General features: G+C 42.8%; 63 protein-coding genes and 1 tRNA gene (2 of these 64 cut by a window edge). 19 read left to right on the top strand and 45 right to left on the bottom strand.

All coding sequences use genetic code 11. The annotated features are described in order from the left end of the window. The 3 genes from NO992_RS11915 to NO992_RS11905 all read right to left on the bottom strand — a co-directional run. Positions 1-1,212, bottom strand: the 5' portion of a protein-coding gene (locus NO992_RS11915; protein WP_371377388.1) for an ATP-binding protein. Its footprint begins 975 nt before the window's first position; the window shows 1,212 of its 2,187 coding nt (coding positions 1-1,212); it begins with the start codon at positions 1,210-1,212; its stop codon lies off the left edge, out of view. Between the two features lie 106 nt (positions 1,213-1,318). Next, complete coding sequence (locus NO992_RS11910; RefSeq protein ID WP_010605828.1) at positions 1,319-1,921, bottom strand: DNA-binding response regulator; 603 nt, start codon at positions 1,919-1,921, stop codon at positions 1,319-1,321. Further along, positions 1,918-2,898: a sensor histidine kinase gene (locus NO992_RS11905; RefSeq protein ID WP_371377384.1), complete on the bottom strand. Its 981-nt coding sequence runs from the start codon at positions 2,896-2,898 to the stop codon at positions 1,918-1,920. The genes NO992_RS11910 and NO992_RS11905 overlap by 4 nt, the downstream gene beginning before the upstream one ends. A 246-nt stretch (positions 2,899-3,144) precedes the next feature. Here NO992_RS11905 and NO992_RS11900 point away from each other — a divergent pair, with 246 nt between their 5' ends. From NO992_RS11900 to NO992_RS11890, 3 genes are all read left to right on the top strand, one after another. Continuing rightward, on the top strand, positions 3,145-4,008 hold the full coding sequence (locus NO992_RS11900; protein WP_371377381.1) for a DMT family transporter: 864 nt from the start codon (positions 3,145-3,147) through the stop codon (positions 4,006-4,008). Next, positions 4,005-4,727, top strand: coding sequence for a glycerophosphodiester phosphodiesterase (locus tag NO992_RS11895; protein ID WP_371377378.1), 723 nt, complete (start codon positions 4,005-4,007; stop codon positions 4,725-4,727). Before NO992_RS11900 ends, NO992_RS11895 begins: the two co-directional genes overlap by 4 nt. Before the next feature lie 93 nt (positions 4,728-4,820). After that, positions 4,821-6,035 (top strand): methyl-accepting chemotaxis protein, encoded by a 1,215-nt coding sequence (locus NO992_RS11890; protein WP_371377375.1) that lies wholly within the window; start codon positions 4,821-4,823, stop codon positions 6,033-6,035. Here NO992_RS11890 and epmA read toward each other — a convergent pair. Both epmA and efp read right to left on the bottom strand, forming a co-directional pair. Beyond that, a complete protein-coding gene (gene epmA, locus NO992_RS11885; protein WP_371377372.1) occupies positions 6,032-7,006 on the bottom strand; it encodes an elongation factor P--(R)-beta-lysine ligase in 975 nt (324 codons plus the stop codon). The genes NO992_RS11890 and epmA overlap by 4 nt on opposite strands. A 67-nt stretch (positions 7,007-7,073) precedes the next feature. Then, complete coding sequence (gene efp, locus NO992_RS11880) at positions 7,074-7,640, bottom strand: elongation factor P (protein ID WP_017217199.1); 567 nt, start codon at positions 7,638-7,640, stop codon at positions 7,074-7,076. 42 nt (positions 7,641-7,682) lie between these two features. Here efp and epmB point away from each other — a divergent pair, with 42 nt between their 5' ends. Next, positions 7,683-8,699 carry an EF-P beta-lysylation protein EpmB gene (gene epmB / locus NO992_RS11875; protein WP_371377369.1) on the top strand — a complete coding sequence of 339 codons (1,017 nt, stop codon included), beginning with the start codon at positions 7,683-7,685 and terminating at the stop codon, positions 8,697-8,699. A 93-nt stretch (positions 8,700-8,792) separates the two neighbouring features. On the opposite strand, the gene NO992_RS11870 is transcribed toward epmB, so the two are convergent. The 10 genes from NO992_RS11870 to NO992_RS11825 all read right to left on the bottom strand — a co-directional run bounded on the left by NO992_RS11870 (position 8,793) and on the right by NO992_RS11825 (position 21,450). Then, a complete protein-coding gene (locus tag NO992_RS11870; RefSeq protein ID WP_010368721.1) occupies positions 8,793-9,002 on the bottom strand; it encodes a hypothetical protein in 210 nt (69 codons plus the stop codon). A 111-nt stretch (positions 9,003-9,113) separates the two neighbouring features. Next, a complete protein-coding gene (locus tag NO992_RS11865; RefSeq protein ID WP_371377366.1) occupies positions 9,114-10,562 on the bottom strand; it encodes an aminotransferase class V-fold PLP-dependent enzyme in 1,449 nt (482 codons plus the stop codon). 66 nt (positions 10,563-10,628) lie between these two features. Further along, positions 10,629-11,816: an acyl-CoA dehydrogenase family protein gene (locus NO992_RS11860; protein ID WP_371377362.1), complete on the bottom strand. Its 1,188-nt coding sequence runs from the start codon at positions 11,814-11,816 to the stop codon at positions 10,629-10,631. A 12-nt stretch (positions 11,817-11,828) separates the two neighbouring features. After that, a complete protein-coding gene (locus NO992_RS11855) occupies positions 11,829-14,033 on the bottom strand; it encodes an L-tyrosine/L-tryptophan isonitrile synthase family protein (protein ID WP_371377359.1) in 2,205 nt (734 codons plus the stop codon). 9 nt (positions 14,034-14,042) lie between these two features. Beyond that, positions 14,043-14,690 (bottom strand): HAD family hydrolase, encoded by a 648-nt coding sequence (locus NO992_RS11850; RefSeq protein ID WP_371377356.1) that lies wholly within the window; start codon positions 14,688-14,690, stop codon positions 14,043-14,045. Next, positions 14,683-15,669, bottom strand: a complete 987-nt coding sequence (locus NO992_RS11845) for an L-tyrosine/L-tryptophan isonitrile synthase family protein (RefSeq protein WP_371377353.1) — start codon at positions 15,667-15,669, stop codon at positions 14,683-14,685. The genes NO992_RS11850 and NO992_RS11845 overlap by 8 nt, the downstream gene beginning before the upstream one ends. Positions 15,670-15,727: 58 nt before the next feature. Further along, positions 15,728-16,816 carry a 12-oxophytodienoate reductase gene (locus NO992_RS11840; RefSeq protein ID WP_371377350.1) on the bottom strand — a complete coding sequence of 363 codons (1,089 nt, stop codon included), beginning with the start codon at positions 16,814-16,816 and terminating at the stop codon, positions 15,728-15,730. A 248-nt stretch (positions 16,817-17,064) separates the two neighbouring features. Beyond that, positions 17,065-18,225, bottom strand: coding sequence for a hypothetical protein (locus NO992_RS11835; protein WP_371377347.1), 1,161 nt, complete (start codon positions 18,223-18,225; stop codon positions 17,065-17,067). Positions 18,226-18,277: 52 nt separating this feature from the next. Continuing rightward, positions 18,278-19,066: an outer membrane lipoprotein-sorting protein gene (locus tag NO992_RS11830; protein ID WP_069021402.1), complete on the bottom strand. Its 789-nt coding sequence runs from the start codon at positions 19,064-19,066 to the stop codon at positions 18,278-18,280. Positions 19,067-19,077: 11 nt separating this feature from the next. Next, on the bottom strand, positions 19,078-21,450 hold the full coding sequence (locus NO992_RS11825) for an RND family transporter (RefSeq protein ID WP_371377344.1): 2,373 nt from the start codon (positions 21,448-21,450) through the stop codon (positions 19,078-19,080). Positions 21,451-21,604: 154 nt separating this feature from the next. Here NO992_RS11825 and NO992_RS11820 point away from each other — a divergent pair, with 154 nt between their 5' ends. Both NO992_RS11820 and NO992_RS11815 read left to right on the top strand, forming a co-directional pair. Further along, a complete protein-coding gene (locus NO992_RS11820) occupies positions 21,605-22,561 on the top strand; it encodes a GlxA family transcriptional regulator (protein WP_010368740.1) in 957 nt (318 codons plus the stop codon). 498 nt (positions 22,562-23,059) lie between these two features. Then, positions 23,060-23,353 carry a hypothetical protein gene (locus NO992_RS11815; protein WP_045987966.1) on the top strand — a complete coding sequence of 98 codons (294 nt, stop codon included), beginning with the start codon at positions 23,060-23,062 and terminating at the stop codon, positions 23,351-23,353. A 69-nt stretch (positions 23,354-23,422) separates the two neighbouring features. On the opposite strand, the gene NO992_RS11810 is transcribed toward NO992_RS11815, so the two are convergent. After that, complete coding sequence (locus NO992_RS11810; RefSeq protein ID WP_010368743.1) at positions 23,423-23,932, bottom strand: DUF3016 domain-containing protein; 510 nt, start codon at positions 23,930-23,932, stop codon at positions 23,423-23,425. A gap of 473 nt (positions 23,933-24,405) precedes the next feature. Between NO992_RS11810 and NO992_RS11805 the strand changes: the two genes are divergently transcribed. The 3 genes from NO992_RS11805 (at position 24,406) to NO992_RS11795 (ending at position 28,454) form a co-directional block, all read left to right on the top strand. Beyond that, positions 24,406-25,344: a hypothetical protein gene (locus tag NO992_RS11805; RefSeq protein ID WP_371377340.1), complete on the top strand. Its 939-nt coding sequence runs from the start codon at positions 24,406-24,408 to the stop codon at positions 25,342-25,344. Positions 25,345-25,652: 308 nt separating this feature from the next. After that, positions 25,653-27,173 (top strand): S41 family peptidase, encoded by a 1,521-nt coding sequence (locus tag NO992_RS11800; RefSeq protein WP_371377337.1) that lies wholly within the window; start codon positions 25,653-25,655, stop codon positions 27,171-27,173. A gap of 774 nt (positions 27,174-27,947) precedes the next feature. Beyond that, positions 27,948-28,454, top strand: coding sequence for a hypothetical protein (locus NO992_RS11795; RefSeq protein ID WP_010368749.1), 507 nt, complete (start codon positions 27,948-27,950; stop codon positions 28,452-28,454). Positions 28,455-28,473: 19 nt separating this feature from the next. Here the strand turns inward: NO992_RS11795 and NO992_RS11790 are convergent, their stop codons facing one another. From NO992_RS11790 to NO992_RS11765, 6 genes are all read right to left on the bottom strand, one after another. Further along, positions 28,474-29,103: a hypothetical protein gene (locus NO992_RS11790; protein WP_253105807.1), complete on the bottom strand. Its 630-nt coding sequence runs from the start codon at positions 29,101-29,103 to the stop codon at positions 28,474-28,476. A gap of 416 nt (positions 29,104-29,519) precedes the next feature. Beyond that, positions 29,520-29,942 (bottom strand): hypothetical protein, encoded by a 423-nt coding sequence (locus tag NO992_RS11785; protein WP_371377333.1) that lies wholly within the window; start codon positions 29,940-29,942, stop codon positions 29,520-29,522. Between the two features lie 66 nt (positions 29,943-30,008). Further along, positions 30,009-31,661 (bottom strand): group II intron reverse transcriptase/maturase, encoded by a 1,653-nt coding sequence (gene ltrA / locus NO992_RS11780; protein WP_371377330.1) that lies wholly within the window; start codon positions 31,659-31,661, stop codon positions 30,009-30,011. A 1,091-nt stretch (positions 31,662-32,752) separates the two neighbouring features. Continuing rightward, on the bottom strand, positions 32,753-34,399 hold the full coding sequence (gene groL / locus NO992_RS11775; RefSeq protein WP_017217202.1) for a chaperonin GroEL: 1,647 nt from the start codon (positions 34,397-34,399) through the stop codon (positions 32,753-32,755). A gap of 50 nt (positions 34,400-34,449) precedes the next feature. Next, a complete protein-coding gene (locus tag NO992_RS11770; protein WP_010368755.1) occupies positions 34,450-34,737 on the bottom strand; it encodes a co-chaperone GroES in 288 nt (95 codons plus the stop codon). A 156-nt stretch (positions 34,738-34,893) separates the two neighbouring features. Continuing rightward, positions 34,894-35,406, bottom strand: coding sequence for an FxsA family protein (locus NO992_RS11765; protein ID WP_371377326.1), 513 nt, complete (start codon positions 35,404-35,406; stop codon positions 34,894-34,896). Between the two features lie 129 nt (positions 35,407-35,535). Here NO992_RS11765 and cutA point away from each other — a divergent pair, with 129 nt between their 5' ends. The 6 genes from cutA to NO992_RS11735 all read left to right on the top strand — a co-directional run bounded on the left by cutA (position 35,536) and on the right by NO992_RS11735 (position 40,875). After that, positions 35,536-35,856: a divalent-cation tolerance protein CutA gene (gene cutA, locus NO992_RS11760; protein ID WP_010368760.1), complete on the top strand. Its 321-nt coding sequence runs from the start codon at positions 35,536-35,538 to the stop codon at positions 35,854-35,856. Next, entirely contained in the window at positions 35,856-37,682 is a 1,827-nt protein-coding gene (locus NO992_RS11755; RefSeq protein ID WP_371377323.1) for a protein-disulfide reductase DsbD, read from the top strand. Before cutA ends, NO992_RS11755 begins: the two co-directional genes overlap by 1 nt. Positions 37,683-37,877: 195 nt before the next feature. Further along, positions 37,878-38,339 carry a type II 3-dehydroquinate dehydratase gene (aroQ, locus tag NO992_RS11750; RefSeq protein WP_010368763.1) on the top strand — a complete coding sequence of 154 codons (462 nt, stop codon included), beginning with the start codon at positions 37,878-37,880 and terminating at the stop codon, positions 38,337-38,339. A 19-nt stretch (positions 38,340-38,358) separates the two neighbouring features. Beyond that, on the top strand, positions 38,359-38,823 hold the full coding sequence (gene accB, locus NO992_RS11745) for an acetyl-CoA carboxylase biotin carboxyl carrier protein (RefSeq protein WP_017217207.1): 465 nt from the start codon (positions 38,359-38,361) through the stop codon (positions 38,821-38,823). Between the two features lie 20 nt (positions 38,824-38,843). Continuing rightward, complete coding sequence (gene accC / locus NO992_RS11740; RefSeq protein WP_010368767.1) at positions 38,844-40,190, top strand: acetyl-CoA carboxylase biotin carboxylase subunit; 1,347 nt, start codon at positions 38,844-38,846, stop codon at positions 40,188-40,190. 608 nt (positions 40,191-40,798) lie between these two features. Beyond that, a tRNA-Ile gene (locus NO992_RS11735) sits at positions 40,799-40,875 on the top strand. Between the two features lie 162 nt (positions 40,876-41,037). On the opposite strand, the gene NO992_RS11730 is transcribed toward NO992_RS11735, so the two are convergent. From NO992_RS11730 to NO992_RS11720, 3 genes are read right to left on the bottom strand one after another with little or no spacing between them, the layout of a single operon-like run. Further along, positions 41,038-41,640 carry a hypothetical protein gene (locus NO992_RS11730; RefSeq protein WP_371377318.1) on the bottom strand — a complete coding sequence of 201 codons (603 nt, stop codon included), beginning with the start codon at positions 41,638-41,640 and terminating at the stop codon, positions 41,038-41,040. A gap of 10 nt (positions 41,641-41,650) precedes the next feature. After that, the gene (locus tag NO992_RS11725; protein WP_371377315.1) at positions 41,651-41,782 is read right to left on the bottom strand and encodes a hypothetical protein; all 132 of its coding nucleotides are present in this window, start codon (positions 41,780-41,782) and stop codon (positions 41,651-41,653) included. After that, a complete protein-coding gene (locus tag NO992_RS11720) occupies positions 41,763-42,005 on the bottom strand; it encodes a helix-turn-helix transcriptional regulator (RefSeq protein ID WP_371377431.1) in 243 nt (80 codons plus the stop codon). The genes NO992_RS11725 and NO992_RS11720 overlap by 20 nt, the downstream gene beginning before the upstream one ends. Positions 42,006-42,191: 186 nt before the next feature. Between NO992_RS11720 and NO992_RS11715 the strand changes: the two genes are divergently transcribed. After that, entirely contained in the window at positions 42,192-42,335 is a 144-nt protein-coding gene (locus NO992_RS11715) for a hypothetical protein (protein ID WP_371377312.1), read from the top strand. 202 nt (positions 42,336-42,537) lie between these two features. On the opposite strand, the gene NO992_RS11710 is transcribed toward NO992_RS11715, so the two are convergent. The 18 genes from NO992_RS11710 to NO992_RS11625 all read right to left on the bottom strand — a co-directional run bounded on the left by NO992_RS11710 (position 42,538) and on the right by NO992_RS11625 (position 52,031). Next, a complete protein-coding gene (locus NO992_RS11710; RefSeq protein WP_302480140.1) occupies positions 42,538-42,672 on the bottom strand; it encodes a hypothetical protein in 135 nt (44 codons plus the stop codon). 3 nt (positions 42,673-42,675) lie between these two features. Continuing rightward, positions 42,676-43,056: a hypothetical protein gene (locus NO992_RS11705; RefSeq protein ID WP_371377309.1), complete on the bottom strand. Its 381-nt coding sequence runs from the start codon at positions 43,054-43,056 to the stop codon at positions 42,676-42,678. After that, positions 43,049-43,453 carry a virion protein gene (locus tag NO992_RS11700; protein WP_340548402.1) on the bottom strand — a complete coding sequence of 135 codons (405 nt, stop codon included), beginning with the start codon at positions 43,451-43,453 and terminating at the stop codon, positions 43,049-43,051. The genes NO992_RS11705 and NO992_RS11700 overlap by 8 nt, the downstream gene beginning before the upstream one ends. Positions 43,454-43,506: 53 nt before the next feature. Beyond that, on the bottom strand, positions 43,507-44,487 hold the full coding sequence (locus NO992_RS11695; protein ID WP_371377306.1) for a hypothetical protein: 981 nt from the start codon (positions 44,485-44,487) through the stop codon (positions 43,507-43,509). Further along, positions 44,487-45,296, bottom strand: coding sequence for a hypothetical protein (locus tag NO992_RS11690; RefSeq protein WP_371377303.1), 810 nt, complete (start codon positions 45,294-45,296; stop codon positions 44,487-44,489). The genes NO992_RS11695 and NO992_RS11690 overlap by 1 nt, the downstream gene beginning before the upstream one ends. A 7-nt stretch (positions 45,297-45,303) precedes the next feature. Continuing rightward, complete coding sequence (locus NO992_RS11685; RefSeq protein WP_245008193.1) at positions 45,304-45,522, bottom strand: hypothetical protein; 219 nt, start codon at positions 45,520-45,522, stop codon at positions 45,304-45,306. Between the two features lie 123 nt (positions 45,523-45,645). Then, the gene (locus NO992_RS11680; protein WP_371377299.1) at positions 45,646-45,969 is read right to left on the bottom strand and encodes a hypothetical protein; all 324 of its coding nucleotides are present in this window, start codon (positions 45,967-45,969) and stop codon (positions 45,646-45,648) included. 9 nt (positions 45,970-45,978) lie between these two features. After that, positions 45,979-46,809, bottom strand: a complete 831-nt coding sequence (locus NO992_RS11675) for a major capsid protein P2 (RefSeq protein WP_371377296.1) — start codon at positions 46,807-46,809, stop codon at positions 45,979-45,981. A gap of 244 nt (positions 46,810-47,053) precedes the next feature. Beyond that, positions 47,054-47,842: a hypothetical protein gene (locus NO992_RS11670; protein ID WP_371377293.1), complete on the bottom strand. Its 789-nt coding sequence runs from the start codon at positions 47,840-47,842 to the stop codon at positions 47,054-47,056. Beyond that, positions 47,832-48,296: a hypothetical protein gene (locus NO992_RS11665; protein WP_371377290.1), complete on the bottom strand. Its 465-nt coding sequence runs from the start codon at positions 48,294-48,296 to the stop codon at positions 47,832-47,834. The genes NO992_RS11670 and NO992_RS11665 overlap by 11 nt, the downstream gene beginning before the upstream one ends. Then, positions 48,205-48,666 carry a hypothetical protein gene (locus tag NO992_RS11660; RefSeq protein ID WP_371377287.1) on the bottom strand — a complete coding sequence of 154 codons (462 nt, stop codon included), beginning with the start codon at positions 48,664-48,666 and terminating at the stop codon, positions 48,205-48,207. Before NO992_RS11660 ends, NO992_RS11665 begins: the two co-directional genes overlap by 92 nt. Beyond that, positions 48,650-48,832 (bottom strand): hypothetical protein, encoded by a 183-nt coding sequence (locus NO992_RS11655; RefSeq protein WP_371377284.1) that lies wholly within the window; start codon positions 48,830-48,832, stop codon positions 48,650-48,652. The genes NO992_RS11660 and NO992_RS11655 overlap by 17 nt, the downstream gene beginning before the upstream one ends. Positions 48,833-48,834: 2 nt before the next feature. Next, a complete protein-coding gene (locus tag NO992_RS11650; RefSeq protein ID WP_371377281.1) occupies positions 48,835-49,038 on the bottom strand; it encodes a hypothetical protein in 204 nt (67 codons plus the stop codon). Then, positions 49,031-51,115, bottom strand: coding sequence for a hypothetical protein (locus NO992_RS11645; RefSeq protein ID WP_371377278.1), 2,085 nt, complete (start codon positions 51,113-51,115; stop codon positions 49,031-49,033). Before NO992_RS11645 ends, NO992_RS11650 begins: the two co-directional genes overlap by 8 nt. Continuing rightward, positions 51,096-51,350 carry a hypothetical protein gene (locus NO992_RS11640; RefSeq protein ID WP_371377275.1) on the bottom strand — a complete coding sequence of 85 codons (255 nt, stop codon included), beginning with the start codon at positions 51,348-51,350 and terminating at the stop codon, positions 51,096-51,098. Before NO992_RS11640 ends, NO992_RS11645 begins: the two co-directional genes overlap by 20 nt. Next, positions 51,347-51,550, bottom strand: coding sequence for a hypothetical protein (locus NO992_RS11635; RefSeq protein ID WP_371377272.1), 204 nt, complete (start codon positions 51,548-51,550; stop codon positions 51,347-51,349). Before NO992_RS11635 ends, NO992_RS11640 begins: the two co-directional genes overlap by 4 nt. Next, positions 51,547-51,783: a hypothetical protein gene (locus tag NO992_RS11630; protein WP_371377269.1), complete on the bottom strand. Its 237-nt coding sequence runs from the start codon at positions 51,781-51,783 to the stop codon at positions 51,547-51,549. The genes NO992_RS11635 and NO992_RS11630 overlap by 4 nt, the downstream gene beginning before the upstream one ends. Positions 51,784-51,785: 2 nt before the next feature. Next, positions 51,786-52,031, bottom strand: a complete 246-nt coding sequence (locus NO992_RS11625) for a hypothetical protein (RefSeq protein ID WP_371377266.1) — start codon at positions 52,029-52,031, stop codon at positions 51,786-51,788. A gap of 176 nt (positions 52,032-52,207) precedes the next feature. Here NO992_RS11625 and NO992_RS11620 point away from each other — a divergent pair, with 176 nt between their 5' ends. From NO992_RS11620 to NO992_RS11610, 3 genes are all read left to right on the top strand, one after another. Then, the gene (locus NO992_RS11620; RefSeq protein WP_371377263.1) at positions 52,208-52,786 is read left to right on the top strand and encodes a helix-turn-helix domain-containing protein; all 579 of its coding nucleotides are present in this window, start codon (positions 52,208-52,210) and stop codon (positions 52,784-52,786) included. After that, a complete protein-coding gene (locus NO992_RS11615; RefSeq protein ID WP_371377260.1) occupies positions 52,779-53,963 on the top strand; it encodes a tyrosine-type recombinase/integrase in 1,185 nt (394 codons plus the stop codon). Before NO992_RS11620 ends, NO992_RS11615 begins: the two co-directional genes overlap by 8 nt. A 548-nt stretch (positions 53,964-54,511) precedes the next feature. Next, positions 54,512-55,258 (top strand): hypothetical protein, encoded by a 747-nt coding sequence (locus NO992_RS11610; RefSeq protein WP_253105805.1) that lies wholly within the window; start codon positions 54,512-54,514, stop codon positions 55,256-55,258. A 43-nt stretch (positions 55,259-55,301) separates the two neighbouring features. Here the strand turns inward: NO992_RS11610 and NO992_RS11605 are convergent, their stop codons facing one another. Together NO992_RS11605 and NO992_RS11600 are read right to left on the bottom strand one after the other, a co-directional pair. Next, positions 55,302-56,363 (bottom strand): DUF6765 family protein, encoded by a 1,062-nt coding sequence (locus NO992_RS11605; protein WP_253105804.1) that lies wholly within the window; start codon positions 56,361-56,363, stop codon positions 55,302-55,304. Positions 56,364-56,432: 69 nt separating this feature from the next. Then, a protein-coding gene (locus NO992_RS11600; RefSeq protein WP_253105803.1) for a prohibitin family protein crosses the window boundary here: on the bottom strand, positions 56,433-56,664 show its end. Its footprint extends 848 nt past the window's final position; the window shows 232 of its 1,080 coding nt (coding positions 849-1,080); the start codon falls outside the window, past its right edge; its stop codon occupies positions 56,433-56,435.

The raw sequence follows: 56,664 nt of genomic DNA, 5'->3' as shown, positions 1-56,664 counted from the left end.
GAAGATCTTTTCCATTTGTAATTCAGTCAGTCCTTTGCCCGTATCTTTAATTGCAAAACGGATAGTTTGCTTATCCTCAGCGCGACTTGTGCCTTCAAGGATCAACGTAATAATGCCTTTATCTGTGTACTTAATCGCGTTCGAAAGCAGATTTCTAAGTACCAAAGACAATGTATCTTGCTCGACGACATGAACGTCCTGTGGATACAGGCCTTTAACCTCTACTCTCAAACTCAACCCTTTAGCCAATGCCAGCGGCTGTAAAAGGCGAACTAACTCTTGCGAAAGACTATAAAGCGAGACAGGCACGCGATTTTGCGCCGCATATTCCCCTTTCGCTTGCAATAATACTTGATTGGCTAAGTCTGACATCGACATCGCGGCGTGGACGATAACATCGCATAATTGAGCATGGCGATTGGGCTCACGTGGCACTTTTTTAAGTGATTCTGCGTGACCCACAATGGCGTTTAGTGGTGTTCTCAGTTCATGACTTAATAACGTTAAAAACTGTCCTTTTACTTGCGCTGACTGCTCAGCAGCAGTTTTTAACAGGCAGAGTTCTTTTTCACGACGGCTGCTACATAACAGGCATAAAGAAAAACACAACAGCAGCGGCATCGTGCTCACAGAGACAGCAAAAAACTGATTAACCCAATTTGCCGAAACAAGGCTGTCTGTCACTGAATAGCCGCCAAGCATGACTACTCTAAAAGTAAACACGGCCAGTAAGCTCAAGCACGATAGACCAAACGCCCAATGTGCTGCACTAAATTCCTTCGATAATAACTTTTGTCCTTTATTCAAAGCCCGTAGACAATAAATCATCGCCATTGCCCAGACTAAGTAGTTGATCCCGACGCGAGCTATAAAATTAAAATCCACGTACAAAAAGTAAGTAAAACTCGGAATGCCCAATGCGGCTAATACATACCAGGGCATGTAATTGCTTTTCACGCTAAAAAACGCATCAACACCACGAGCCAGATAAAAAAGTCCAAATGCGATAGTGAGATTGGGAATAAAAATTGAGAACGTAATGGGAAGCGTATAGGCGGCCAACAAGCCACATCCAATTGCGGTAAGCGCAATGAAAATAAGCCAATCTCGAGTGCCTGGTAGGCCTTTATTAATAAACCAGTTTACGGCCATAAAAACTGTACAGACCACAGTCGTTATTGCGGTAACTTGAATAAGTAATTTAGGATCCATTATTGCACTCAAAATTAATACATTATTATTACTTAGCGGATGGTGCAGTATATTACCGCACAGCATGATTTTGAAGTATTAACTGGATATATGCTATTACACCGAGTTACAGCCACCCTTTTTGCTTAGCAATTCTTGCTGCATCTACTCGGTTTGTCGCATGTAATTTTGCGATAGCGTCAGATAAATAATTCCTTACCGTTCCCTCACTCAAAAATAGCTGTCCTGCGATTTCAGCTGTTTTTAACCCTTCACTCGCTAAACGTAACGCTTTTCGCTCCTTATCGGTAAGTGGATCAGCATCTTCCAAAGCGTACAAAGCAAGCTCTGGGTCAATAACCTTATATCCATTCATGACCTTTTTCAGCGTTGATAGCAAGTACTCACTTGGGGCTTCTTTTAATACAAAACCATTTACCCCTAAAGTGATCGCGCGGCGAATATAACCCGCCTTAGAAAAGGTCGTCATGATAACCACTTTTGTGTCTGGCATTTTTTGTTGTAAGTGCTGAGCAAGTTCAAGACCAGTGACTTGTGGCATTTCAATATCCGTTAGCACGATATCAGGCGTTAACTTTGCTAACTTTTCCTTTGCAACTTGACCATTTTCAGCCTCGCCAACCACTTCAATCTCTCTATCTAAGCTCAATAATGCCGCGATAGCCCCTCTTACTAATGCTTGATCTTCAACAATAAAAACTTTGATCATCCTACTTCCCCTAGTACCGCCTTAAAGTATCCGCCCTGTTCGGTGTGATAAAATAATTGGCCACCACATTCTTTCAATCTGGTACGGATCCCCATTAAACCATTTCCTTCTTTTATGGACTTTATAGAGCCATTATCTTTAATTTCTACAAAGACATTATTGTCAGTTTGTCGTAGTTTGAAGCAAACCTTATCCGCGTCGCTGTGACGAATAATGTTGGTGCATATTTCTTTAGCAAAAAAGCACAAACAGGCTTCGCTTACTTTATCTAAAGTGACCGCCTGCAATTCTAGCGTTACGGCAATGCCCTTATCTTTTAGCCTCGATGCCAAAATGTGCAGCTGAGCATCAAGCGCTAGCTGATGGTAGCCGGTGACGGCTTGGCGCACTTCGCTTAGTGCTTCTCTCGCTAAGTCTGCAACCTGCTGCGCTTCTGATTGCGCTTGTTCTAATGCATTTGCAGCAGCAAATTTACTCGCCAGCTCTGCTTTTAATGCTATCGAGCTGAGTGAATGACCAAGTAAATCATGTAGGTCGCGCGCTATACGCTCCCGCTCAGCCACTGCGCCTAATCGCTTAATTTCCTCTTCACTTTGCCTCTGCAACTCCTGATGTACTCGCTCTCGGTGTGACATCCAACCAAAAATAAAGAGTCCACATGCCACACACAGAGCTGGCATCAAGAAATAAACCGTTTGCTGGGTGGCGATAAATTTAGCCGTTAGCAATACCAGCGCAATGATGATTAGCATCGCAATGATTTTATAGCGAGGCAGAAAATTAAAACCACAGAAAAAAGCAATAAAGCCAAATAATGAACTCGTCCCAGTCGTCACCCAACTACCCGCGACACAAAGCCCAGCCATCAGCACTAAATTCATCACCAACGCATTGCCCGTTTTTGTAATACTCTGCCAATAGAGCACGACAAAGCTAAAGTAAACAATAACTTGCAACGCAATATTAACTACACTCAATTGCGCCCAATTAAATATCAATGGGAAAAAATAAAAGGTTGAAAATATAAGGGGTCCGGCATTCCAAAATGAGCGCCGTTTCTCAACTAGGGTAAATTCTGTGGTTATGGACACAAGCTTCTCTGATTCACTCTTTTTATTATTATTTACGTTTAAGCGCATAATGTTGAGTGACAAGTGTCAACAATCTTGTCATCTCAAAGCGATTAAATGATAGACTGCTAAAAAACAGTTCTAATATTCAATATGCGCCCACAACAATCCGCTTTGCTCTCGCTTCATAGTGCCGTTTTATTATTTGGTGGAACAGCATTATTTTCAAAATTAATTTCACTCTCAGCACTGGATATCACCGTTTACCGTACCGCCGTTGCTTTCGTTGTGCTACTCCTCTTACTCAAAATACAACGGCAGCCGATAAAATTAATACACACAAAAGATTACCTAACTGCTTTAGTTCTTGGTGTCATCGTGGGACTCCATTGGGTGACTTACTTTGCAGGCATGCAAATGGCGGGAATTGCAGTTGGGATCATTGCCTTTTTCACCTACCCCGTGATCACCGTTTTTTTAGAGCCACTTTTCACTCGCAGCCGTGTACAGCTAAAAGATTTTATCAGTGCGAGCGCGGTGTTATTTGGTATCTATCTGTTAGTGCCAGAAGCGAACCTTGGCAACCAAGTTACCTTGGGGATTATTACCGGCGTATTCTCGGGCGCACTCTTTGCGCTGCGCAACTTGCTCCAAAAGCGCTTCTTTTCTCACTATAGCGGCCCACACACAATGCTTTATCAAACGCTTGTTGCATGCCTCATGCTGTTAGCATTTGTGGAAGTGCCAATTCAGCAAGTATCCACAGAAAACCTCTGGTTAATCTTGCTTGCAGGAGCAATATTTACGGCAATTCCACACGCCTTGTTTGCCTCTAGCCTACGTTATTTATCTGCCACCACTGCAGGGTTAATTTCTTGTTTACAGCCATTGTATGGAACGCTATTAGCTTATATTCTGTTACACGAGACGTTGACACTTACAACATTACTTGGCGGGTTGTTGGTAGTTAGTGCAGCCTGTTTTGAAACTTGGTCTATTACAAGGAAAAAAGCATGATTCAAGTCTTAGCGCACCGTGGAGCCAGTGGCAGCTATCCAGAAAATACACTTGCTGCAATAGAAGCGGCTCTCCATATTGGCGTTGATGGTATTGAGTTGGATGTGCAAAGTTGCGCGGATGATTACGCCATTATCCACGACACTTGGCTAGACAGAACCACCAACGGCGTGGGTAGAGTTAATGAACAAACTCAAGCCTATCTTGCCACGCTTGATGCCGGTAAAGGGCAATCAATTCCCACGTTGCAGCAAGTGTTCGCCACGATAGGCAAACAGACAAATATCAATTTAGAACTGAAGCATACCTTTGGCCTAGATAAATTCGTTACCTATATTGAAGAACATATCCAGCAAGGCGTGATCACCAGAGAGCAGCTACTCATCTCCTCTTTTGACCATCACCAACTATTGTGGCTAAAGCAAAAATTACCTTGGGTAAGAATTGGCGCGTTAACGGCTTCTATTCCAATTCATTATGCGCAATTTGCCGAATCGCTCCATGCCTACAGTATTCATATGGACAAAAACTTTATTAATCATGAATATGTGTTGGACGCAAAATCTCGCGGATTAAAGGTATTTGCTTATACGGTCGATAAACAACAAGACATAGATATGATGCTAGATTTCGGGGTAGATGGTGTTTTCACCAACTTTCCATGCCAAACCAAAATGTATTTACAGGGCATTGGCGCCTACGCCACCCCAATTGAGTAACTGCTTGATCGCTTTAGCATTGTTATTCCATTTAGCTCATCTATACTGAGACAAATAAAGTGGCACAATGATGAGCCCAATATGAGTTTATATATGCGCATTTATAATTTTGTAGAACAGACGTTTTTCTATACCCTTTCTCGTAAAATTGTTGGCAATTTAGGCTTTTTACTCCTATTTCAGGTTATTAGCTTGGTCTGGCTGTATTCTGAACTTGCTCACTCTGGTTCGAGTATGGGATTGTTTTGGCTTATCACTATTGTGATTGTTGCTGCGTTTGCGTTTACCGTCTTCTATATGCGCTTTTTAATCGTACGACCTGTACAAGCGATGAAAGAGTCATTGGAGCGTGTTAATCGCCAAAACGGTAACTTAGATGCGAAACTGCCACAATTCACTTATGACGAATTTAGAGATTTAAGCGAGCAGTACAACACCTTTACCACCCACCTTAGTCTCTTATTGGAAAAAACATACGAAAGTGCCGCTGCGGCGACACAAAGCAACCGCGATATCACCAGCTCCATGCAAAGTACCGCAAAGTATGGACAGCAGCAGCTGAGCCAAGGTGACACGATTATTGCCGCTTCCGATCAGGTCAGCCACAGTTTACAAAGTATTGTGCACAATACCGATCAGGTTTATCAGGCCAACACTGAAAGCTTGCACTTTGTTCGCGGTTCATCACAGTCGTTAACTAAGCTTGTCGCTGAAGTAAAACAAATCACCACGCTACTAGGTAACTTCTCATCGACGGTTTCAGGCCTGAAAGAAAATAGTGAGAATATTCGCAACATTCTAAAAATGGTTGAAGAGTTTTCTGACCAAACCAACTTGCTTGCGCTCAATGCAGCAATTGAAGCAGCTCGAGCAGGTGAAGCTGGGCGTGGCTTTGCAGTGGTTGCCGATGAAGTTCGTGCGCTGTCGGTCAAGGTCAATGCGGCCACCCGCCAGATCAGCGATTTTATCAATCAAATGAATGTGCTAGTCGGTGAAACCAATCAAGAATCAGAACAATTGATTTCTCATTCAAGCTCAGCAGAGAAAGCCATCAGCGATACCTCTCAAGGCTTTATTTCGATGAGTGATGACTTTGAACGCAATCAAGCGCAATTAGAAGAAATCGTTAGTGCGGTACACCAACTTGAAGAAACGCAAAAACATACCCACCAAGCAGTGCAACAAATTGTCGAACTGGGTCAGCAATCTAAATCACAAATTGATGGCGCGTTAGCTGAATGCCAAAGTGCCCAAAAGCTCACAGAAACCACTCAAAAAGAACTTACTCGCTTTGTTTCGCGGCGCTAAGCCCGCGAAACATCAAATGTGAGCACTTCGCTGATACTCGCTTTGTTTAGCACCAGCATGACTAGCCTATCTATTCCCAGTGCAACACCAGCACAATCGGGGATCCCCGCGTCAAGTGCAGCCAATAACCGCTCATCAGCCGGCACTGGATGCAATCCCATCTCAGCTCTGAGTTGGTTATCTTGCTCAAAACGCGCTCTTTGCTCTACTGCATCCGTCAATTCGTTAAATCCGTTGGCGAGTTCCATGTTGCGGTAATAGAGCTCAAAACGCCCTGCAACGCGATTGTCTTTCGGGTTAAGTTTTGCCAGTGCCGCTTGCGATGCCGGAAAGTGATAAACAAAACAAGGTTGCTGCTGACCGATTTTAGGCTCAATTTCCATGCAAAATAGCAATTGCAGTAAAGTATCTGGATTATTCTCGATAGCTGCAATATCACCATAACCGTATTTATTGGCGTGCGCTTTCAATTCCGTCAGCGACACGCTTAAAGGGTCAAATCCAAGATGGGTCTCAAAGGCTTGCTGGTAAGTCATCGAGTCACTAGCAGGACAGTCCAATAACATCTGCATCAACTCATCGATTTCTGCCATTAAGTCAAATTCGTCAAAGCCCGGACGATACCACTCTAACATCGTAAATTCTGGATTGTGATGACGCCCTGACTCTTCGTTACGAAAAGCCTTACATAATTGAAAAATCGCACCACTACCCGCGGCAAGTAGTCTTTTCATCGCATACTCAGGTGACGTTTGTAAAAATAAAGGCAAACCTTGGCTGTGATTTGGGCCAACAAATCGAGTATGGAAAGTATCTAAGTGAGGATCGGTCACTGAGGCTTGAGAAAGGCTCGGCGTGTCAACTTCCATCACATCACGAGCAGCAAAAAAGTGCCGTATCTTCGCTAAAATCGCAGCCCTTTGCCTAAGCGTCTCTATCGTTGCACTTGGCTGCCAATTGTTCACCGTCATTGTTTACTCCAAAAAAATCCCAGCAACATGCTGGGATTTATAAAACATCGTAAATTGCTTTACGCTATTATTTTACGCGGCTTACGTATTCGCCACTACGCGTATCAACTTTGATCACTTCACCAATTTGAACGAACAAAGGAACACGGACAACAGCACCTGTGCTCAGCGTTGCAGGCTTACCACCAGTACCCGCAGTGTCGCCTTTCAGGCCTGGATCGGTTTCAGTGATCTCAAGCTCAACAAAGTTAGGTGGTGTTACTGCGATTGGGTTACCATTCCACAGTGTGATAGTACAAACGTCATTTTCAACCAACCATTTTACGCTATCGCCAAGTGCTTTTTCATCAGCTGCGATCTGCTCAAATGTTTCGTTGTTCATGAAATGCCAGAACTCACCATCAGTGTATAAATACGCTAGATCAGTATCCATTACGTCTGCGCCTTCCACTGAGTCGCCAGACTTAAATGTTTTCTCTAGTACTTTACCTGAGATAAGCTTACGGATTTTAACGCGGTTAAACGCTTGTCCTTTACCAGGCTTGACCATTTCATTTTCTAAGATAGAACAAGGCTCGCCGTCCATCATAATTTTTAGGCCGCCCTTGAACTCGTTGGTGCTATAATTCGCCATCGTATCCTCTAATCTACGTATATTCGAGTAATTAACCTGCTAATGATACAAATAAATGAAGTAAATTTGCAGACTAACTGGCAAAAAGAATTAGCAAATGTTGTCACCGACCCACAAGAGCTACTCAACATCTTGGGGTTGCATGACCAGTTTGATGCACGAGACTTTGCAGCTAAGCGCTTGTTTCCTATGCGAGTACCTCGCCCATTTATCGCTAAAATGCGCCACGGAGATCGTCATGATCCCTTGCTTTTACAAGTGTTACCTGTACATCAGGAATATTTAACTGAAGCGGGATTTAGTAAAGATCCACTCGAAGAACAAGACGCGCCTGTACCAGGTTTGTTACATAAGTACCGCTCTAGGGTATTACTCATGCTAAAAACTGGTTGTGCGGTCAACTGCCGCTACTGTTTTCGACGCCACTTCCCTTATCAGGATAATCAGGTCAACAAACGCACCTTAGAGCCTGTATTTGATTATTTGCGCGCCCATCATGAAATCAATGAGGTGATCTTAAGTGGCGGTGATCCGCTGATGGCCAAAGATGACATGATAGCTTGGGTGCTAGAACAGTTAGAGGCTATACCACAAATCAAACGTTTACGTATTCACAGCCGCTTACCGGTGGTGATCCCAGCGAGAGTAACCGAGGAATTGTGCCAACGTTTAGCAAAGAGTCATTTAAAGGTGATTTTGGTAAATCACATTAATCATGCAAATGAAATCGATGGTACTTTTAAAGCGGCAATGCAAAAGCTTAAACAAGCCAATGTGACCTTGCTAAACCAAGCTGTGCTACTTAAAGGAATTAATAACGATGTCGCAACCCAAGCCCAATTGAGTGAAGCCCTGTTCGATGCAGATATACTGCCTTATTATTTGCATTTACTCGATAAGGTAGAAGGCGCTAGTCATTTTGATGTAGAAGAGCGTGAAGCCAAGGCGATAATGGCTGAGCTTTTAGAAGTACTGCCGGGATTCTTGGTGCCTAAATTAGTGCGAGAAATTGGTGGTCAGCCAAGTAAAACGCCGATTGACTTAAATTTACTAGACTAAAATAGCAAAAAATCGGTGCTAATGACCCTAGCACCGATTGCTTTGCACATATCTATCGGACATGCCGAAGACAACGTGCCATCAGACATAAGCTTACGCATATGTATTGATGTTGTTGCCTAGCGTTGCTGTCACTGATTTAGCTGGCGTTTGTGCTGCTGCACTGCTGCCCGCAGATTCAATTAAAGCAAGCGCGGCTTGTCCATCTGCTTTCTGTTGCTTTTTTGCCAAAACGGCGCTGTATACTTCACCGCTTTGACCAGCTCCAGACATAGCAGGTAGGTTACTTCCGGAAATATTCATAAGTGATTACCTGACTTTTTGATGGATCAGGTTAGTTATCGACGTAAAAAACTAAACCTTTAGGATAAATTTTAACTTATTTCATCATCCATAATAACGAAAAAATAAAGGTTAAACACCAACTGCTACTCCTTCATTCTGTTTATTCCAGTTTATTGTAGGCGAAAATAGTTCCACCTCACGAAGAGCCATCAGCTTATCTGCGCTCAATTTACTACTAGCTTTTTTACTCGACTTTAGCTGCTCTACAACAACCTTAACGGCAGTGCCGATTTCATTGATTTCTGCTGTCGTCATTGTTGGGTGTAACGAAATTCTTACCCAGCCTGCTGGCGTCGCACTTTTTACACCACATCCAAGCTTTTCAAATTCCTTCTTAAAAATATGATGTGCATAATAACCTGCACAAGAGATCCCACCTCGAACTTGGATAGCAAATTGGTTATCTAACTCCTCAGCAATGTCATTGTGGTCTAGGTTATTAACAAAGAAGGAAATAATACCCAGTTTTTCAACTGGTTGATCTTCAACAATATGAAGGCCTGAAATTTCTCGTAACTGCTGTGCAAGTAAAAATCTGAGCTCTTTTTCTCTTGCAAGAATGTTTTTCACTCCCATTTTTTCCTTTAGTACCACAGCCAAAGCAGCACGAACAGCTTGTAATGTACCAGGCGTTCCACCATCTTCTCTTTGTGTAATGTCTGCGATGTAAGTGGGATTACCCTGTTTATCTACAGATTCCACTGTACCACCACCGGGTTGATCTGGCGTATTTAGCTGATATAAATTTTTATTAAATATCAGCACACCTGAAGCACCTGGACCGCCAAGGAACTTATGTGGGGAGAAAAAAACCGCATCTAAACGGCACTCGTCACGCTCTGGGTGCATATTGATTTCAAGATACGGGGCTGCGGCGGCGAAATCGGCAATACAAACACCACCATATTGATGTACTAAAGCCGCTAAGCTACTGAGTTGTGTACATACACCCGATGCATTAGAGGCCGCACTAAATGCACCAATGATCTTACGCCCCTCGTATGCGGATAATAAACGTTTAAAGGCAGCTAAGTCTGATGCTGGCTTACCTTTAGCCGCAGGAATAACAACCACTTCGACGTCGCACGCCAGCCATGAAGCGTGATTTGAGTAATGCTCCATATGTGTAACAAAAACCACGGGAAGGGGCTCATCACCAACACGAGGGCTTTTCAATGCCATTAAACGCTGCAACTTATTTACAGCCGCTGTTGAACCATTTCCAGTAAACAATAAGATGTCATTATCATCCGCATTAACATGCGCTTTGATAATATCTTGCGCCTCATGGTATGCCTTAGTCATCACCCGAGAAGTCTCATTGGACTCAGTATGGGTGTTGGCAATATAAGGCCCTAGCTCTTGATTTATATAGCGTTCAATTGGCTCATATAATCGCCCACTAGCCGTCCAATCAGCATAAATTAAAGACTTGCTCTGATTATTTCTAGAAACCTTGTGCTCTGTACCTATAATTCCCTTGCGGTAAGGAAAAAAGTAGTTTTCTAACGAATTCATTTCGTGGCTCCTTGCTCTTTAACAAGTGTAGGAGATGACCCGTATCAAGGATACGGGTTGCACCTTTTAAAGTAAGATTTGCTCTGGAGGAACACCAAGTAAGGCTCTCCCCAATTGATGTTGATTACGCGGCGATGTCATGGCGTGTTGATTCATAGTGACGATGTCTCGAAGCGCTTGCTCTAATGGGTTTCCCTGATAAACCGCCGAACCACCACGACACTTAACTAACGTTTCTACAACCTCTTGGCAGCCACTAAATACTTCAGTGGTAGCAGCTAAAAAGGCCACCTGTTGTACAGGAGAAGGCATCTCACCTTGCTTCAATAAAGACCAGATTTGCTCAACTTCATGATACAAAAATGCTCTTAACACTCTAAGTTTAGTTGCCGCTTCGCCAACTGCACCTTGTACAAAAGATTCATCTTTTAATGCCCGGCCTTTTAAAAATTGCCCTGCCTGATGCACTTGCCTGGTTGGCTTATTTGCTTCCGAAAGGAAAAAGTCTAATGCAGATTGTGCCACCCCAAGCGGTACAGCAGAGAAATTAAACATAAAGGCCATGGGGAATTGATAAAGCGCCCCATCCTGAAAACTTCTTGGTTGCTGAAAGCTAAACGTCATTTCTTCGGCCACAAATATCTCTTGCTGTAATGCGACATCATTACTACCAGTGCCCCGTAGCCCCATCACATGCCAAGTATCAAGGATTTCGAGATCTGACATATTTAAAAAACATTGCAGTGTTTGCGGAATATCTCCCTCTAGTAACACCATGTCTTCACCGTCATACACCTTACAACCCGCAATCAACCACTCAGCATTATTACAACCACTGACAAAGGGCCAGCGACCACTTACCATATAACCGCCCGCAACTTTACGCGCTTTACCCGTTTGTGATAGAGCTGCACCACTGATGACATGAGGGTTTGGATAGGTTTTTGTTGCCAGCTCTTGAGGTAACATTGCTGCAAAGTAACCACTGTCTGAACCGATCATAGTGCACCACCCTGCCGCACTATTGGCTCGAGATATTTTCTCAATCAATTTAATTTGATTGATTGGATCTAGCTCAGCGCCCCCCATTGATTTTGGCATCGCCATACTGAATACACCAGTCTCTTTGAGCAGAGTAACCGTGCTTTCTGGTAATCTTCTCAGTGCTTCAATATCTGCACTCGCCGCAGCTATTTGATTAATAATTCCATCAATATTGTTATCTATTTGTTCAAATGTCATTTTGTTATTCATTTTATATATTCCTTAAATTACCTGTACTCGCCACACTTCACGGTTCATCGAAAGCTCCGTCATGGGCAACCTTCCGTGTAGGGTGTAATGATTGTCTACTATGATTAAGTCACCATCCTGCCAATCATGGGCAATCATGCAGCGCTCGTCATAACACAATGCGTTGACTTCAGAGATCAGCGCATTAAATGCATTGCTTTCCAGTTGCTCTGAACTCAGTTCAAAAGTTTGCAACTGAGAGTCGCTACCCTCTTGATAACGCAGTAATAACTCACCATTTTTTGGGTGTTCAAACACCAAAGGATACACGCGCGGCACACCGCCAAAATAAGTCATCTTTGTGGAATAGATAACTTCTGTTTCTTGCCACTCTCTCACCTTTTTTCGACCTGCAAGCTTCAACACATTACGGCTGTCAACAATCGTTGTTTGCCCTTCGCCGGGCTGCGCAGCGGTTTTACAGTAAAGTAAAAAGGTTGATGCGTAGAAACGCTCATTATCAATAACACGCTCATGATCGAGCGGTAACATACTCAAATCCCAATGTAATGGTGTTTTTTCAATGGAGTGAACAAATCCATGAGGTTTCTCTTCAGGCTTCACCACGTGAACAGGTCCAAACTGCCATTGATAAATCTCACCAAAAGGCGCAGTTAACTCGACTAATGCCTGCTCTTCTTCAAGGCCTGCATTTGGTAGTAAAACAAAACCAAATTCTTGACTTAACATCGTGAGGAATTGAGGAGACAACTCTTGATAGGTGATATCTGAAGGTAGGTTTATTCTCAGTCCGAAACGTGGTGACTTCAGCACTTCAAACTGCATTGCTGTAAAGCGCGCTTCTGAAACTTCTATATACATCCAGTTGCTATTTTCGAAAGTCACATTAGCAACATTGAGCTCCTTAGCCGTTGCATGCGGCATCAACTCGACATTGCCATTCAAACGCATCACAGGAACAGCATGCCAAGGTGCTAGCACTTGTTGATTGTTCGCCGACAAAGCGATAGTAAACTTTGGCCCTGTATTGTCGTATCGGTGCGTTGATAAACGGATATGGTTTGAGAATCGTTCATTGATGCTATGCGTCAGCGCCTTTCCTCGAAACATTATCTCGTAGGCTTTATCGCATATGCTTGCTAAGTAATCGTCTCTATCATTTTGTGAGAGATGTACAAGACAAACATCGTTATATAGGTAGCTACATAAATCATCATGTTCGATGCGAAGCTGCGCATCTTTTTTAACCTTATCAGTATAATTTTGTAGTGCTCTGGGATTCGTCGTTAAATTCTTAAGTAGCTGCTTTCTTAGATAAGCAGAGTCATACTCTGAGTTTGCTTTTTCTAATTGACATAAATCGGTTAAATCTGCCCATTGTATGTCATGAGTTATGGTTAACGTTCTTAATGCCGCATTGTATTCCTGCATAATAGCGTCATCGACACCAACAAGATCTGAGAAAGTTGCGCCATCACTAATAATGGTTAATTTCGCGCCAACTGGATAAATATCTTGGATATCATCACACAAAGACTGCATTCGCTCTAAGGCCAATACCTCACCATAATCTGGTAAGTTAGAAAATGATTTCGCATCTATATTTGGTGATTTGCAAGGAAACCCAGGTAGCACAAGCTGCACTGCTTGGTCTTGGCTCGTAAATGCCGCAATAGCTTTTGCGAGCTCAGCTCGACCCTGCTTTGCAAAACCGTCACCAGTTTGTACTAAGTACTTTTCGATAACATCAGCTACCCACGTATTAATATCATCGTTTAATCCAGCCTCTAACTTTTCATCTAAAACCTTCCAAGCAGGGAAATCATCCAATGACCAAATCTGATTGATTAAGGCATTTTTTTCTGCTCGGCTCCAGCCTAAGTGGCGGATCGCAAAATGCCCAAATAACAGCGAAGCTCGGTAGTTGGCAGCGCAATGTAATAGCACATTGTTATCTTGGTTATCCAAAAGCAATGCTTCTACTTTTGCAAAGTCGGCAAGAGTTGGGTTCGCAAAATCAATTGGGTAATAAATATATGTCGCAGCGAGCTTTTCAACTAGTTCAGCTTCATTCTCGATAGAATAACGCTCGTCATATGGTGCAATGTTGATAACGCAATTCACACCATTTGCTATCAACACTTCAAACTCATGTGCTGATGGCTGACCTGCTAATGCAACCTTATCGTTTATTTTTATATAATTATAAATTTCCATGATGTTCTCTTAAACACTTCTTAAAATTGATTTTTGTAATTCTGTAGCCGAACTCACAATTTCATCGGCTTTAAGCTTAAGCTGCTCTGCCACACCGTATCCCCAAGTAACAAACCTGAAATCAATATTCGAGGCCTGTGCTGTGCACTGATCGATTTCAGAGTCACCAATAAACACCACCTCATTAGGTTGAACGCTAAGCTTTTCAATAAGCCTTAAAGTCTGAGTAGGATTCGGCTTTTTGAGCGCTTCATCGGTGACACCTTGAATTGCATCGAATGCGAAATGCTTAAAACAGTACTCCAATACATCCAGCGCCTGACGGTGATATTTATTGGTTACAACTGCGGTTTTCACTCCCTGTGCATGCAAGCTTTCAAGTAACTGCACTATGCTGGGATAAACAGTGAGCTGAGTGAATAGGTTGTCGTCATATACTTTGTTGTATGCAGCTACAGTCTCATGTATCGATCCAGTAGAGGCTCCGCACAGTGCTTGCAGCATGTTTGCACTTCCCTTACCAATAAATGGTAAAACAACATCTTGCGCCACCGCGTCAAGCCCGCCTTTTTCGCGCAAAATATTGACGCTCGTGGTGATGCTGCTGAGCGTGTCAATCAAGGTGCCATCCAGATCGAAAATTGCGAGCTTATACATGCGCTGCAGCTCCATTTTCCCAAGACATTACATAATGGCTTGGCGCTCCTTGACTAAACATCAATCGGTGACTGCTTTCGCTCACCATATTTCTGTGAGCAAGGTGAATTTGATCCTTTTTCAGTACTGCGACTGAGTGCCATGGTGTGCGCCAGCAATCTGCTGAATTAGCGAGTTTAATACCGATTTTTTGCGAAATTCTAAATTGTGGATGAATGGATAATCTCAAGGCTTCTGGGTATCTCACTTCCAGCAACTTACTCCAAGCATTACTTCGAAGAATTACCCTTAAGGCCGTAGACTTAGCCGCTTTTTGTACCTGAGTTTTACTCACCCCAGCAAACTCAACTAAACCAAGAAAATCCTCAAATAAGAACTTAGTTATTCCTTGATACATGGAGCGAGTTTCTTTTTCGCTTTGCGAGCGATTTGTTAAACTAACCAATGACTCACCATAGCGGATCATTAACTCTTCTCGCATCGCGTCTAAACATTTTATTTCGGGGAAGGCATCTTTAATGTCGTAAAAATCGAATTGGGTAGGATAATTGCTGCTGTAATACTCTTTGATAGCCTCGGTATAACTATGTACGTCTGTATCGGGGATCCGTACAAGATCAGAGAACACATACCCATCGGAACAAATTAATACCTTTACACCCGGCGAATAGATTTTTTCAATTCTGTCGCAAAGTACATGAAGCATATCGATAGAATGCTTCTCGGCTAAATCAGGGTATTTACTCAATGTTTTATTGCGATTTGGTGATTTTCTCGGATAGGCCGGTAATACCATTGTTATCGGCTCACCCTTCGCGACCATCCGCTCTATTTTATCCAAGTGAGGATACAGTTCATCTTCACTTAAATACTCATGGATCTCGTCCGCTTGCGAAACTTCGGACTCTACCAACTTTCGCTCACGAAATATGAGTTGCAGTATCTGACGGGATAACTCCGCTACATTCTGGTTTGACATAAATCTCAGTCCTTATAAACTTATTCATCCAATGCTTGGCGCTTTAGCGAAAATATCGCTAAGCCAAAACATGGTTATTATTTTTCGTACTTCTTTGATTTAATTTTGAGAACCACGCAGGGTCTGCGAGTAGCGCTCGACCTACTGCAATCAAGTCGAACTCATTTTCTTCTAGTCCCCGGATCAAGCTTTCATAAACATGTTGACTGGCGCTTGACGGCCCACCGAGCAAGAAGTCATTACCAAGTCCGACTCCCCCAACGGCTATACAAGGTTTTTGTGTAATCGCTTTTGTCCAGCCTGCCAGTGTCCTTTCACTGCCTTCAAATCCAGGCTCCCAAAACCTTCTTGTGCTCGTATGAAAAACATCCACACCGGCCTCGGAAACTGTTTGCAAGAAAGGAGCTAATTCTTCTGGTGATTGGAAAACACGCGCTGAAAAATTCTGAATCTTCCATTGAGACCAACGGAAACCGATAGTGAAATCGGGACCAACCGCATCACGGATAGCAGTCACAACCTCGGCAGCAAAGCGATAACGGTTTTTTGCCCCACCACCGTATTGGTCGCTTCGTAAGTTAGTCGCTTGCCATAAGAATTGATCGATCAAGTATCCATGGGCAGCATGTATTTCAATACCATCAAACCCGCAAAGCTGTGCATTCTTAGCAGCATTTGCATACGCAGCAATGACCTCGTCAATTTCCTTGATAGTTAGCTTTTTGCCATTTGGTATATTTGGCGCTGACAGTCCGCTGGGGCTAACTGCAGGTACACCAACTTCAGGTGGCATTGCAGCTTCTCTTACACCACCGACATGCCAAAGCTGCGCAAAGATCTTACTGTCAAAGCGGTGCACTTCATTAACCACTTTGCGCCAACCCGACAGTGCGGATTCCGAATACATAAGCGGGACGTTGAAATGTCCATTAGCAGATGCATGCGGAATAACGGTTCCTTCTGTAATGATGAGACCAACGCCATGCTTTGCTCTTTGTCCGTAGTGTTCGACTTGCACCTTACCAGGAATATGCTTTACAGAGCTTTCCTGAGTCATAGGTGCCATTACAACGCGATTGTTGAGCTGTAGATTCGATATTGAGACTGGCGCATTTATTGAACTAACCAGTTTATTTAAATACTCCATTTTGGTTCCATCATTAAATAAATAATAGAATTATTGTATGTTTTCGTAGAACCTTTTTTATGGCAATTACCGACCAAAACCAGCCAATTATTGACACAAGATATAAACACAATAAACAACTTTGTTACAAAATATTTATTATGTTAATCACAAACAAAAAAGCCCCTAAAAAGGGGCAAAAATCAAAAGGGAAATTTTAAAATTGAAAATAACTAATATTGCAGGATGTTCATTTAAATAATTAACATTTAAAAATAATACTCAATACTTAACTGAATAAAGTCATCTTTTTTCGTGCTAAAAAACGGATCGTTTTCTCTGGTTTCATCCCCGACCCATATCTCAGTTCTTAATCTCAAAGCGGGAGTTATTCGTGTACTACCTTCTACTCTAAACATCGACCAGTGATGCGCGTCAATATCATGAATGGCACCGATCAATAACTCAGACCCAGAAACGTCATTTATTGCAACTCGAACCCCAAAAAAGACGTCATTCTGGAAACTGGAAGTGCTGTTTTCATCTAATTCATCAAAGCTATATTCAACCAAATAACCTAAATCTGCTTGACCTAAAGCACCTGCGTGTGTGTACTCAAAACCGCTAGTATGCGCGATAGCCCAATCATGTAGGCCTTTTAGATAAATGGTTTCATTCTTAATCAGCCATCCGCCGAAAACCCCCTGAACTTCCAATCCATACTGGGTAAGTTGGCTGTAATAAGGTGTATAGTGGCCATTTTCCAGTAGCATGCTCGGTGTACGGTTTGTACCAATAAAATATGAAGCGGCAAGCTCCCAACTATCAAAAGAATTTGTCGCTCTCAATGCGAAATCTGTATGGCTATTTTCTTGGTTATCTTCATATTTAGACTGTGAACTAATGACAACATCAGGATGTAAACGCTGTACTTTGCTAGCAAAATTTCGCTCTCTGAAGTATGGCATTACAAACATTTGCAGCGAACCGCTGCCATGAAGCCAATTAAGTTGTAGCATAGGCTGACCGAGCTTATCTTCGCCATCAATACTACTTAAAACATCTGTCTGGTTAACAATATCAACTAAATGCTGGGACTCTGTAACGCCCCAAAATACCTCACTCACTCCTATCTTTGCATCAAAGTTACCATTAATGTAACTCAGATTAAGCTCTCTAAAATCTAACTGATGTCTTGCAGCTCCGAGGCTGTCGTACCTTGCATAAGGTTTGGCAAGTGCACTCCAATTTGTATTGATTGGCAGGTATATTTCAGGCTCAATAAAAATCAAAGATTGACTCTCATGGTGCTCTGGTTGCGCATCCGTATATTGTCGCTGGCTGAAGTTCGCAGTACCTCTAATGTCCACATCCGCAATACAAGCAAAGGTGGTTAACACACCGACTAACAGCATCATTATTAACTTCATCTCTAATCCTTTGCTGCTTGGCTGAGTGAACGCTCACTCAGCCAATTGTTTTTTACCTAATACGTGACAAGTTTGCTTGTGCAAAATTCGTCAATCGTACTCCTTGGCTAATGTTATAATTATCAAAAGAAATCGTAGTTTGCGTGCCCTTTTGATGGTTCACCATCAGCAAATCGTCAACGCGCCAAAATCTCTCGTTGTAAAGCTGATAGCCTTTAAAATGCTGGGTTTTTAAAGCACTCCCTTTACGATCAAAATATTCTATTTGAAGCGGAATCGTGCGCTTTTTATCCAACCAAACAAGCTGTTTTGAATACCCTGAGTTTTCATATACCGGAGTACGCTCAACAACATTGACCGCTTGGCCTTCAAATTCATCCTCTCGGATAAACTTGTAGGTATACTTTTCAACTTCTTGTGAACTCATATCTTCGTATGCAAAATCACTTCCCATAAAAGGGCCTGACTTGTTACTAGACGAAATACGCTTTACTCGCTTAAGCGCTGGTAGGTAAAGCCACTGATCATCATCTCCAACCTTATGGCTAAACGACAGCATCACTGTGCCTTTCACATCATATGGGGTATCAAATACCACCAAACTTTTATCTCCATCATCCTCAACTTCAAGCATCTCATTTCTAACCTTACGGATATTTTGATTACCCGCTCTGTCTTGCAGCGTCATGGTGATATCAACGGTTTGATCTACCCAACCAGAATCCACTTGATCTGCCAGCTGGGCAAGTTGTAGTCCTTTATCTTCATCGCTCGCTGCAAATGTGAGTGTCGAGCTAGCTAGCAAGCTAGTTGCCACAAAAACCTTTTTTAAATTCAGCATATTATTTCTCCTTATGATGCTAGTTGCGCGTTGATCAATCTTTCATCAGCAGCTCGTTGCTCGGCACGGTCAACAAACAAAATGATCGCTGGAAGTAAAATGTTGATGACTAATAGAGCTGCTACCACAGTTAACGCAGACATCAAACCTAAAGAACTATTCAACGAGAAAGAAGACATAGTTAGGACGGTATAACCTGCAATTAACGTAACTGACGTAAATAGCAATGCATTTCCCACATTTTGATACGCGTATTTAATAGCATCGGCAGGGGCAAGGTTAAATTGCTCTTTACCACGCAAGTATTTGATCATGAAGTGAACACAGTTATCGACTATGACACCTAGTGTTGCAGACACCACAATAGAAACTTCCATTCCGGCCTGCCCTCTTAACAGCGTCCAAGCACCAAACGCGAAGATCGCTGGTAATACATTAGGTAATACACTAATAAGGCCATATTTGATGTTACGCATTGCAATAAATACGACAATACAAATCATAATGAGAGATAATAATGTGCCTGTGACCATTCCTTGAATATTCACATCTGACTGGTGAGCAAAGATCACCGTAGCGCCTGAACCAATCGCATGCATATAAGCTGGCGCATTATTTTTTAACCATGCTTCGCCTTTAGCTGCCGCCTCTCTTAGCTCATTAGTTGAAACATCTTTCATCGTAATGACTACCTTCGAGCTAGATTTATCCATATTGATCTGATTGGTTAGATCTAGACCGTATGGTAGTGACATTTCGTATAGCAATAAGTATTGCGCAGCGAGCTCTTTATTTTCAGGTATACGATAAAAGCTTGGATCATCACCATGAAGGTTTTTATTCAATCGCTTCATGGTATCGGTCAAGACACTCACATTATAAACGTTATCAAAGCTACGATAGTATTTCGCAAAATCATCTAGCGTATTTAAATATTCAGCATCACTAATTCCCTGAGAGCCTAAAGACTGAATATTAAACTCAATACTGTATAATCCTGTTACATTTTTCTGAACAAAGTCTGCATCATTTCTAAACTGTGTTTTGTCAGAGAAATACTCAACCCACCTATCATCTAATTTAAGATTTGGAATAGGGATCATAAAAGCAATAGTTAATGCAGAGAAAATAATAATGACGGTCTTATATTTACTTTCAATAAAGTGAGAGAGTTTTGCCCAAATTTTATCTGAAAACTTTGTGTCTTGCTCTTTTTGCTTAATCCAATTTGGTAAAATATACAGTAAGCAAGGCAATAATGTGATCGATAAAACAAACGCAATAAATACACCAATCGCCGTAATATTGCCTAAGTCATGGTAAGGAGGTGCATCAGCAAAGTTCAAGGCAACAAAACCAATAATTGTTGTTAAACTAGTCAGTAAAATTGGTAAGAAGTTAACCGACATTGACTCTTTAATTGCTTCGGCATCGCTCACACCACGGCGTTTGGCAATAACAAAACTCATTATGATATGAACAGAATCAGCAACTGCTAATGTCAGAATAATAGTCGGAGCGATTGAAGATGGAGCCGTAAGCGGGATACCAAGCCAGCCAACAATTCCCATCGTTGTAATAGTCGATAAGTGCACTATTGCAACTGTCATTAATACCTGCAATACAGAGCGGAATAACACCAGCAATATCGCCAACATCACCATATACATAACAGGCATGATGTTCACGATATCTTGCATACCTATCTCAGCAAAAGCGTGGTTTAGCATATGTACGCCAGATAATCGAACCTCTACAGGGTACTGAGCTTCAAGCTCTTTAGCTAATTCTCTCACTGCAGATACGGCCTCAGAAGTCTCCATCGGCGACTTACCTGGAAGCGTTAGCACCACATTGACACCTGTATGTTCCCCATTTTGAGAAACAATACGGTTTTCCAACATAGGTTCAGCAAGTGCAACCTGACGGATATAATCAATATTAGAGCCGATTAATTCACTTTCAGATTTAAATAAGTGCGCGACAGTAAGATCATCATCATTTGCTACTGTATTTTGATAATTGCTCAACGAGTCAACTCTCGTCGCATAAGGAACTTTCCAAGCTTCTTCTGTTGCATGTAACACAGCAGATAGCACAGCTTTGTCGAATACAGTTCCCCCAGACTTAGGGCTAATAGAAATATAGATGCTATCGGAAAGTGCATAATCACTTTCTAATTCATCCATCGCAGCAATCACAGGTGATGGCGAACCAAAGTAGTACCTGTAGTCACTACTAAAGCCAACCCTGCTTTGTCCAAGACTTGTGGCTATACAAATGGCGACGACTATCAGCGTAACCACATATCGAAAACGTATCAGCAACTCAGTAAAGCGTTTCATTTTGCTTGGCTGAGATGCAATTTGAGTTTCAATGCTCAAAATAGAACTCCCCTGTCGGATTAAAATCACACTAAATTAACATTACACCCCAAATTGTATGCAAAACGTAAACGTGGTATCATTGCATAATTGGACCAAATACGGACAGTTTCTGACAATGATAAGGATTGGGCTTTTTTTATACCCACATTGCATGCCTGCAGGATTATTTTACTTTTTAGACTTATTAGAGACCGTTAATAACCGGCTATCTCAACCCGCATTTGAGGTATCTTGGGTAGGCTTAGAGAAAACTGAAGTCACATGCGCACACAACATCAAGCTCAACGTCGATAACGTTATCAATGACTATCAATACGACGCGATATTATTACCTGGCTTTTGGGGAAGTACAGATCTCCATTGCTTGCCTATTACCTATGGGCGATTAATTAACGAGCTAAAAAAGTTACCCAGCGAAACGCAAGTTTGGTCATATTGCACCGGCGTCGCATTACACGCGGAGTCTGGGCGCTTAAATCAAACGAAAGCCACGATTACATGGTGGTTAACGGATCAAGCGGCTTCACGCTTTTCTAAAGTAAAATGGAATAATCATTTAGCGTGTATTTATCACCCTGATGGTGACGCTACAACTTCTGGCGCCAATGGCTATTTACAAATATTCCATAATCTTATGCGACATAAATTCGAAGAAAGTGTTGCGCGAGATGTATTCAAATTTTTAGTACTACCTCGACCACATTTAGACTATTTGCCCTTTAGGCACTTGGATCTGGTTTATCTTGACGATCCGTTATTGAAAAAAGTATTTCATTGGGTTGATAAGACACTCGCATGCGACCTATCTGTATCAAACCTTGCAGACCATTTGAACTTAACTGAGCGAACACTAGCAAGAAGGGTCAAGACGCTGCTCAACATGACCGTTCTAAAATTAATAGAGCAAATCAAGATTAACCGTGCCTGCGAGCTCTTGGTTTTGACATCACAAACAATCAACGTCGTGAGCGATAACTTAGGTTATAACGATGACAGCCAATTTAGGCGGACATTTAAGCGCATAACAGGGCTTACTCCAAAAGAATATAGAAGCCAATTCAAAGATCACGATGAGTTGTCTGAGAAACAACGAGATATGCTTTATTAAGTGTGGTATGCAGCCTAACCTCTAGATTAATACCAATTAGTCTTACTAGTTGCTCAATTTGAAGGAGTAAATCTGACACTAACTGCGTTAAAAATTTCTCATTTAGAGCAACTAAATAACCTGAACTAGGGATAACAACTTATTCTCTAGCAGTTACCCCTTACTACTGCGTTAAATTTGCTTGCAATAGGCCAGCTATTGACGCACAAATTTGCCTTGTATTTAGAAATAACTTCAGGCTAAAGTGATACTGCAACCTTTAAACTATTGAATTAACTTACTTCTTATCCCGAGTTCAGTTTAAATACCAAAATTTTCGTCTGGTTATCGGCTAGATTTTCTCGCTTCAAAATAGATCTCTTAAGTAAGCGAATTGGTATAAGACGCGACACAATTGAAGCCATGTGTGGTTTAAGGAAATTATTGCCAACTTACTACCTGACATTTAATCCCTAAACCCTTAAAATATGGAGCTTTGAAAATCTGTTTGGAATGACCATGCAAGCCGTTATCGAACAACTTAATGAAAATCTCAAGATCATATACCGCCAAGCGCTGGATGCTGATAAAAAACTCGATGAATTGCAGCAGCAAGGTCACGGTAAGTTTAAAGCGTTATTTACAGAAGAAGCGGGGTTTACGTTTGAAGCAAAACGCTTTAAACCTTATGTTTTAGATGTTGCAGCCGACGTTGAAGGCCTATCGACAACTGAAGAAATTGACGAGCAAAAACTAGCACTGGTTGTCAAAAAGTTACAATCCTTACTACAGCTACTGGCTACATTTAAATAGCCAACTAGTTAACCAAACACGCAGCTTGGCCGCTGCGTGTAAGCTTACCTCAGGGCTAATGCCTGTTAATTAACTAACTTTTTTAATCAGGTCATTTTCAAACCAATCAGTTAAGAGACGCTTTTCATAATAAAAAGATTCGTCCATGCCTCTTTTTATTCTATCCATGAACGACATATCTTTTAACGTCACGCCATTTTCCTCTGCGATGGTTTTACCAGACTTATCTGTTAACTTATAGCTAATTTCAAAACGGGGGAAATGGATTGGTTTAATCACCCGAATATCAGTAGTGCCGTAATGAACATCACCAGCCAGGTCTATCTCATCAAAGGTAATTGCGAGCTTGTAGCCCTCGGGTAATTTAGTCGCTAACTCTTCTAGGTGCTTCTGTAGTTGCTTTTCAACCCGCTTATGAAATGAACCTCGCGTTTCATTACCTGGTCTAACATCGCGATACTCTTTAAAGTCCTTCCAAGTCACAGCGACCTCACCTGCATTGACAAACAAGGGAGTCATAAATAAAGCAAGTATTGCAATTTGTGTTTTCATCTTTGGATCTCCTTCAAACTCTACCATCACCTTACTCTTTCATTGTGCGAAGTAAAGCAAGATCACACCCTTTTACGCAGTGTGACATTTGACTACATTTACATAACCAACCTAAAGCTGTACACAAAAGTTAGCTAGCTGAATGAAAAACTAAGTTCACTAATACTATTCCACCCTAGATAAGTGCTTGCTCAAAAGCAATGTAGGATTTCTGGGAGTTATTAAAAACCAAAGTTAAAGCATTCTAAGGAATCACAATTGCTAGCGTTCAAGTTAGCTTATAGTTAGTAAGACCTAAATTAGGGTAAATCGTTCTCAAACGGATGTAATCAAAGCGGTGTCTTTACGACTGCAAGCAATCGTGTAGCTTCATCCTTATGCTCTTTTATCCCCATCAAACCACTGCTATTTATTTTGCATGATAAATCCGCCCACTATTGACATTCACAAAAAACCAACCAAAATACACTTTTTAGAAACACAAAAGGACATTGTTTCAAATGAAGTATTTCTTATATCTCAGTGTGTTAATCATGAGTCTGTGCAGCACTTATGTACATGCTGAAAGAACAGTACTATGTAATGCTTGTAGTCCAGAGCACTCGCAAAAACTAGTAGAAGAAGTCACTCGCTATGAAGGCGAGCGGATATATGTTGTAGATCTCGTTCACTCATCACCTAAAATAACACTTTATAAATCTGTTTTAGACCTAAGTACTGATGAAGTAACTGCACCTAATAAATACCACGCATTTAGTATTGAATATCACGGGCCAGACTCGGTTATGTCACAGCAACTCAAAGAAAAACTAATCGAAGTTCAAAAGACTGTAGAGGTGCTCCGTAAACGGACAGCTGAGATCACGTTACTCGTCGACGAGGAATTTGAAAGTGCATTTCAAATTGCCTTACCCGAGCACAACTTCATAAGTAAAATTGCCACTCGGATTAAAACAGACAAAAAGGTTAAAAATCAATTCACTCTCATTCATACACAACTAAAACAGCTAAAAGCTGATCTGGGTCTAGATATTGGGTTATCATCACTAGGCTTAAACCTGAAACCTGTGTTGGTAATAAATTTTAAAGATGGCACCAATGCTTGGGTGAAGTTGGATTTGCTCACAACTAATGGAACAAGTGTAGCCGTAGAGGGAAGTCTCATGAAAGCACTCGATAAACAAGGCCAGATTATTCCTATTGGTGGTGGCGTCTTAGGGGTTAGGCTTTGGGCCAAAGACAGAGCATTAAATGAGGAAACCGCTGGTAGCATGAAGTGGCTCACCGAATGGCTAAGTAGGGTGGAAGATCGGGGCGTGCCCATATATAACTCAGATAATAGTGGTCAAGGTAATGCTAGCACATCAATTAAAGACTGCCATGTTGTCATAACAAGAAATAAAAAAGGCCAAGAGCAGGTATCGCTAGTTTGTAGCTAACTTGAGATTGGATTAAGAATAAGATAACTAATCCTTTAAGTTCACTTTCAATTATCCAAGTGGTAACTAGGTAAATTAGTGCATCAATAGCTCACTATTGGTCATGGGTTTAGCGCAATTCGCACCAAAAGTGATTTGTTTGCAATAGTAAGTGAGTTGGTAAGCTGAGCAACCAGCCTTCTGTTTGATGGTTTTTTAGGTCGGGATTTATCCTGTCATATTGCGCTTGTCATTGTGAAAGAGCTCACTATTTCTCGATTTTTTGTGCTGTGTTAAATAGTCAAATTATAATAATTAAAAGCATCTCTATGAAAAAAACGATTAACACCTACCTTGGAACGTTAGCGAGCTGCCTTTGTGTGCTTGCAACGAATTCTCATGCGCTTGGAAATGACAACGATTCAATCGACAACCTGCCTAGCACAGCTTTGCAGTGGCAAGCTGTTGTAAAACAAGATATCCATTACGCCTACCAGCAATCAGCTACTAACCACCCAGGTATGTTGGATAGCCACAATCCTGGCTTTGCACAGTTACTTGAAAACGCAAAGCAACAAGCCTTAGTGCTTGCTGAAAAGATCAAAAATGCCTCAGGCTATGAGGCCACAATTGCCCGTTTTAATACGGTTTTACAGGATGGTCATGCTGGCGCTGTGGCGGTTTTACCAAAATCGGTGAGGCAACCTAGACGTTGGCCGGGGTTCTCGGTAGTCTGGCGTGGTGATGGTTTAAAAGTGTATTACAGCGAGCATGATAAAGTGACTAAGGGCGACAAGATCATAAGCTGTAATGATACACCTATTAAGCCGTTAATGCGTAACACGTTGTTTAAGTTTCATGGTCAAGTTGAGCAGCCAGGTCATTGGTGGAATCAAGGGTGGCGATTATTAATCGACGACGGTAATCCATTTTTACCACCATTAAAAACATGCGACTTTGTGCAATCGAGTGGCGTGGCCTACAGTCTACAATTACAGTGGGTAGAACGACCAGATAGTGTTAGTCAACATCTAGTAAATGCTTACAATGGCGATAAGTTGGAAGTCGGTTTACATTGGCCTGTCGAAGATATAGCCTGGATAGCAATGCCCACCTTTGCACCTAACGAAACAGAAAAATCAAATTACCAGCAACTATTTGCTGACTTAGCTAGGCAACGCGAACAACTTCTCACCGCTGAGGCTGTGGTTTTAGATCTTAGGCATAATCAAGGTGGTTCATCATTTTGGAGTTTGAAAATTGCCGAGCAATTATGGGGGCAGCAAATCGTTAATGATCGAAAAGATAAACATGACGAGAAATCACAAGTGTGGTGGCGAGCGTCCAAAGAGAACACTCAGTATGTAGAGTCGTTAGTCACGGTATTGCGCGACCAACCAGAAATGCATGAAATGGTAAAAAAAGTGTCCGCAGGTATGCGCGCATCGTTAAAAGCTGGAAAGCCATTTTACGTAGAGCGTAAGCCACAAGCCAAGAATAACCAAAAGCAGCAAGCTGAAAGTGATTTTAAAAGTAAAGCCATAGTGATCGTGCCAGGGCAATGTGGTAGCGCTTGTTTGGATGCTGTCGATACTTTTAAGTTGTTTTCAAACACAGTGTTATTTGGTGCCCCAAGTAGCTCAGATTCAACCTATATGGAAGTAAGGTTGGTTGATACCCCATCAGGCTTGAGCAAGGTCATTATTCCTAATAAAGTCTATGTAAATAGAGCTCGTGGCAATGGTGATTTTTATCAACCTGACATCCCATTTAATGAGGTCGAGTGGACAACTGAAGCCTTATTAGAGGGAATCAAAAAAGTGGCCGGTAGTGAGGGCGTTGGTGAATAAAGATATAAAGCACTAAAAACTTTGATGCTCTGCTATGAAATTGAAAAATTAAATCACGAAAAATAACACAAGAGAATAAAGACCTTATCTATCATTACACATCTGCTGAAGAGCGAGTGGGTATTCTTACGAATAAGCAGTTATGGGCTACACATCCACGGTGTTTGGATGATATAGGGGCGTTTATTTATATTCTTGGGGGATAAATAAAAGCAGCAAGGTGCTATAGAGAAAAAGTTTGGGAATTATTACTCATGGAGTCGAGTACCTCAAAGAAATAGAAGTTCATTTGCCTGAGCGTGTAGCACCTAGTATCAAATATAAAAAGCACAAACCCAGCCGAAGCTGGGTTTTTAAAGCGTGTAGTGCTTAGGAGATGATGTTTACATCATGTCGCCCATACAGAGCTTAAGCTTTTGTTTCTATTTAACTATTAACATGGGAAAAAGTGGCGATACCCCACTTAATACCCCTCGGATGAAATAAAGGATAAATTTATTTATTTTTCACCCAGTTACCTATATCAATAGCGCGCTAACAACAACTCTAAGGCTCTGAAGCAATTCAATATAAATTATTTAATAACAAATTGTTATGATACTGGCAATCATATAATTAGAAGTAAATTTCGAACTACCTTGTATTGTAATAGGAACATAGATAAATTAAAATTTTCTCCGAGTTTGATTCTGAGAAAAGGCTTTCAAGAGTCAAGTTACAAAATCACTCTCTTTTTCTCATCATACAAAATAACTTCAAGGACAAAGGAATATTATGAAAGTTACCGGTTTATTAAAATCGCTTATGTTAGCGACATTGGTTAGCACTTCTGCTATATCTTATGCTCAAGCCGAAGGAGGATTAGTTCAAAGAGCTGAAGCGGTCGCTAAAGCTGAAGGTATTACTATGGCTGAGCTGCTAGACCGTTCTGAAAGTGGCGAGCTAGACGTAAATCAAAGAGCAGCTGAATTAAATGCTGAATGGGGACGCTGCGAGACCTATAAATATACAAAGTATGCAAGTGCTAAAGTAGATCAAGAAATTACTCTTACCAATTTTTCAAGCTTTGGCGGTACTTGTAATTCTTACTTTTTCACAATAGAAAGAAACTATGATGGCCATGATATGGAATTAATTTTATACCGTGATGATAGAGAAATTGATCGAGGTACTCATATCGGAAGATACCTTCCTCGTGGCAGCTATAGATTAACTCTGAAAAACAACGGTGGCGGTACAAGTATACGTGGCGGTGTACGTTACGAATACCGCGAGAATTAATTTATATTACGCAGGCTAATTAAGCCTGCGTATCAACAAGTTTAGTTTCTTGGCTTTTTAGGAAATTGATCACCTTCTCTTGATACTCTTGGAGAAAAGATTCTGAAGTGATTTTAGCAACTGTTTGCTGTTTCTTTTGAGCATTACCCAACACACCATGAAATGAGCGGTAGTTCTCTTTTTCCATTTGCGCCGCGCCTTCTACATGATCTACAAAGAAGTCGATAATATTTATTTTTTCGTCAGGCTTGAAACCTTTTTCCTCAAAATTGACACCATCTAAAGAACCTTTCACCCCCATTACATCATCCCAAAATGTGTCACGTAAGCTCCCTGTATACCCACTCGAGCGTGCCATATCAGACTCCAACGTTCGAATTGCGTCAACAATACCTTTAAATTCATTGATAGACATATTCTCAAAATCAAAGCCCTCAGGATTAAGTAGAGCGCTGTATGGTGAACTGCTCGGTGCATCACCTGTAAATGCAGCAATAGACACAGACTCGTCAGATACTTGTTTCTCTTTGGTATCTTTAATCTGATTTGGTTCTGGTTCCTTTTTTACGGGCGCAGCAAACGGTTGTGTAGGTGTTGATGTTGGCGCATTCGTTGTTGACGCCGAATGGATATTAAAATGAATAGTCATAAAAGCTCCTTTTCGTATTGCCTTAGTATCGGCAGTATTCCTATTTTACTTTAGCATATTGTGTTGGATTTTATGGTTGTTATACATCGGTTTATTAGCCCACCTAAGCATGTTCCTGCTACTAGTCCATTTGTGTGAAACAGCACAAAGCACATTTTTTTACAACACATGGGACTTAAATCGATACCCCACTTTATATCCCTAAAATAATGACGCTTGAGCAAATTTCAGGCATAAAAAAACCCTAACATCAAACTGTTAGGGTTTTTCTAAAGCGTGTAGTGCTTAGGAGATGATGTTTATGTCGGGTAAGGAGTAACCATTACTGGCTACCCCTCCCCTAAGAACCGTACATGCGAGTTTCCCCGCATACGGCTCAAGCCTTTATAAATCTGAACCTAAGTACAGACCAGCGATTACTTTTTATCGATTACATCAATGTATTCAAAAGCATTATATTCTAGCTTAGTCTCTCCGTAGAGGTCTTTCCTCATGGCAACAACAATGTTGCCAACAGCTTTTCGACCTTCATCAGGATCTGGAGTACCTCCATTTCTAACTAAAGAGACCATATGGTTGATAGCGTCAATAACCTCATCTGAACAGTACAACCAAGCCTTATATTGCTCTTCAAAGAACTCTTTTTTAGTTTTAGAGTTTGCAGTTTGTCCCACAAATCCTTGAAGTTTTACAAGAAGCTTAGCGTATTGCTCTTCCTTATGCCTTAGTGCTGACTCTCCCCTTTTTGACTTCACCGCGTAGTGATACGTAAGTGCAGAGCCAAGGATCAAAGTAAAAACCGGTACTAAAGTTTTTAAGATTTCAGCTATATGTTCCATCAACCGTCCTTTCTGATAAATTATTTTTTAATAATCTTTTAATTGCATAGACTATATCAAATAAAATCAGCAGCTATGTAATTGTCTATGACAATTAGGGTGCAACAACACTAAGTTACTCAGTTCATTACCGCCACCTTTTACTCGTTCAACGATATGATGGATATTCCACCCTGTTTCCTTAGTAATACGATGGCGGCACATGGCACAGCTTTGCTGCTGTCTGAGCCAAAGCATAAGCAAAGTTCGTTTACCTTGCATTGAGTCTTTCCAAACCCGCTCAAGGCGCTGTTCAAAATATGGCTCAAATGCTAAGTCATACGGGTTTGCCTCCGCTTTTAACTTAATATGTCGCTTTATCACGGTATCATTGGTATATATCAGCCTTTTGGTAAAACCATCGACTGTTATACCTGAAAACGTCCAGTTTCGTGCGCCCACTGATTTAAAGTATTTCGCTTTAATCCAGCGTTTATGACGATTGTTATGTCGTCGTCGGCACCACTGCCATAGAAGTTTCCAGACCCGATAATCCACGTAATTAAATGTCTCTTTCGCCACAATATGACGATGATAGTTAGCCCAACCCCGAAGAATTGGATTTAACTGACTGATCAGCATATCTGCCCTTACAGTCTTTTGACCTTTAACTATGTCGCGGATTTTCTTTAAGACATTCTTCACGCTTTTCGCACTTGGTTTGATTAACATCTTACCGTTATTGTACTTACGTAAATTCTGTCCAAGAAAATCAAACCCCTCAGTTATATGCGTTATCACCGTTTTCTCTGGTGATAACGTAAGCCCACGTTCAGCCATAAAGGTTTCAACTATTGGCTTCACTTCATTTTCCAGCAACTCTTTCGATATTCCCGTAATAATAAAGTCATCGGCATACCTCACGTAATTGACTTTAGTCTTGTAGCTGGCTTTGGTGTTTTTCTTGCCGAAATGGCTTTCTAACAACTCTTCCAAACCATCAAGCGCTAAGTTAGCCAATACAGGAGAAATAATTCCCCCTTGTGGTGTACCCGACTCCGTTGGGTTTAACTTACCAGATTCCATGAATCCCGCTTTCAGCCACTTTCTAAGTACCTGTTTATCCAATACAACATTGGCAAGTAACCAGTCATGACTGATGTTATCAAAGCAGCCTTTAATATCGCCCTCTAACACCCACTCCGCAGAGCTTTTACGGCTTAAATTGACAAAACATTGTTCTATCGCATCAGCCGTTGAGCGCATGGGGCGAAAGCCATAGCTATTTCGATCTGCCGTAGTTTCCGACACAGGTTCAAGAGCCAGCAGGTATAATGCCTGCATTGCTCTATCTAGCATGGTCGGTATTCCTAAAGGACGACGTTTGCCGTTACTTTTCGGAATATAAATTCTACGTAGTGGCTTAGGTTTATACCCTTGCCGCTTCAATCGAAAAGTAGCCTGCCATTTACTTTCAGGCGTACTCCATAACTCCCCATCGACACCTGCAGTCCTTTTGCCTCGATTTTCAGTTACCCGTTTTACCGCTAAACATTTGGCAGCAAACGAGCGCACCAACATACGTTGCAGAGCTTTCACCCTACGCCATTGTTGTTGCTTAGTCGCCTTCGCGATCCGTACTTGTAGCTCTCGCACCGTTAACTCGACCGAATACCAATTGATGGTATGCCAGCTTTGCGCTTGGTGGGAGAACGCAGGTACAATAAACGCTGTACTCATCTTGCTTTTCTCCTGTTAGTCATGACCTAACAAGAACAAGGCGCAACTATCCCCTAACGGGAAGAATTGTTCTTATCCCGTTAGGATCAAATTGATGACAGCTTTACACGTCTATCACACGATTAAAGACCAGTTGGAAGTCTGCACGGTTTCCCGTTGAGGCAAAGTTTGAACCTCTATCCAAACCATTACAGTTTGACATTCGCTTTTTCCAACCTCCTTTACCCACTTATTCAACAGTTCGCCTTACGACTCCCCTGCTTAACTTATTCAAATAACAATAAACTAAGCGAATAATTGGGCTTACCGAGTTCCATTAAAATTACACAAACAACTTAGGTTCTACCTATCCACCGACGGCTTAATGACGACGTATTCCCAGATGTAAAAGGAATAACCAGCCGCACACCTTTTGGTTTAAGCGTATCAACAACATTTCGCTTATTGCGGTTGACGGTGTTTATCAGTAGTTCACTTACGTTAACCCTATTGTTTAGCCTAGCTCTCAGCCCGTTTGTTATTAACAGACTATATTTAACTCTCGCGAGTTAACTACTGCTTTCGCAGAGATACATTGTCAGGAAGCTTCGCACAATACCGTTACCAGTAATGCACTATCCCTAGGCTACAACCTGTCGTAAGGTTGGTCTCGCTACATATAATCGAATATGTTGAGACAATAACTCTAATGGCTTACGCCCGTAGGTCGTAAACTCGTCGAGATACAGAAAACATGATCAAAACGCTGCTTAAAAAGCTTTGTTTCCAGATTTTTGAAATCGAAACTACTAAATGACAGAGCACCCTTTGGTTACGCGATGAAATACCTTCTCGCTATTATTCGGAGGTAAACCCGAAACTCTGAAATTGTTTGTTTCCTTATTGCCGATGACTGATGTCCCGGTGACTTGTTTTCCAATCGTAAAAACACGATTGCGCGACCTTATCAATCTGATAAGTTCCGGCTTTCGGTTTTACCCCCGAATCCGGAGTCGACTGCTAGTTTTGCAGGTTGGGAAAGTGAGTGCTATAGTTAGCACTCACTCTGAGCTAGTCCTGCTAGGCTAGTGACCTACGCGACTCTCGTCGCACTACATCATGCCGCCCATACCACCCATTCCGCCCATGCCGCCCATATCTGGACCAGCAGCTTCTTCTTTCGGAATTTCAGCAACCATCGCTTCAGTGGTGATCATTAGACCAGCAACTGATGCTGCGAACTGAAGTGCAGAACGCGTTACTTTAGTTGGGTCTAGGATACCCATTTCGATCATGTCGCTGTATTCGCCAGTTGCAGCGTTGTAACCGTAGTTACCTTCGCCAGCTTTAACTGCGTTAACCACAACTGATGCTTCGTCACCTGCGTTTGAAACGATTTGACGAAGTGGTGCTTCCATCGCACGAAGTGCCACTTTAATACCGTGGTTTTGGTCTTCGTTGTCACCAGTTAGCGATTCAAGCTTGCTCGCTACGCGAACTAGCGCAACACCACCACCAGGTACTACACCTTCTTCAACCGCTGCGCGAGTTGCGTGTAGTGCATCTTCTACGCGGTCTTTTTTCTCTTTCATTTCAACTTCAGTTGCTGCGCCAACTTTGATTACTGCAACACCGCCTGCAAGTTTTGCCATGCGCTCTTGTAGTTTCTCTTTGTCGTAGTCAGAAGTTGCTTCTTCGATTTGTGCTTTGATCTGAGATACGCGACCATCGATTGCTTCTTGCTCGCCAGCACCGTCGATGATAGTTGTATCATCTTTAGTGATAACCACGCGCTTAGCTGTACCTAAGTCCTCAACCGTAGCTTTCTCAAGCTCAAGGCCAATTTCTTCAGAGATAACCGTACCACCAGTTAGTGTCGCGATATCTTGTAGCATCGCTTTACGACGGTCACCAAAGCCAGGCGCTTTAACCGCAGCAACTTTCACGATACCACGCATGTTGTTTACAACCAGAGTTGCCAGCGCTTCACCTTCAAGGTCTTCAGCAATGATTAGTAGCGGCTTGCTTGTTTTAGCAACAGCTTCTAGTGTAGGTAGAAGTTCACGAATGTTAGAGATCTTCTTGTCTACTAGAAGGATATGTGGGTTATCTAGCTCAACTTGGCCTTTTTCAGCGTTGTTGATGAAGTACGGAGAAAGGTAACCACGGTCAAACTGCATACCTTCAACTACATCTAATTCGTTCTGTAGTGATTGGCCTTCTTCTACAGTGATAACACCAGACTCGCGACCTACTTTTTCCATTGCTTCTGCAATGATGTCACCAATCTCTTTATCAGAGTTAGCTGAAATCGTACCAACTTGTGCAATCGCTTTTGCGTCTGAACAAGGCACTGAAAGCGTTTTTAACTCTTCAACAGCAGCGATAACTGCTTTGTCGATACCACGCTTAAGGTCCATTGGGTTCATACCCGCAGCAACTGACTTAAGACCTTCGTTCACGATAGCTTGCGCAAGAACCGTTGCAGTTGTAGTACCGTCACCCGCTGCGTCATTAGCTTTAGACGCAACTTCTTTAACCATTTGTGCGCCCATGTTCTCGAACTTATCTTCAAGCTCGATCTCTTTCGCAACAGATACACCGTCTTTAGTGATAGTTGGTGCGCCGAATGACTTTTCTAAAACAACGTTACGGCCTTTAGGACCTAGTGTTACTTTTACTGCGTCTGCTAGTACGTTTACGCCTTTTAGCATTTTTGTACGAGCGTCACCTGCAAAACGAACTTCTTTAGCTGCCATGTTATAAATTCCTCTTAAATTCTGTTGTCGATTAAACTAAAAAGTATTAATTATTCTACGATGCCTAAGATGTTATCTTCGCGCATGATCAGGTACTCTTGACCTTCGATCTTTTCAGTTTTTTCGATGTAAGAGCCGAACAACACTGTGTCGCCAGCTTTTACTTGTAGTGCTTTAGTTTCACCATTGTCCAACACGCGGCCGTTGCCTACTGCAACTACTTCACCACGTGAAGACTTTTCAGCTGCAGAACCAGTTAACACAATGCCGCCAGCTGACTTTGTTTCTTCTTCAAGACGCTTAACAATGACGCGATCATGTAAAGGACGAATGTTCATTTATATAGTTCTCCTAACAGTTTCTGAACAATGACAGAAATAATGCTTTTTTAAGGCGGTGTTACATCCACAGGTTGTGGTTAACACACGCAATTTTAATTGCTTTCATTTATGGGGATGGGCAAATTAAAACCCAAGAGAAAAAACCAAAAAAATTTAGTCTTTTCTTTCGTATTCACCTTCAATCGTTGTTGAAGAATTTCTACCCGATTGATTTTTATATGGATCTCTAATTTCTTCTTGCTGCTCCGGACGCTCATCGCGTGATTGACTAGCAAACGGTGACTGGCCTGAATGCATGCCTGTTTGCACTCTTACGGTGGCATGAGCTAAAAGCGACTGCGCCAGCTTTTTTCTAACGGCTGGAGTTAACAGTAAAAAACCTAATACATCGGTCATGATCCCAGGCGTCATCAATAGCACGCCGGCAATAATCACACACAAACCGATAAATAAATCTTGTGCAGGCAATTGCCCACGAGACATCTGTTGCTGTACGTTGACATAAGCGCCAAGACCCTGCTGTTTCACTAGTCTTGCCCCTAAAATAGCGGTACCAATTACAAGCGCAATGGTAGCAAAACCGCCTATCACCTCGCTGACTTGGATCAGCAAAGCAATTTCAATAATCGGAATAGCGATAAATAAAATAAATAAGAATCTAAACATACTTTCTCCAAATCTACGAAAGATAAATATGGGTGCTAAGGTCTTAATTCAAGCGATACAAGTAAGACGCTTTAGAAAAGAGGCGCTATCCGCTAAGATGCCATTACTAACCCTAAAATGGAAATGGCAATGGGCGTAAGATATAAACTCGTCTTATCTACATGCGATTCAGTTACTGAAGCGCGTAAGATTGCAACGCAACTTGTAGAGCAAAAACTTGCAGCTTGTGTGAACCTAATCCCAGCAGTGGAATCTATTTATGTTTGGGAAGGTCAGGTTGAACATGCACAAGAAACCAAGCTGTTAATCAAGACAAAATCCGAAAAACTAGAGCAAGTGATGGCCGCGATTCGTGAACTACACAGTTATGATGTTCCAGAAATTCAAGTCGTGGACGTAACCAGCGGCAACTTAGCTTATTTCAAATGGATGGACGAGGTATTATTGTAATGCGACTCTTAGTAGTTCTTTTCTCATTGCTGATGTGGTTTCCCGCGCAAGCAAACAATGCAGTGCTAGACAGCTTACTGGCTCCTAAACAACAGACTTTTTTACCAGTAAAAGAAGCATTCAAGTTCGATTTTGACCAACAAGGCAACACCTTGTTTGTAGGTTGGGACATCGCCGACGGCTATTACTTATATAAGAAGAATCTTCAAATTATCGCCAAACAAGCCGACATCCAAGTGCCAGAGCTTGAAAAAGGCAAGATGATTGAAGATGAGTTTTTTGGTCGCACTGAAGTCTACTTTAATAACTTATCTGTTATCTCTAAGCTCAGTAATATCGAGCAAGGTGCAATCGTAAAAATACGCTATCAAGGCTGCGCCGAAGCGGGGCTTTGCTATCCGCCAGAAATTGTTGAAGTGCCGCTAAGCACGATTGCCGGAGAAAAGCCAAAGACCACCTCAACCAAAGCTCCTGAAACGAAAGCACCTGAGAAAAAAGCAGAAGTTCAAAGCGAAAGCGCGCCTGTGGATAACGATAATTTATCTTTCACTGAGCAGTTAATGCAGCGCAGCTTACTTGCGAATATTTTGACGTTCTTTGGCCTTGGTATTGGCCTTGCGTTTACCCCTTGTGTATTCCCGATGTTCCCTATTTTGTCGAGCCTCATCGCCGGTCAACAAGGTCTTTCGACTAAAAAAGCCTTCAGTTTGTCTTTTATTTATGTGCAAGGTATGGCGGTCACTTACGCTGCGCTTGGGTTAGTCGTTGCGTATTTCGGTGGCCAAATTCAAGGCTACTTGCAGCATCCAGCGGTACTTATCAGCTTTAGTATATTGTTCGTCGCACTTGCGCTATCTATGTTTGGGGTTTACGAAATTCGTTTGCCTAGCGGCATGATGGATAAACTCACTCAGCTCAGTAACAAGCAAAAAGGCGGCAATTACTGGGGCGTATTCATTATGGGTGTGCTTTCTGGACTTATTGCATCGCCTTGCACCACGGCTCCACTTTCTGGCGCGCTATTATTTGTCGCGCAAAGCGGTGATTATGTGGTGGGCGCGGTAACGCTATATGCACTTAGCTTGGGCATGGGTCTACCGCTATTACTGCTAGGTACCTCAGGTGGAAAATTACTGCCAAAAGCTGGTGGCTGGATGGATCAGGTCAAAACGCTATTTGGTTTTGTGATGCTCTTCGTACCGCTTATCCTTTTAGAGCGCATACTCGATGCGACAGTGATTATCTCACTTGCCGGTGGCCTCGCCGTAGCGACAGCACTCTACTTGCATTATTGGCAAAGCCAATTACAGGCAGGCAAAGGTAAAACCACATTGTGGGGCTTCGCGATCACCCTGTTTATTGTTGGTTTATATGCATTAAAAACAAGCCTGTTTCCAGCACCTGCAGCTGTTGTAAGTACTGCATCGACTCAAACCGAGACCGTTACCGGAGAGCAGAAGTTTAAGCTACTACCTGACTTAGCCGCGCTTAAAGTCGCCGTTGCTGAGGCCAATGCTAAAGGCAAAGTGCCTATCGTTGATTTATACGCAGAGTGGTGTGTTGCGTGTAAAGAGTTTGAAAAATACACTTTCCCGAAACCTGAAGTACAAGCACAGTTCAAAGATTATGAGCTATTAAAGCTCGACTTGACCAAGGCCAATGACAACACCCAAGAGATCATGGAAGCATTTACGGTGTTTGGTTTACCGACTATTTTAATCTTTGATAGCCAAGGTAATGAGATGCCAGCACACCGCATCACAGGCTTTTTAGACGCAAAAGACTTTGCTGCCCACCTAGAAAAGGCCAAGCAGGACGCAAAGTAACCATTTTAGGGGCAAGCTTGTTTGCCCCTCTTCCCTTCTGATTAGACCAGTATTTTGCTGCTATTTACCTCGAACTCTCTATAATACTCCACGAAATGGAGAAATATTTGCTATTTGCTGGAATTCGGCTTAAGTTAACAAGCCATACAGTCTAAATTTTTGGCTAATGCTTTAGTTAAAGGAAGTTCGCGTAATATGTCTGCAAAATTAAAGATTTTATTAGTAAACGGCCCTAATTTAAATATGCTAGGTCGCCGTGAGCCGCACAAGTACGGCACGCAGACTCTCAACGAAATTGTTGACGCATTAACTGAATATGCAGAAGCACAGCAAGTCAGCTTGTCACACATTCAAAGTAATAGTGAAGCGCAGCTAATCGAGGCTATTCACGCTCAATATGAACAATGCGATGCGATTATCATTAATCCCGCCGCATTTACCCATACGAGCATTGCCCTTCGAGACGCTTTACTCAGTGTGGACATCCCTTTTTATGAAGTACACATCACCAATGTGTACGCCAGAGAGCCATTTCGTCACAAGTCTTATTTTTCTGATGTGGCGGAAGGCGTGATATGTGGATTAGGCGCGTTGGGCTATCGTGCTGCATTTGATGCAGCGTTAGCGCAATTGCGAAAACAAAATAACTCAAATTAACTAACAGGCGGGTCATTGTATGGATATTCGCAAGATCAAAAAACTTATCGAGCTAGTAGAAGAATCAGGTATTGCAGAGCTAGAAATCACTGAAGGTGAAGAGTCAGTACGTATCAATCGCCACAGCAGTGCACCAGTTTATGCGCAACCTCAACAATACATGGCAGCTCCAGCGGCACCTGCACCAGCAGCACCAGCGGCGGCTCCTGCAGCAGTAGAAGCAGCACCAGCAGAAAGCAGCGCCCCAGCAGGTCACCAAGTTAAGTCTCCTATGGTTGGTACTTTCTACACAGCTTCTTCTCCAACAGCAGCGGCATACGTTGAAGTAGGTTCAAAAGTAAATGTTGGCGACACACTTTGTATCGTTGAAGCCATGAAGATGATGAACCAGATCGAATCAGACAAAGCTGGTGTAGTGAAAGCAATCCTAGTTGAAAACGGTGAGCCAGTAGAATTCGACCAACCGCTATTCATCATCGAATAATTACGCAGAAGGTCAACGTTATGTTAGATAAAGTAGTCATTGCAAACCGAGGTGAAATTGCACTTCGCGTATTGCGTGCCTGCAAGGAGCTAGGTATTAAGACGGTTGCTGTGCACTCAACAGCTGACCGCGACCTAAAACACGTTCTTCTTGCGGATGAAACCATTTGTATCGGTAAACCTGCGGCAAGCGAAAGCTACCTTGATATTCCTCGTATTATCGCGGCAGCCGAAGTCACAGACGCGGTTGCTATTCACCCAGGTTACGGTTTCCTTTCTGAAAATGCCGACTTTGCAGACCAAGTTGAGCAAAGTGGCTTTATCTTTATCGGTCCAAAGGGCGACACTATTCGTCTAATGGGTGATAAAGTATCAGCAATTGAAGCGATGAGAAAAGCAGGCGTACCTTGCGTGCCAGGTTCTGATGGTCCATTGACCGATGACAACGACCGCAATACGCAGATCGCAAAGCGTATCGGCTACCCAGTTATCATCAAAGCGGCTGGCGGCGGCGGTGGTCGTGGTATGCGTGTCGTTCGCAACGAAAAAGAACTCGCAAACTCTATCGCCTTAACACAACAAGAAGCGAAGCAGTTCTTCGGTAACGGCATGGTTTACATGGAAAAATTCCTAGAAAACCCACGCCACATCGAAGTACAAGTACTCGCTGACGGTCAAGGCAATGCAATCCACCTAGGTGAGCGCGACTGTTCAATGCAGCGTCGTCACCAAAAAGTAGTGGAAGAAGCACCTGCACCAGGGATCACAGCTGAAATGCGTAAGTACATTGGTGATCGCTGTACTCGTGCGTGTATCGAGATTGGTTATCGCGGTGCAGGTACGTTTGAATTCTTATACGAAAACGGCGAGTTCTACTTCATTGAAATGAACACCCGTATTCAGGTTGAGCACCCAGTAACTGAAATGGTCACTGGCGTAGACTTAATCAAAGAGCAACTTAAGATTGCTGCAGGCCAACCGCTTTCTATCACACAAGAAGACGTGGTGATCCGTGGTCACGCAATCGAGTGCCGTATTAACGCAGAAGATCCAGAAAACTTTATCCCTTCACCGGGTAAAATCACGCGCTTCCACCCAGCTGGTGGCCTTGGGATCCGTTGGGACAGCCATATTTACGCTGATTACACAGTACCGCCACATTACGACTCAATGATCGGTAAGTTAATCACTTATGGTGAAAACCGTGATGTTGCGATCGCTCGTGCTAAAAACGCACTGAATGAGCTAGTGATTGACGGGATTAAAACCAATACCCCGCTTCACAAGAAGATCTTGTCAGACGAGAACTTCCAAAACGGTGGCACAAATATCCACTACCTAGAGAAAAAACTAGGCATGCACCAATAACCTAATTCGTTCTCCTAAAAGAGGCCGGCCAATTGCCGGCTTCTTTTATCTCTGCCCTACTTCCAGCGAACGATACTGCTTGCTCATCTTGTGTTTACAACAAAAATCCAACCCGAATTCTAAGTAACTCTATTTTTTGCACTACAAAACCAGACCAGTACTAACCTCACCATTTTAATGATTTGCACAGCCCATCACCCTAACCGCTACAACATTGGCTTATTATTGAGCAATCAATCCATTAGTCCCGACTTTTTCACGTTTTAATAGTGACAAGCCTGTTAAAAATTTTTATACTGCCTGCGCTTTCAGTGATTTACCTTTAAATCACTACAGCACATAGCCCTATAGCTCAGTTGGGTAAACTTTCAAAGAAAGTTTACGTCGAGGAAGCGAAGGGATATTAGCGCAGCGACCCTGAGTGTTGAATCCGAGACCGGAACCAAGCTTCATGGACGAATATAACGCGCAAAAACACAAAATGGCCCTATAGCTCAGTTGGGCGAATCAAGACCGAAGCAGCGCTTCGCAGCTTGATGAGGTGGAGGCAGGACGCCGACAGGATATTGCTTCATGGATGAATTTAATGAGCACTTACAATACAAAATGGCCCTATAGCTCAGTTGGTTAGAGCGCACGACTCATAATCGTTAGGTCCCTGGTTCGAGTCCAGGTGGGGCCACCATTTTTAAGATTAAAAACAACTACTTACAAACCAAGCTTAGCCCAAACACGTTCAACCACCTTAGTGTCAATCAAGTGTCAAACCCCTTAAAGTGTCAATTTAGTGTCAAGTAGACACAAAAAAAACCGCATATAAACATGCGGCTTCTTATCGATATTCAAGCTATGCAACTTTCAGCGCTTTATGCCGTGGCTCTTTGATTAACATGAAGATTGAAAATAGCTGTATTGCTATTACAACGCGCTTCATTGTCGGATAACTGTAATAGACCCAATCCCAGCTCCAAAACTGTTTTGCAAATTCTTCGCTTACTCCGAGGTGCTCTAAGTTGCGTATAAAATTCTCCCCAAGCGCCAATAGATTTATACCGATGAAAAGTACATATACACTTATCAATAAAATTTCAGACGGCGTCATGTATATCTCAGCCTTTCTATCAGGGAGTATTGTCCTTGAAATTGCAGGTCTCAACATCATAGTGATCAGCGCTATAAGATCGAAAGCCAAATACGTTGAATAAATAATTGTATTCTTCCATACATTTAGCATGTCACCTGAAGGGACTAGCACCTGAGAAGCTTGAATCATCGTTTCAACAGAAATGATAAAAAACAGAATGAGAGCTAGATGCAACCCATTTACACTAGACCTATTTGAAATAATTGCGACTATCACAGCCGCAAGCAAAATAGCTTCTGTATAAGCTGATGCGTCTATATAAATCAACAAACAAGCAGAAAAGGCTAAAAGTACAAAGTTAATCATAAAACTCCTGTTAACTGGTTCCCTGTTTCTTTGGGGGAGCATAGGTAGTGCCACTTGTACGCTCTAACTTAGGTCCATCGCCGTTGCGATCACCGCTACCGCCAGTAATTTTTTCTAGTAATTTAGCTTCTATTAATTTCATTGTGTTTCCTTTTTCCATTGATGTTAGTGTTGGATTTATTACCACGTAACTGTGAGAATATCGAGCTAAAGTCGATACAGTGATATGTGCATAAGGAAATAAACTGGTTAATTTTCGGCTGAGTTATGTCATTTTCCCAATTTTCATAGGTTTGCCTAGTTACTCCCAGCGCATCAGCTACTTGTTTAGTAGTTTTGCGTCTTGCAACACGGATACGGCGCAAATCATCACCTGTTATATTGTTAAATACATTGAGCAAAGACTTTTCCTTAGCCGTCAGTTAATAATTGAGAAAATAGAAACACCGCGCAATATTAACAAATAAAACACATATTCACATTTATTTTGCAAAAAAAATTTGTCATCGACTGAGGTAACATCCTTGTATCAATCACATGGAGTTACAATAGTGAGTCAAAACAATCAATTAATTCATGAACTCTCTACAGCTGCAATAGAATTACTTCTTAGAAGCGGAGAAAGTGACACAGATTATACAGTAGCGATAGACTTTTTATTACGAGAAATCCAATCACTTACCGCTGAAGAATAAAGTTTGTCGAATAAGAAAAGCCCATCAACTCTTAATGCTGATGGGCTTTTTATTTGTTCATAACTCTTAGTAGCGAGGGAGTCGAACCCCAAAAAGCAAACTAAACACCCCCACATACCCCGCCATATCTACGTTTTAGAATTTAGCAGTGGATATGTTGGGGTATGTTTTTCTCTGGGATAGCCCCAAAATGTCCCCAACTTTACTGGATTTTCTCTTTGATTTCTTTGACCGATTCCTTGAGCCATTTAATATCTGTTTTGTTGGTCGTTACAGCGCCATACAAAAATATAGCATTCGCCAGTATCGTGAGTATCGTATCTTGACTGATATCCATGCCCTACCTCTTGTTAATTGTTGCAATTGACTGAGGTGAGACCTCACCGCCAATTAATGGCCTGTACAACGGTTTTAAACGCCAATCAGCATCAAAAATCTCATGCAGCAGATCAGCATGCAGAGGATTTAGTCCTTTTATGGCTGAAATCCAAAGTGAGTCTTTGACTTTGAGTGAGTCATCCAGTTTATCAGGGTCTAAAAAGAACCCTGCCCACGAACGTTCAATGTCGTGCGAGCCGTTGAGTTCAAATTGAAACTTGGCGAGCAAGTTCCCAAGCGGCTCGGTGAATGATTTTGAGCCACTATCAATGTATTTGTAGATGTAGTAAATACCGCCAATGGTGAGCAATAGGCTCAGGTTTTTTGATAAAAAGTTACCCATAAAACCCCCACTCGAAACCCTCTCTAATTTCATCCAGTGAATAGGGTTGCTCACCATTTTCCATGTGTATCATTGCCGCAATGACTCGCGTATATTCGTCAGATGACAGCGGTTTAGATGGTTCAACCCCTGCCTTTTCTGACACAAACTTAATATACCCTGCCGTGTCATTCTCACTCGGCGGAGCCCATCTTGATACAATCGTATTTATCGACCTAATACCGTACTTATTCGCATAAGTCCGCAAGATGCGCCCCGCAGCACGTAACCCATGCTTTGCGGTTTCAAATACAGCAAAGCGCCCATCAGTTCCCGCGAGACCCACCCAATCCTCACCCGCCTCAATATTTAGCGGGTTATTATTGCGAACGCCACGCGATGATTCTTTAGTAGTCATTAGATACCCCAATAAAACAAGAGCGCTCAGCGCCATATATGCGCTGAGCTTCATTAGTTATGCTCCGTCGTGATTTGAGCAGTGCCACCAATTGCAAATATGGCATTATTCGTTGATAAGCGATTGAATGAAAACCATGATTGCGTACCTGTCACATAACCCTCCCCACCTGCTCCCTCATCTGTAAGGAATACGCGATGAAAGCCTGACGAAAACACTTTTTCACTTCCCGTATAGAGGACTCTTTTGTCACCAATCTCCATTGCATGGCCGCCGCTTATCCAGTGAAGTGGAATGAGTTTTTCTGTGTCTGGCCCTGCTTCTGTGATGAATATTTTGGGGCTATAGCTTCCTCGTGTCGGTTCGTCTAGCACCTCAATCTCTGCCTCAATGGCAAATGGCACACCATTCATGCGAGGTGGTATATAGATATCAACATACGGGATATTAGCTGCCATTAGTTCCGAGCGATTCCAAGACTTACCATATTCCCACTTAACTTCACCAGCACGCATTTGCTCAGTCATCAAAGGCGCTTTTGCATCATCAGTTATCCAGCAATTGACCTGCCCATAAACCTCGATGTTAATCTCTTGCCCCGCTCTATAACGGCGTCCATTTTGTACGACACCGTTAATGACCTTTAAGTCTTCGCCACCGAGCCAAAACTCCGAATCCATTTCGACACGGGCGATGATGCGGCTAGGGTCATCATCAAGCAGCGTTTGTATACCATTGCCGATGATTTTTTCTTGCCCTCTCAGCGTCCTCTGCCTATTTGATACTTCCTTAAAATCAAATGGCATATCACCCACCCAAACAATTATCTCTTGATTCGGTGCTGTGATTTCTATTCGGTCATATTTAACACTGTTTACACTCATCCCTTGCCATATATGGGTTGCGAGTACGTTGTGACCTTTGTTCATCAACTTAACATAAGTGTCTTGAGTCGCTTTTAATACATGAAAGAAACGCCCTTCCATGTTTATTTCGATAAACCCAAATTTATCTGTATGTGTTTGATAAATCATTACTTACCCCTTGTTAACACCATCATTGCGATAGCCATACCACCCAACCCCAAAAAAACATACATCATTGTTTTATTGGTGTTGATTGCTAGTTGCTGACCATCAGACCGACTCGCATCATTAGCGAACTGCAGCGCTTGCTTATGCGCTAATAGCGTTTGGTCATTAAAGGTTTCTTGAGCCGCACTAGTTGAATCCATAAACTGCGCCCCCAAGTCCCTCGCGAGATTTGATGCGTTGTCCATTGAGTACACGGCAACATCAGACATTCTGGCGTTAGAGTTGTCGGCGGCGTCCACTGAGTACATTGCCAGATCAGATAAACGTGCGTTTGCCTCAGACGTATAACCCATTAACGAGTTTGCTAGCTCCCCGTTTTCAGCGATTGCATCGCGTGCCAATGAACTTTGCGCATCAATGCTATCGGTTGCTAGCCCTGCCATGCTGTCCATTGCACCGCGGCCAAACTCCAAGCTATCCGTAGCCAAACCATACATATTGTCTAGTGAGTCACGATTGACGTTTGACGTAAAGTCGAATGCGCCGCTGGTCATATCCAGCGCCATGTTTTGCGCGCCCGTTGCCGCATCACGTGCAAAATCAAAACCCGCAATCTGCGCGTCGGCCATGTTGCCGCCGATAGATTCCAGCGCGCCGACTAATCCATAGTCGGTTTGTTGAATGTTGTATGTGTTGCCGTCACCGTTGGTGATAAAGCCGTTGTTATCGCCTTGAATGCCGAAATTAGTGCTTGTGTTGTTTGTGGTCTGGTTGCTCGTACTGCGAGACTTTGAGCTAAATAAACCCATTTAAACCTCACTTTTTCATCAGATACAAAGCGCCTAAAACAACTAGACCAATGACAATTAACTGGCCTTGGTTATCATTCCCAAAACTGACACCTGACGCGTTAAAACCGATATGCTGCTTTTGGTCACCCGTAGCGGCGGAACTAGAACCATCAATTGGCCCTAATCCCGGCATACCCCCCATCGCTGGCATTGCGGGGCCAGCGCCCCCCAACATGCTAAACATTACTGACCCGCTTTGTACTTGCGATACAAATCTCGGCCAACTTCAGCAACGATTGCGCCCACTGCCGCAATTGCCACGCCATACGCGAACGCTTTTAGATTCTTACCATTCATCACTCATTCCTTACTTAATCATTTTCAAAACAACGCCCAACACCAACAAACCACCAAAGCCGTAAAGCAGGTGTTTTTGTGGTACACCAAACACCAGTGTTTCACTGGTTGCGTTTGCTGATTTTTTTGGAGCATCAACCACAACCGCCGCGCCGTTATCTAACTCAACGGTTGATTTTTTATCGTGCTGCTGCGCACCTTGTGAGTTGCGCACAGCTTTGATTTGCTCCACCTGACCCCATGCGGCCAGTGCATCACCTAGCGCACTACCAATGGCAGTTTGCCAACCGCCTTGATGCTGCATGGTTGGCGGCCGCTCTGCATATCCAGACATAACGCCCCCTTAGAATGAATTTGATGCGTAATCGGCAAAGTAGTGAACGATGACCTCGGCAGCGCCCTCGGTTTCACAGTCAACACGCAGACGCATATCAAATATGTTTGGTGTCAGCTTCAGCGCACTAAACACATCGCCCGACATTGCAAGGTCGATACTGTGAACATTGGCGAGCGGCGCGCGGCCACGTTGCTCAATGATGTGGTTATGTAGTTCCTTTGGAATGTGCTCACGCCATTTAACGTTGTCCACTAGGAACTCAGCACTCGCCACGCCAGCCTTGCGGATTTCAATCAGTGAAATGTAAGCGCCAACGGGTTTAGGGATGTTGTCAACTTCGTTGATGCCTTGGGAAAATGAGTGGCGGAACGAACGGCGCTTATACAACCAACCAGGTGCAGTACCAATGTCTTTTTCGCAGTACACCGAAACGTCAAGCGCTTCCGCTTCATCTGCTGGGTTTTTGGCCGCCGAATCAATGTCGAACTTGATTTGTACCGTAGCCAATCCAACCGTACCCAACGCAAAAAAGCGCTGTACAGACAGGTCACTATTGATAGGGCTCTTCACTTCTGGACGTGAGAAATGCCACGTCAAAAATCCCGCTTTTTGTGGGCGTTTGAAATAGTTGTTTTCGTCAACTAAGTCCTGCATGGACTCGTATTCACACAGCATTCGGCCATCTAGCTCTAGGCGAACGTTGCGCAGTTGTGACGGAGTACAACCCGCCAATTTAAAATGCAGCTTTTCGTAGGTTGAGTTGATTGGTAATGACAGTGACGCAGTGCCACCTTTCACAACGTTTGTGATTTTGTTTAGTTTAGAAATATCAAACATCGCTCGACCCTTACTTGATGATAATGCGTTTAATTGAACGCAAGGCGCGAACGTTGCTAAGGATGGCTAAAACGCCAAGAGTGACACCCACGGATGTCAGAGTAGATTTATTTAACATGCGATGATTACCTTGTTTGGTTTTAAAATCGCTAAGTAATAAATCAGGCGTTTCGCTCTTGAGGGAAACGGTTTTCGCTCCCCCTATAGCGAAAAGAGCGAAATTTTCGCTCTTTTGGGGTGTTTTTTAAGCAGCTCGGAGCTGGTCAAATGTCAGATTTTCGGCTTTGCCTGTTTTCAGGTGGATTACTTTTGGCTCAGTATTCCCTATTCCCCCCTTACTTTTTACCAAATAATAAAGCCGCTCATCCTCATAGAGGGCATTGAGTTTGCTGATCAGGTAAATGTCTTGTAGGTCAGCATCCAATTCTACGGAAACCCGCTTTGCATCCGCTTGCGCTTCCTGCGCCCCGATCACTTTACGTGGCGAATTGTTCCAGATGGTTTTGGGCACTTCCTGCGAACGCTGAAATACAGTGTGCAAAACCACACCGAATTTTCGCCCACCCGTTGCCATTTCACCAATGATGGAATCGTCTTTGCCAGCGGTGTCGCTAAGCTTGGCCAGTTCCTCAATCACAACGTGCAATTCTCGGTTACCGTCCGCCGCTTCCCACATGAGCTGACCAAACCAGTAAAGCTCGGCTTGCTTGGCTTTTTTAAGCTGATCACCTTTTAGTGATTTCGGAAACTCTGGACTATAGGCCACCACAAACTTTTTACCCGAACGCCACGCTTCCACAAACGCTTGAGCAAATTGCTTGCGGTTTGTGTAGTGATACACCGCACGGCCACCCAAACCATTGAAATGCCCTTTCTTGCGCCCATCGTACTTATAATCGCCGTACAAATCGAAAATCGCGCACTGATCACCCACCATATTCAGCAACTTAACGGCGGTAGTTTTACCGCCGCCAGTTCCCGCCAAATAACATACATGCTTTGCTTTTAAAGCATTGTTAGAGTTAATGGCCACTAACAACCTCCGTATTTTCGCTATTTAATTCGCTCTTGGTGTTTTCTTTTTCGTATGCCTTAATTTGCTTAAAGACCGAAATCGCAGCAGTGCCAAGAACAAGGCCGAGTTCGATTTCTTCTTTCCATTTCACCATCCAAGAGGGCATCCCGCCCTTGCAGTATTTACGCACCACAGGCGCGGCTTTTTCTGCAATCACCTCTCGAGTGTCGTTATCAATGGTTACTGGCGCTTCAATGGTGGACTCGATAAAGTCAGCCAGCGAAGAAACGCCATACCCAGCCAGCTCACTAATATCGCTTTCGGTCATTTCTTCCGATTCAGCAACTTCGCCCACTTGCTCATCCTGAACAGCCGTGAATTTATCTAGATGGCTGTATTCGTCCACCTGTGGCGATTGCTGCAACTCCGATTGCGCCGATTGCGAGCCACCCCCAAAAGTTAAATCCTCCATCGCCGTCGCTATCGCCGTTTTCTGTAGTTCCTGCGGTAAATCGTTCGCTTGATTCTGCATGCTCTTTCGCTCCTAGTTCGCTAATTTGTTCTGTTTGTGGCACCCATTCATCAGGTGCGGGATTGTGTAAAACCACCTGCGTTTGCATTTCGCTATTTTCGCTCTGCAAAGCTTGCGGTTGCTGGGATTGTTTATTTACCGCTTTCGCCCATTTCGCTTGAACATAGTCCCCGCTTCTTTGGTCCATTCCGCAATTGGAACAGTGCAAGTAAAAGAGTTTTTTGCCGTTTTTTCGGCGCTTGATACTGGCGAACGTGCCGCAGCCATCGCACTCAATAACGCCTAATTCCTCGTTAGTCGATTTCGCCATCTTGCATCCCCTCTAACATTTCTATTCGGCTCGCCATTTCTGACATTAGCGACACCGTGTCATCAAGCGCGGCCTCTGCCAGTCTAATTTTTTTACCTACCTGAATGGCTGGTAGCCGTTTCGCCTCATTAATTTTCCCAGCGATTTTTACGATTTTTTTCTGCACTTTTAATTCTCCTCAGATTCCCAATGCTCATATTTTTTCACCCACTCCACGCGCTCAACTTTGCATGTAATTTTGATGCCCGATTGCTCTAAACCGCCGTTGATACACTCTTCCAACATCCCATCAAAAATATGGTCTTTTAACGCTCCAAAGCCCGCAAAAATAAGGAGCGCTGTAGCGCCAGCTAACTTCCACTTATCACGCATATTCAATAACCCTCTCGTATCTACTGTAGAAATTCACAACCGATTCAATGGACTCATCAACTACTTGCTGCGCCTTAACCAGCAAGTTAGTCACTGTATTTTCTTCTTGCCTTTGCTCTTTGCGATGTTGCTGGTCGTCATCTAACCCAAACACAGTGCGCAAGCGCCAACCACGAACGCCAATCGCCCAGTTAATGAAGTCTAGAAATTTTGAGTCGTTGGAGAACTTAGCAACGCCACCACGGGCAAAGTTGCCGTTTAGGTCAGTTGCCATTGACTGCACTTTTTCAGTCATTGCAGCAATTTGGGATTCCAGCTTTTTGAGCAGCTGATCACGTTTTTCGGTTGGGTCTTTTTTGTTGACGGCTTTCATCTTTTCAGCAAAGCCAATTGTTGACTTCAGGCGCTTTTCAGCTTTGGCCTTCCTTAGCCTCTGCTTTTCGAGTCCCTGCATATATTCCTGAATTAGCCCGTACATGTGTTGGCTTTCATGCGTGGCGCAATTCTCCCATGCTTCAGCACGGGCATACTTTGAAATATTGTAGCGGTTGCCACGTATCTCACCTTGCGAACCGTCACCGCCTTTGGTCATATAACCAAGCGCTTTTAGTAGGTATTTAGCAGCCGCTGTCGCATTTTTAATACGCTCAATAGTGACAAACCCCTGCCCCCACTTTTCTTCAATTAATGCCGCCCACTCATGAAAATAAACAGGCTCAACGTTCCATCTCATCAACAAATGAGCATGATAGTTTTGATGTCCGACTGACGAAACTTCGCCCCACGGATAATCACGCGTTTCATGTATTCGGGGTGGTGCTTCCGCTACCCAAATGTAATCAAAAACAGGGCGCTTGCTTGGATCTTGCTCGCATTCGATTTTGCAAATTTCCATATCATCATTCGTGAGAGCACGCGCTTCGCATTGCTCAATGCACTCCACAATGCCCCACGGGTAAACACGTTCATTGTTGTGCATCAGATCAGTATGCACACGGCCTTTCGCTCCAACCGACGACACTTTACCCCACGGATAAAGACGGTCAGAACGGCCAATACACTCAACTTTGCCCCATGAGTATTTTTTGGCGGATGGTGTTTTTGATATTCTGCCCGATGCAGTCCAACCCCGTTTGTGCATTTTGCCCACGAGGTCTAAAAATGGGCTCAGCTCTTGCCCTATGGTCGAACGCTCAAATTCAACGGCGGTATACTCTCCGTCAGTTGTCACCTCATCGTGCAGTAGTTCACCTGTTGATGAGTAAATAGCAGCTAGCTTTTGTCCAGCCTTACGCTTAGCAACCTTGCGATAATGGTCGTTATCCATGCGCCAGCGTGCTTTTTCGTCTAATGTGACCGTGGTAAATGCAGTAAAGCCGCCTTTAACAGCCGCCATGTAAAGGCCACTGTCGATAATTTTTCCACGCGCTCGACTGGTTAATTCTGTGGTTAACCTATCACCCGTGTTTGCGTCCGGTGCGTCACTGGTTGTCGTCATTTGCGTGCAAACGATGCGATAACCATCACACCAATTGCGAGTTTGGAAGTGCGCACGATTATTTTGATAGTGTGGCTTGAGGATTTTCGGCTTTTTGTTTGATTTTGGATTAGCCTCACGCTCAATTTTGCCCACAACTGGCGATTCGAAGTGATTTTTTTCAACTTCAGCAACAAATTTCGGGCGAACTTCACCAGTTTCTATGTCCAGACATTCATCACCTTTGATACCTAGCCACTCTGCGCGCTTCTCAGGGCTGAGTTTTAAAGCTGCGTCAGTGTATAAACGCTCTAATTGCTGCGCTTTGTGGTGCTGTGCGGCCTCTCTTTTGGACATTTGAGGCTTTCTTAAATCGGATGTCGGACTTTTGCACCTTATGACAAGCCTAGCTTTTTCAATCCCCTGCGGGGCTTGCGCTTCGCGATTAGATCGAGCAAATGACTCAACGTACTCCTGCCACGTTATCGAATTTTCGACCTCCGTTTCAGAGACGTCTGGAATTGAGTCACGAAAAAAAGCGCCAGATTGGGCGCTTTGAATTGCTTCGTATAATTCGGAATCAGTTACTTGGTTTTTCATGGCTTGGTGGCGTTCCCATGATGTTCACAAAAGTAGAATCAACAACCTCTATCCCGCTTAGGTTGGCTCTTAGCTCTGAAGCTTTTTTGAAGCAAATATCCTCCAAGCAAGCAATATCGTTTTGAATAAAGTCTCGCTCAGCGCTACTTAGTGTTTTATTGTTTTTAAAGCATTGATCTAAAACAGACTCAATTTGCGCGACACGTTCATCAATGATTTCATCTAGGGATTTCATGCTTCAATTTCCTCTACGTAACAGGTGTTAACTGGTGCGGCTAACCAAATACCGTCAACACGGCCGCTGGCGGCGCGTGCTTCTTCGTGTTGTTGGGTAACAATTTCTGCAAAGGCAAAGTCTGCCTCGTTTGGTTGGCTGCGGTTGTTTGAATACGCATTGAGCTGCGCGGTATCGTTTACAAATTCAGTGCGTGTCATAGCCAGCCCCTATTTGCCAAAATGCGAGCATGTGCCAAACCGTGTAACTGACTATCTCCGTCAATGCGTGGGATGGCTACATCTTGCTTTGGTTGTACTTTTGGCATTGGGTTCGAAAATCTGGTTTTCGCTTCGTTGAAGATTTCACGAATTTTTCTAGCCTGACGCTGCCAGTGTTCGGGGTTTTCGTTTGGGTCAATTAGCTGATCTACTTCGACTATGTACTGGCTCATTTTCAACCTACCACAGCTTGAGAAGCAGCCATTTGGATTGGGCAACTATTTCTCATAGATGGTTCATAACGTGATAACCATTTATTGATATCAGATGCCAGATACATTTCCCCTAGTGGGGTTTTCTTAGGTTTTGGCGAGTCTGGATCTTCACCTAGCTTTTTATTGAGTGTTGGTCTAGATACACCAGCTGCACGAATAAACTCTCTTTTACTAACTAGCGAGTCCTGTCTAATATCAAAGCTCATAGTCACTCCGTTATTGAGTAAATACCCTGTTTCTGCTTTAATGATTTATTAATCATTTGCGCTGTTTTACGCTCTTTTTCACAGCAAAAGATCGATAAATCGAATCCTAGATCGATATTTCGATTCAATCAAGCGCTTTTTTAATCATGCGTTCAGCATTTTTGGCAGGAAAAATAATGGAATCTTATAAAAATCAATCCGATAGGCTGGATTTTGCATTTCAAGAAAGTAGAAAAAAAATTGATATTAATGGGACGATGACAGCCAAAGAAGCCTATAAAGCATTAGAGTTGAGCCAATCAACATTTAGTGCTTACAGAAAAGGTTCAGAACCAAGCGCCGCAGTTTTACGCAAATTAACGCAATTTACAGGCATCAATATTCACTGGTTAGTCACTGGTGAAGGAGATATTTATACCAAGAAAAGCACTCTCAAGCATATTACTGGCAATGAAACACTAGACATTGATAAAACATTATTACCAAAGCTTAATGATAAAATTGTGTTCGACCGAGCGACTAACGATGACTCAACTCTAATGCTAAGAAGAGGTGATATTGTTGTTATTGATACTAAAAGCGAGAATCAAGAGGGCGTTTTTGTTGTTGAAATAGCCGCACAACGGGCGATAGTTAAACTGCAATTAAATAGCGATGGCGCATCAATATCAAACGAAAAGATATCACAGCAGTTAGATAACACAGTAAATATATTAGGTGAAGTCATTTGGTCGTGTGGTAACGTCAATGGCTAGAAAACTCTTCATCAAGGACGAAAAGCGAGGTGTTTGGGTCGGTCAGTTCCCACCATCAGGCGGCTGGCAAGCTGGTAGAAAAGGTGTAAGAAGAACTCTTTGCAAACTAACAGATATAGCTCACTTAGATCAGACAAGTAAAACTCAGAGGCTCGTTGAGTTATATGAGCAAGTAAGCTGGGAAATAAAAAACAAAGCAAAGTTAGAAGAGCAAGCAATCAATGAGCAAAAGAAGCAACGAGCAGAAATGTCTTTTCTTGCAGCAGCTAATATGTGGCTCAGCGAAGTAAAGTCCCTCAAAAACTCTAGAACATACAACAGCTACAAAAGCACGATAGATTATTATAGAAAAGCTATTCCAGATCACCCTCTCAAGCAATTTGAGCGCTCCCATAACATCCGATTTTTAGAATACTTGCAAGACCAAGCGACTCACCGAGGCAAAAAGCTTGCAGCAGCTACACAAAATTACCACATGCGCCAATTGCAGATTTTTATTACGTGGGCGTATGACAATGAACTATTTCACAAACAAATTAAGCTGAAGAAGCCAGCCAAACCAAAAAAAGACATGGAAACTTACGACATTGAGCATTTAAGAATATTAAAAGCTCACATCACAAAACGCCTAGAAGATGAGGTCAGGGAAAGGGAAATATTAAACCTGCGAAATATGCAGCGTGCGTTTTATATGGCTACAAATTCACTGATGAGAATAGGGGCTATTGATGCAATGAAGTTAGAGTGGATTGATATGGAAAAACGTGTAATCCGAATTTCAAGCAACCCTGATCGTAGTTTCGTCAACAAGAAGCTCAAGCACCCCATAAAGCCAATCAATGATGAACTCTACAACTTCTTGAAACAGGATTTAAAGAGTCGAAACAAGCGAGAAGTTTACTTTTTGGATAATGGTAAAGGACAGCCTTGGTATGCAGATAGATCAGGACCTAGCAAATACGCATCTAAAATATGCAAAGAGTGTAATTTACCTAAGCTAAAGCCTTTTCACTGGGGGATGCGTGCGACCATGATTACATACTTGCTAAATAATGGAGCTAATATAAAAGACGTTCAAGAGCTTGCAGATCACGATGATATTCAAACAACAATTATGTATCACAATAGCCGTACTGTTAAACAGCGTAACGCCGTTGATGCAATACCAAAAATATAAGAAGTGTCAAAACAGTGTCAAAACTGGAAAGCACAAAAATCAAGACACTGATTTTTATACACTTTATTACCACATCACTTTTTACTCATAATCGTTAGGTCCCTGGTTCGAGTCCAGGTGGGGCCACCATTTTTCTTACCTTACGTCTTTTGTACTCTTCTTAACGTACTACTGAAATCAATATTCAAAAGCCTATTTGATTGCAAACTATAAAGATATTGGCTCCATAACTCCTTAGCCCTAAATTTTAAAGTTGCACAGCTTCAACCCAAAAAAAACGGTACAAATACAACAGTCAATCCACATAACAAAATATTGAAACCTAGTAACTAGAGCGCCTGATGACTCGAACCTCTACCCACTTGAACTCCATTCATCTAGTGCTGGCAAAACTCTAAGTATTTATATCCACATCACGTACCACTCCAGATAGCGGTTGCAGTAATTAGATAGTTGCCAAAACCAGAAAAATCAAAAAGTTGCATGAAGTTACAGTTACCTTATATTGAGACTGAATAAAAAACAAACACAACTGTAAAGGAAAGACTATGGTTACATTCAACACTCGACTACTTGCTATGGCATTGGCTTGTAGTTCCACTTCTGTTTTGGCTACTCAGGTATTTTATGATCAGGATGGTGCGGGAGATCATTCGCAGTATCAGGGCGCACCTGTTGATTTTATCTCAGCTCGTGCAGGCACAACTGAGTACTTTAATGCGCTCACAGGCGGCTTAGCGGCGGATGAGTGCCATCAATTTGAAGTGGTTAATACACAAACCGGCGATTTGATTGCTCCTCTCACATTCAACGCGCCCTTTATTTCTGGCCCACTACCTGCGGAGCATAAGCTGACAGAAAAGTCGGTTAAACTCAGCTGCACCTTGCCCTCAGGTGAAGAGGCGATTGTATATCACAAGATACCCAAGGCTCCCGCCATTGTATGGCACAGTGAAATCACAGTGGCTGATTGGCAAACGCCGAGCAATGGCCCAGGGTATTTTGCGGATGTTCAATATACCGGCTTGATTAATATTAATAACAACTCGCACCAAGGCCAGTGCCGCAAAGCCAATTATGTCAGTGGTAACCCAGAATTTTTCAATGAAAGACATCATGGTGGATTTTATAGTGATGTCTTGAATGTTGTCGGTGAGGCTAAATACAGTGGTTTTTATAAAGTGCTGGTGACAGAATTAATTTGTAAAAACTCGGGTGGTACAACTCGCCTTGTCGAAACTTGGCATATAAATCAAAACTCGCAATCCCGTGAGCTTTCTTCCGAGCTATTTTAAACACAAAAATAGTGCAGCCTAGCTGCACTTACTTTACTGAAGCTTAGCTCACACAAATTCCGTATTTGGGCAAAATATCATCAATGACACAGAGGCGATGCTTTTTGGCTGCATCGTGAAAATACTTCCAGTTAGAAGTTAAGAATTCACTGCGAAATGAATAGCTATCGTCGTCACCTTTAGCACGGGTTGTACCTAGCGCTTGGTGTTTCCAAGACCCCTCACCTTTTGCAATGTAAGTTAGGGTATAACTTCCAAGTCCAAACCGGTTAGCTTCAATGGCGTCAAGCCACAGTTGATGACGTTCTTCACCATCATCCATATCAAATTCAGCAAAGCACTGCGCTATTTCTTGCTTTAATGACTCACTCAAGCCCCTTGTAGCCTCGCCTCGATAGTCTTGATAGACTTTACAGAGCTCATCGGCTGCGACCAGAAAATCGCTTGGATTATCTCGCACCACTTTCTCGCCCAATCCGTTGATGTAACTCCACTGCTGATGAGGCTGATCAGGGTGGGAAAGCGCCTGCCCATGTCCTAAACTTGGAATATCATCTTGAAAAACATCAGAAAAGTACTCGCTTATTCGCTCGCGCCAAGTCTCTTCTGGTTCACCATTCAAGTCCGTTATTTCAGTCACTTCATTAACTTTATGCTGTATTCCAGCAAATCCCTGATGCCCCCAAGTATCAATAAAGACATGAGAGGTAATACCAAGACGGTGCAGTCCATAAGGCCTATGCTTATCTGCAATACACTCAGCGACCATATCTTTTGCTACATGGGAATGTGGCTTACACACTAGCTTTTGAATAAAGGTGCCTGACGGATTTTGCCCAGCAGGTAAACCGCCATTACCCGGTAGGAAATGAAAAGGTACCCACACTTTCATGTTCTTTAAGCTGTCTAGGTTTTTATAATCGAGCATCTTATGGGCAGTTGCGATGCGCTCGTAAGCAGCACCGTTATCAAACTTGATGTGACCATAGTTTGTTGCATCATCAACGTATTGTGCCGCGTGAGCAATAATTTCAGCCTCTTGGTCAGTGAATCCCGCCGCGCGTGCGACCACCCATGTCATGCCATGATGTAAATCAATTTGCATTTTTCGTTGTCCTTCTCTTTTCCTTTATCGCCACAGTGTAGTCCGTGACACTGAAAATGTAACTATTCCTTACTTTGATTTAGTCGCATTAGGCGTTTGTGGCTCTTGGCTTTGTGGATCCGTAGCATTTGGGTTAACCGAGGCAGGCAAAGCGGATGTGCTGCCCTCCGTATTTAAGATCAATGGTAGGCCATCTTTACCACTGCCTATTACCACCACTTTTGCGTTATTAGATTTCGCCAATTCTATGGTTGCTTCTATGCCACGCCACCTTAGGTATGTTTCAGATATCCCGCCACTC

It is taken from the genome of Pseudoalteromonas sp. DY56-GL79 (assembly GCF_041414765.1).
GTDB classification, from domain to species: domain Bacteria; phylum Pseudomonadota; class Gammaproteobacteria; order Enterobacterales; family Alteromonadaceae; genus Pseudoalteromonas; species Pseudoalteromonas piscicida.
The sequence above is the reverse complement of the archived record's forward strand: the minus strand, read 5'-3'. Positions and strand labels throughout refer to the sequence as shown.

Bases quoted from the DNA above. Each gene is read 5' to 3' on its own strand.
- NO992_RS11790 (WP_253105807.1), bottom strand. From the start codon at position 29,103: ATGACTATTCATTTTAATATCCATTCGGCGTCAACAACGAATGCGCCA.
- NO992_RS11850 (WP_371377356.1), bottom strand. From the start codon at position 14,690: ATGTATAAGCTCGCAATTTTCGATCTGGATGGCACCTTGATTGACACG.
- NO992_RS11690 (WP_371377303.1), bottom strand. From the start codon at position 45,296: ATGGGTTTATTTAGCTCAAAGTCTCGCAGTACGAGCAACCAGACCACA.
- NO992_RS11845 (WP_371377353.1), bottom strand. From the start codon at position 15,669: ATGTCAAACCAGAATGTAGCGGAGTTATCCCGTCAGATACTGCAACTC.
- groL (WP_017217202.1), bottom strand. From the start codon at position 34,399: ATGGCAGCTAAAGAAGTTCGTTTTGCAGGTGACGCTCGTACAAAAATG.
- ltrA (WP_371377330.1), bottom strand. From the start codon at position 31,661: ATGAGTACAGCGTTTATTGTACCTGCGTTCTCCCACCAAGCGCAAAGC.
- NO992_RS11815 (WP_045987966.1), top strand. From the start codon at position 23,060: ATGCAAGCCGTTATCGAACAACTTAATGAAAATCTCAAGATCATATAC.
- NO992_RS11865 (WP_371377366.1), bottom strand. From the start codon at position 10,562: ATGAATTCGTTAGAAAACTACTTTTTTCCTTACCGCAAGGGAATTATA.
- NO992_RS11900 (WP_371377381.1), top strand. From the start codon at position 3,145: ATGCGCCCACAACAATCCGCTTTGCTCTCGCTTCATAGTGCCGTTTTA.
- NO992_RS11610 (WP_253105805.1), top strand. From the start codon at position 54,512: ATGGTTACATTCAACACTCGACTACTTGCTATGGCATTGGCTTGTAGT.
- NO992_RS11805 (WP_371377340.1), top strand. From the start codon at position 24,406: ATGAAGTATTTCTTATATCTCAGTGTGTTAATCATGAGTCTGTGCAGC.
- NO992_RS11660 (WP_371377287.1), bottom strand. From the start codon at position 48,666: ATGGCGAAATCGACTAACGAGGAATTAGGCGTTATTGAGTGCGATGGC.
- NO992_RS11635 (WP_371377272.1), bottom strand. From the start codon at position 51,550: ATGACACGCACTGAATTTGTAAACGATACCGCGCAGCTCAATGCGTAT.
- NO992_RS11685 (WP_245008193.1), bottom strand. From the start codon at position 45,522: ATGTTTAGCATGTTGGGGGGCGCTGGCCCCGCAATGCCAGCGATGGGG.
- NO992_RS11770 (WP_010368755.1), bottom strand. From the start codon at position 34,737: ATGAACATTCGTCCTTTACATGATCGCGTCATTGTTAAGCGTCTTGAA.
- NO992_RS11810 (WP_010368743.1), bottom strand. From the start codon at position 23,932: ATGGTAGAGTTTGAAGGAGATCCAAAGATGAAAACACAAATTGCAATA.
- NO992_RS11890 (WP_371377375.1), top strand. From the start codon at position 4,821: ATGCGCATTTATAATTTTGTAGAACAGACGTTTTTCTATACCCTTTCT.
- NO992_RS11730 (WP_371377318.1), bottom strand. From the start codon at position 41,640: ATGATTAACTTTGTACTTTTAGCCTTTTCTGCTTGTTTGTTGATTTAT.
- NO992_RS11625 (WP_371377266.1), bottom strand. From the start codon at position 52,031: ATGAGCTTTGATATTAGACAGGACTCGCTAGTTAGTAAAAGAGAGTTT.
- NO992_RS11620 (WP_371377263.1), top strand. From the start codon at position 52,208: ATGGAATCTTATAAAAATCAATCCGATAGGCTGGATTTTGCATTTCAA.
- NO992_RS11695 (WP_371377306.1), bottom strand. From the start codon at position 44,487: ATGATTTATCAAACACATACAGATAAATTTGGGTTTATCGAAATAAAC.
- NO992_RS11910 (WP_010605828.1), bottom strand. From the start codon at position 1,921: ATGATCAAAGTTTTTATTGTTGAAGATCAAGCATTAGTAAGAGGGGCT.
- NO992_RS11785 (WP_371377333.1), bottom strand. From the start codon at position 29,942: ATGGAACATATAGCTGAAATCTTAAAAACTTTAGTACCGGTTTTTACT.
- NO992_RS11640 (WP_371377275.1), bottom strand. From the start codon at position 51,350: ATGAAATCCCTAGATGAAATCATTGATGAACGTGTCGCGCAAATTGAG.
- NO992_RS11830 (WP_069021402.1), bottom strand. From the start codon at position 19,066: ATGCTGAATTTAAAAAAGGTTTTTGTGGCAACTAGCTTGCTAGCTAGC.
- NO992_RS11765 (WP_371377326.1), bottom strand. From the start codon at position 35,406: ATGTTTAGATTCTTATTTATTTTATTTATCGCTATTCCGATTATTGAA.
- accB (WP_017217207.1), top strand. From the start codon at position 38,359: ATGGATATTCGCAAGATCAAAAAACTTATCGAGCTAGTAGAAGAATCA.
- NO992_RS11615 (WP_371377260.1), top strand. From the start codon at position 52,779: ATGGCTAGAAAACTCTTCATCAAGGACGAAAAGCGAGGTGTTTGGGTC.
- NO992_RS11755 (WP_371377323.1), top strand. From the start codon at position 35,856: ATGCGACTCTTAGTAGTTCTTTTCTCATTGCTGATGTGGTTTCCCGCG.
- NO992_RS11820 (WP_010368740.1), top strand. From the start codon at position 21,605: ATGCCTGCAGGATTATTTTACTTTTTAGACTTATTAGAGACCGTTAAT.
- NO992_RS11705 (WP_371377309.1), bottom strand. From the start codon at position 43,056: ATGGGTAACTTTTTATCAAAAAACCTGAGCCTATTGCTCACCATTGGC.
- NO992_RS11860 (WP_371377362.1), bottom strand. From the start codon at position 11,816: ATGAATAACAAAATGACATTTGAACAAATAGATAACAATATTGATGGA.
- epmA (WP_371377372.1), bottom strand. From the start codon at position 7,006: ATGACGGTGAACAATTGGCAGCCAAGTGCAACGATAGAGACGCTTAGG.
- NO992_RS11665 (WP_371377290.1), bottom strand. From the start codon at position 48,296: ATGGAGGATTTAACTTTTGGGGGTGGCTCGCAATCGGCGCAATCGGAG.
- NO992_RS11795 (WP_010368749.1), top strand. From the start codon at position 27,948: ATGAAAGTTACCGGTTTATTAAAATCGCTTATGTTAGCGACATTGGTT.
- NO992_RS11855 (WP_371377359.1), bottom strand. From the start codon at position 14,033: ATGGAAATTTATAATTATATAAAAATAAACGATAAGGTTGCATTAGCA.
- NO992_RS11645 (WP_371377278.1), bottom strand. From the start codon at position 51,115: ATGAAAAACCAAGTAACTGATTCCGAATTATACGAAGCAATTCAAAGC.
- NO992_RS11675 (WP_371377296.1), bottom strand. From the start codon at position 46,809: ATGTTTGATATTTCTAAACTAAACAAAATCACAAACGTTGTGAAAGGT.
- NO992_RS11725 (WP_371377315.1), bottom strand. From the start codon at position 41,782: ATGAAATTAATAGAAGCTAAATTACTAGAAAAAATTACTGGCGGTAGC.
- NO992_RS11680 (WP_371377299.1), bottom strand. From the start codon at position 45,969: ATGTCTGGATATGCAGAGCGGCCGCCAACCATGCAGCATCAAGGCGGT.
- NO992_RS11895 (WP_371377378.1), top strand. From the start codon at position 4,005: ATGATTCAAGTCTTAGCGCACCGTGGAGCCAGTGGCAGCTATCCAGAA.
- NO992_RS11650 (WP_371377281.1), bottom strand. From the start codon at position 49,038: ATGCGTGATAAGTGGAAGTTAGCTGGCGCTACAGCGCTCCTTATTTTT.
- NO992_RS11840 (WP_371377350.1), bottom strand. From the start codon at position 16,816: ATGGAGTATTTAAATAAACTGGTTAGTTCAATAAATGCGCCAGTCTCA.
- NO992_RS11605 (WP_253105804.1), bottom strand. From the start codon at position 56,363: ATGCAAATTGATTTACATCATGGCATGACATGGGTGGTCGCACGCGCG.
- NO992_RS11800 (WP_371377337.1), top strand. From the start codon at position 25,653: ATGAAAAAAACGATTAACACCTACCTTGGAACGTTAGCGAGCTGCCTT.
- NO992_RS11630 (WP_371377269.1), bottom strand. From the start codon at position 51,783: ATGAGCCAGTACATAGTCGAAGTAGATCAGCTAATTGACCCAAACGAA.
- efp (WP_017217199.1), bottom strand. From the start codon at position 7,640: ATGGCGAATTATAGCACCAACGAGTTCAAGGGCGGCCTAAAAATTATG.
- NO992_RS11700 (WP_340548402.1), bottom strand. From the start codon at position 43,453: ATGACTACTAAAGAATCATCGCGTGGCGTTCGCAATAATAACCCGCTA.
- cutA (WP_010368760.1), top strand. From the start codon at position 35,536: ATGGGCGTAAGATATAAACTCGTCTTATCTACATGCGATTCAGTTACT.
- NO992_RS11710 (WP_302480140.1), bottom strand. From the start codon at position 42,672: ATGGATATCAGTCAAGATACGATACTCACGATACTGGCGAATGCTATA.
- NO992_RS11870 (WP_010368721.1), bottom strand. From the start codon at position 9,002: ATGAATATTTCCGGAAGTAACCTACCTGCTATGTCTGGAGCTGGTCAA.
- accC (WP_010368767.1), top strand. From the start codon at position 38,844: ATGTTAGATAAAGTAGTCATTGCAAACCGAGGTGAAATTGCACTTCGC.
- epmB (WP_371377369.1), top strand. From the start codon at position 7,683: ATGATACAAATAAATGAAGTAAATTTGCAGACTAACTGGCAAAAAGAA.
- aroQ (WP_010368763.1), top strand. From the start codon at position 37,878: ATGTCTGCAAAATTAAAGATTTTATTAGTAAACGGCCCTAATTTAAAT.
- NO992_RS11835 (WP_371377347.1), bottom strand. From the start codon at position 18,225: ATGAAGTTAATAATGATGCTGTTAGTCGGTGTGTTAACCACCTTTGCT.